At 59.5% G+C, this 57,148-nt stretch carries 56 protein-coding genes and 2 tRNA genes (1 of these 58 cut by a window edge); 42 read left to right on the plus strand and 16 right to left on the minus strand.

Annotated elements, in window-relative coordinates:
- The 8 genes from NKI29_RS29415 to NKI29_RS29450 all read left to right on the plus strand — a co-directional run.
- Positions 1-104, plus strand: a 104-nt coding sequence (locus tag NKI29_RS29415) for an EF-Tu C-terminal domain-related protein (protein ID WP_152536282.1), incomplete at its 5' end; no start/stop codon positions are given.
- 159 nt (positions 105-263) lie between these two features.
- A complete protein-coding gene (locus tag NKI29_RS29420; RefSeq protein ID WP_352700726.1) occupies positions 264-1,949 on the plus strand; it encodes a COG3904 family protein in 1,686 nt (561 codons plus the stop codon).
- A 102-nt stretch (positions 1,950-2,051) separates the two neighbouring features.
- Positions 2,052-2,534, plus strand: a complete 483-nt coding sequence (locus tag NKI29_RS29425) for a group II truncated hemoglobin (protein ID WP_352700725.1) — start codon at positions 2,052-2,054, stop codon at positions 2,532-2,534.
- A 146-nt stretch (positions 2,535-2,680) separates the two neighbouring features.
- Positions 2,681-3,184, plus strand: a complete 504-nt coding sequence (locus NKI29_RS29430; protein WP_352700724.1) for a hypothetical protein — start codon at positions 2,681-2,683, stop codon at positions 3,182-3,184.
- Between the two features lie 77 nt (positions 3,185-3,261).
- A tRNA-Trp gene (locus tag NKI29_RS29435) sits at positions 3,262-3,337 on the plus strand.
- Positions 3,338-3,447: 110 nt separating this feature from the next.
- The gene (locus tag NKI29_RS29440) at positions 3,448-4,662 is read left to right on the plus strand and encodes a site-specific integrase (RefSeq protein ID WP_352578739.1); all 1,215 of its coding nucleotides are present in this window, start codon (positions 3,448-3,450) and stop codon (positions 4,660-4,662) included.
- 267 nt (positions 4,663-4,929) lie between these two features.
- Positions 4,930-6,024, plus strand: a complete 1,095-nt coding sequence (locus tag NKI29_RS29445; RefSeq protein ID WP_352798230.1) for a MobA/MobL family protein — start codon at positions 4,930-4,932, stop codon at positions 6,022-6,024.
- A gap of 330 nt (positions 6,025-6,354) precedes the next feature.
- Complete coding sequence (locus tag NKI29_RS29450; RefSeq protein ID WP_352798232.1) at positions 6,355-6,816, plus strand: hypothetical protein; 462 nt, start codon at positions 6,355-6,357, stop codon at positions 6,814-6,816.
- Positions 6,817-6,827: 11 nt separating this feature from the next.
- Here the strand turns inward: NKI29_RS29450 and NKI29_RS29455 are convergent, their stop codons facing one another.
- On the minus strand, positions 6,828-8,057 hold the full coding sequence (locus NKI29_RS29455) for a M48 family metalloprotease (RefSeq protein ID WP_352798234.1): 1,230 nt from the start codon (positions 8,055-8,057) through the stop codon (positions 6,828-6,830).
- Positions 8,058-8,065: 8 nt separating this feature from the next.
- The gene (locus NKI29_RS29460; RefSeq protein WP_352798235.1) at positions 8,066-9,580 is read right to left on the minus strand and encodes a type IV secretory system conjugative DNA transfer family protein; all 1,515 of its coding nucleotides are present in this window, start codon (positions 9,578-9,580) and stop codon (positions 8,066-8,068) included.
- An 892-nt stretch (positions 9,581-10,472) separates the two neighbouring features.
- Between NKI29_RS29460 and NKI29_RS29465 the strand changes: the two genes are divergently transcribed.
- Positions 10,473-10,652 carry a hypothetical protein gene (locus NKI29_RS29465; protein WP_023721640.1) on the plus strand — a complete coding sequence of 60 codons (180 nt, stop codon included), beginning with the start codon at positions 10,473-10,475 and terminating at the stop codon, positions 10,650-10,652.
- 199 nt (positions 10,653-10,851) lie between these two features.
- The gene (locus NKI29_RS29470) at positions 10,852-11,226 is read left to right on the plus strand and encodes a hypothetical protein (protein WP_352798237.1); all 375 of its coding nucleotides are present in this window, start codon (positions 10,852-10,854) and stop codon (positions 11,224-11,226) included.
- 238 nt (positions 11,227-11,464) lie between these two features.
- On the opposite strand, the gene NKI29_RS29475 is transcribed toward NKI29_RS29470, so the two are convergent.
- Both NKI29_RS29475 and NKI29_RS29480 read right to left on the minus strand, forming a co-directional pair.
- Positions 11,465-11,767, minus strand: coding sequence for a type 2 periplasmic-binding domain-containing protein (locus tag NKI29_RS29475; protein WP_023721642.1), 303 nt, complete (start codon positions 11,765-11,767; stop codon positions 11,465-11,467).
- Positions 11,767-12,639 carry a phage integrase N-terminal domain-containing protein gene (locus NKI29_RS29480; protein WP_352798238.1) on the minus strand — a complete coding sequence of 291 codons (873 nt, stop codon included), beginning with the start codon at positions 12,637-12,639 and terminating at the stop codon, positions 11,767-11,769. Before NKI29_RS29480 ends, NKI29_RS29475 begins: the two co-directional genes overlap by 1 nt.
- Before the next feature lie 935 nt (positions 12,640-13,574).
- Here NKI29_RS29480 and NKI29_RS29485 point away from each other — a divergent pair.
- The 7 genes from NKI29_RS29485 (at position 13,575) to NKI29_RS29515 (ending at position 17,504) form a co-directional block, all read left to right on the plus strand.
- Positions 13,575-13,790 (plus strand): hypothetical protein, encoded by a 216-nt coding sequence (locus NKI29_RS29485; RefSeq protein WP_352700717.1) that lies wholly within the window; start codon positions 13,575-13,577, stop codon positions 13,788-13,790.
- 9 nt (positions 13,791-13,799) lie between these two features.
- A complete protein-coding gene (locus tag NKI29_RS29490) occupies positions 13,800-14,156 on the plus strand; it encodes a DUF2958 domain-containing protein (protein WP_352798239.1) in 357 nt (118 codons plus the stop codon).
- A 184-nt stretch (positions 14,157-14,340) separates the two neighbouring features.
- Positions 14,341-14,559, plus strand: coding sequence for a hypothetical protein (locus tag NKI29_RS29495; protein WP_352798240.1), 219 nt, complete (start codon positions 14,341-14,343; stop codon positions 14,557-14,559).
- 68 nt (positions 14,560-14,627) lie between these two features.
- On the plus strand, positions 14,628-15,155 hold the full coding sequence (locus NKI29_RS29500; RefSeq protein ID WP_352798241.1) for a DUF6879 family protein: 528 nt from the start codon (positions 14,628-14,630) through the stop codon (positions 15,153-15,155).
- Between the two features lie 24 nt (positions 15,156-15,179).
- The gene (locus tag NKI29_RS29505) at positions 15,180-15,707 is read left to right on the plus strand and encodes a hypothetical protein (protein ID WP_352798243.1); all 528 of its coding nucleotides are present in this window, start codon (positions 15,180-15,182) and stop codon (positions 15,705-15,707) included.
- Between the two features lie 293 nt (positions 15,708-16,000).
- Positions 16,001-16,711 (plus strand): hypothetical protein, encoded by a 711-nt coding sequence (locus NKI29_RS29510; RefSeq protein WP_352798244.1) that lies wholly within the window; start codon positions 16,001-16,003, stop codon positions 16,709-16,711.
- A gap of 280 nt (positions 16,712-16,991) precedes the next feature.
- On the plus strand, positions 16,992-17,504 hold the full coding sequence (locus NKI29_RS29515; RefSeq protein ID WP_352798245.1) for a Y4lK-related protein: 513 nt from the start codon (positions 16,992-16,994) through the stop codon (positions 17,502-17,504).
- Between the two features lie 92 nt (positions 17,505-17,596).
- Here the strand turns inward: NKI29_RS29515 and NKI29_RS29520 are convergent, their stop codons facing one another.
- Positions 17,597-18,520: an HNH endonuclease gene (locus NKI29_RS29520; RefSeq protein WP_352798247.1), complete on the minus strand. Its 924-nt coding sequence runs from the start codon at positions 18,518-18,520 to the stop codon at positions 17,597-17,599.
- A 504-nt stretch (positions 18,521-19,024) separates the two neighbouring features.
- On the opposite strand from NKI29_RS29520, the gene NKI29_RS29525 reads away from it, so the two are divergent.
- Together NKI29_RS29525 and NKI29_RS29530 are read left to right on the plus strand one after the other, a co-directional pair.
- Positions 19,025-19,450: a hypothetical protein gene (locus NKI29_RS29525; protein ID WP_352798248.1), complete on the plus strand. Its 426-nt coding sequence runs from the start codon at positions 19,025-19,027 to the stop codon at positions 19,448-19,450.
- 801 nt (positions 19,451-20,251) lie between these two features.
- Positions 20,252-22,192: a ParB/RepB/Spo0J family partition protein gene (locus NKI29_RS29530; protein ID WP_352798250.1), complete on the plus strand. Its 1,941-nt coding sequence runs from the start codon at positions 20,252-20,254 to the stop codon at positions 22,190-22,192.
- A 152-nt stretch (positions 22,193-22,344) separates the two neighbouring features.
- Here NKI29_RS29530 and NKI29_RS29535 read toward each other — a convergent pair whose 3' ends face one another.
- The 4 genes from NKI29_RS29535 to NKI29_RS29550 all read right to left on the minus strand — a co-directional run bounded on the left by NKI29_RS29535 (position 22,345) and on the right by NKI29_RS29550 (position 24,302).
- Positions 22,345-22,623, minus strand: coding sequence for a DNA -binding domain-containing protein (locus tag NKI29_RS29535; protein ID WP_352798252.1), 279 nt, complete (start codon positions 22,621-22,623; stop codon positions 22,345-22,347).
- Positions 22,624-22,677: 54 nt separating this feature from the next.
- Entirely contained in the window at positions 22,678-23,094 is a 417-nt protein-coding gene (locus tag NKI29_RS29540; RefSeq protein ID WP_352798253.1) for a hypothetical protein, read from the minus strand.
- Positions 23,095-23,190: 96 nt separating this feature from the next.
- A complete protein-coding gene (locus tag NKI29_RS29545; RefSeq protein ID WP_352798254.1) occupies positions 23,191-23,595 on the minus strand; it encodes a hypothetical protein in 405 nt (134 codons plus the stop codon).
- Positions 23,596-23,621: 26 nt separating this feature from the next.
- Entirely contained in the window at positions 23,622-24,302 is a 681-nt protein-coding gene (locus NKI29_RS29550; protein WP_352798255.1) for a hypothetical protein, read from the minus strand.
- A gap of 353 nt (positions 24,303-24,655) precedes the next feature.
- Between NKI29_RS29550 and NKI29_RS29555 the strand changes: the two genes are divergently transcribed.
- The 6 genes from NKI29_RS29555 to NKI29_RS29580 all read left to right on the plus strand — a co-directional run bounded on the left by NKI29_RS29555 (position 24,656) and on the right by NKI29_RS29580 (position 28,093).
- Complete coding sequence (locus NKI29_RS29555; protein WP_352798256.1) at positions 24,656-25,201, plus strand: recombinase family protein; 546 nt, start codon at positions 24,656-24,658, stop codon at positions 25,199-25,201.
- A gap of 323 nt (positions 25,202-25,524) precedes the next feature.
- On the plus strand, positions 25,525-25,701 hold the full coding sequence (locus tag NKI29_RS29560) for a hypothetical protein (protein WP_352798257.1): 177 nt from the start codon (positions 25,525-25,527) through the stop codon (positions 25,699-25,701).
- A gap of 9 nt (positions 25,702-25,710) precedes the next feature.
- Entirely contained in the window at positions 25,711-25,899 is a 189-nt protein-coding gene (locus NKI29_RS29565; RefSeq protein WP_352798258.1) for a hypothetical protein, read from the plus strand.
- 62 nt (positions 25,900-25,961) lie between these two features.
- Positions 25,962-26,666, plus strand: coding sequence for a hypothetical protein (locus NKI29_RS29570; RefSeq protein ID WP_352798259.1), 705 nt, complete (start codon positions 25,962-25,964; stop codon positions 26,664-26,666).
- Positions 26,667-27,157: 491 nt separating this feature from the next.
- Complete coding sequence (locus NKI29_RS29575; RefSeq protein WP_352798260.1) at positions 27,158-27,646, plus strand: hypothetical protein; 489 nt, start codon at positions 27,158-27,160, stop codon at positions 27,644-27,646.
- A 12-nt stretch (positions 27,647-27,658) separates the two neighbouring features.
- Positions 27,659-28,093, plus strand: a complete 435-nt coding sequence (locus tag NKI29_RS29580) for a hypothetical protein (protein ID WP_352798261.1) — start codon at positions 27,659-27,661, stop codon at positions 28,091-28,093.
- A gap of 66 nt (positions 28,094-28,159) precedes the next feature.
- On the opposite strand, the gene NKI29_RS29585 is transcribed toward NKI29_RS29580, so the two are convergent.
- From NKI29_RS29585 to NKI29_RS29595, 3 genes are all read right to left on the minus strand, one after another.
- Positions 28,160-28,555 carry a hypothetical protein gene (locus tag NKI29_RS29585; RefSeq protein WP_352798262.1) on the minus strand — a complete coding sequence of 132 codons (396 nt, stop codon included), beginning with the start codon at positions 28,553-28,555 and terminating at the stop codon, positions 28,160-28,162.
- Positions 28,556-28,990: 435 nt separating this feature from the next.
- The gene (locus NKI29_RS29590; protein ID WP_352798263.1) at positions 28,991-29,173 is read right to left on the minus strand and encodes a hypothetical protein; all 183 of its coding nucleotides are present in this window, start codon (positions 29,171-29,173) and stop codon (positions 28,991-28,993) included.
- 746 nt (positions 29,174-29,919) lie between these two features.
- Complete coding sequence (locus tag NKI29_RS29595) at positions 29,920-31,293, minus strand: integrase arm-type DNA-binding domain-containing protein (RefSeq protein ID WP_352798264.1); 1,374 nt, start codon at positions 31,291-31,293, stop codon at positions 29,920-29,922.
- A 374-nt stretch (positions 31,294-31,667) separates the two neighbouring features.
- Here NKI29_RS29595 and NKI29_RS29600 point away from each other — a divergent pair, with 374 nt between their 5' ends.
- From NKI29_RS29600 to NKI29_RS29620, 5 genes are all read left to right on the plus strand, one after another.
- The gene (locus NKI29_RS29600) at positions 31,668-33,392 is read left to right on the plus strand and encodes an ATP-dependent nuclease (RefSeq protein WP_352798265.1); all 1,725 of its coding nucleotides are present in this window, start codon (positions 31,668-31,670) and stop codon (positions 33,390-33,392) included.
- Positions 33,382-34,809, plus strand: a complete 1,428-nt coding sequence (locus NKI29_RS29605; RefSeq protein ID WP_352691929.1) for a UvrD-helicase domain-containing protein — start codon at positions 33,382-33,384, stop codon at positions 34,807-34,809. The genes NKI29_RS29600 and NKI29_RS29605 overlap by 11 nt, the downstream gene beginning before the upstream one ends.
- A gap of 22 nt (positions 34,810-34,831) precedes the next feature.
- Positions 34,832-35,749, plus strand: coding sequence for a hypothetical protein (locus tag NKI29_RS29610; RefSeq protein ID WP_352798267.1), 918 nt, complete (start codon positions 34,832-34,834; stop codon positions 35,747-35,749).
- Positions 35,750-35,950: 201 nt separating this feature from the next.
- A complete protein-coding gene (locus NKI29_RS29615) occupies positions 35,951-37,030 on the plus strand; it encodes a GmrSD restriction endonuclease domain-containing protein (protein WP_352798268.1) in 1,080 nt (359 codons plus the stop codon).
- On the plus strand, positions 37,027-38,004 hold the full coding sequence (locus tag NKI29_RS29620; RefSeq protein WP_352691935.1) for a RelA/SpoT-related domain-containing protein: 978 nt from the start codon (positions 37,027-37,029) through the stop codon (positions 38,002-38,004). The genes NKI29_RS29615 and NKI29_RS29620 overlap by 4 nt, the downstream gene beginning before the upstream one ends.
- Positions 38,005-38,075: 71 nt before the next feature.
- On the opposite strand, the gene NKI29_RS29625 is transcribed toward NKI29_RS29620, so the two are convergent.
- Entirely contained in the window at positions 38,076-39,140 is a 1,065-nt protein-coding gene (locus NKI29_RS29625; protein ID WP_352798269.1) for a BsuBI/PstI family type II restriction endonuclease, read from the minus strand.
- Positions 39,137-40,852 (minus strand): HsdM family class I SAM-dependent methyltransferase, encoded by a 1,716-nt coding sequence (locus tag NKI29_RS29630; RefSeq protein ID WP_352798271.1) that lies wholly within the window; start codon positions 40,850-40,852, stop codon positions 39,137-39,139. The genes NKI29_RS29625 and NKI29_RS29630 overlap by 4 nt, the downstream gene beginning before the upstream one ends.
- Before the next feature lie 265 nt (positions 40,853-41,117).
- Here NKI29_RS29630 and NKI29_RS29635 point away from each other — a divergent pair, with 265 nt between their 5' ends.
- From NKI29_RS29635 to NKI29_RS29685, 11 genes are all read left to right on the plus strand, one after another.
- Positions 41,118-41,486: a hypothetical protein gene (locus NKI29_RS29635; protein ID WP_352691943.1), complete on the plus strand. Its 369-nt coding sequence runs from the start codon at positions 41,118-41,120 to the stop codon at positions 41,484-41,486.
- A 188-nt stretch (positions 41,487-41,674) separates the two neighbouring features.
- A tRNA-OTHER gene (locus NKI29_RS29640) sits at positions 41,675-41,744 on the plus strand.
- A 364-nt stretch (positions 41,745-42,108) separates the two neighbouring features.
- Complete coding sequence (gene secE / locus NKI29_RS29645; protein WP_023680439.1) at positions 42,109-42,312, plus strand: preprotein translocase subunit SecE; 204 nt, start codon at positions 42,109-42,111, stop codon at positions 42,310-42,312.
- Positions 42,313-42,339: 27 nt separating this feature from the next.
- Positions 42,340-42,867 (plus strand): transcription termination/antitermination protein NusG, encoded by a 528-nt coding sequence (gene nusG, locus NKI29_RS29650; protein WP_006333333.1) that lies wholly within the window; start codon positions 42,340-42,342, stop codon positions 42,865-42,867.
- A 160-nt stretch (positions 42,868-43,027) separates the two neighbouring features.
- Positions 43,028-43,456, plus strand: a complete 429-nt coding sequence (rplK, locus tag NKI29_RS29655) for a 50S ribosomal protein L11 (RefSeq protein WP_023680440.1) — start codon at positions 43,028-43,030, stop codon at positions 43,454-43,456.
- A gap of 4 nt (positions 43,457-43,460) precedes the next feature.
- Positions 43,461-44,159: a 50S ribosomal protein L1 gene (gene rplA, locus NKI29_RS29660; RefSeq protein WP_023680441.1), complete on the plus strand. Its 699-nt coding sequence runs from the start codon at positions 43,461-43,463 to the stop codon at positions 44,157-44,159.
- 393 nt (positions 44,160-44,552) lie between these two features.
- Complete coding sequence (rplJ, locus tag NKI29_RS29665; protein ID WP_008875657.1) at positions 44,553-45,071, plus strand: 50S ribosomal protein L10; 519 nt, start codon at positions 44,553-44,555, stop codon at positions 45,069-45,071.
- Between the two features lie 54 nt (positions 45,072-45,125).
- Positions 45,126-45,503, plus strand: coding sequence for a 50S ribosomal protein L7/L12 (gene rplL, locus NKI29_RS29670; RefSeq protein ID WP_023680442.1), 378 nt, complete (start codon positions 45,126-45,128; stop codon positions 45,501-45,503).
- Positions 45,504-45,753: 250 nt separating this feature from the next.
- Positions 45,754-49,890 carry a DNA-directed RNA polymerase subunit beta gene (rpoB, locus tag NKI29_RS29675; protein ID WP_023680443.1) on the plus strand — a complete coding sequence of 1,379 codons (4,137 nt, stop codon included), beginning with the start codon at positions 45,754-45,756 and terminating at the stop codon, positions 49,888-49,890.
- 131 nt (positions 49,891-50,021) lie between these two features.
- Positions 50,022-54,218: a DNA-directed RNA polymerase subunit beta' gene (rpoC, locus tag NKI29_RS29680; protein ID WP_023680444.1), complete on the plus strand. Its 4,197-nt coding sequence runs from the start codon at positions 50,022-50,024 to the stop codon at positions 54,216-54,218.
- An 84-nt stretch (positions 54,219-54,302) separates the two neighbouring features.
- On the plus strand, positions 54,303-54,968 hold the full coding sequence (locus NKI29_RS29685; RefSeq protein WP_352572478.1) for an O-methyltransferase: 666 nt from the start codon (positions 54,303-54,305) through the stop codon (positions 54,966-54,968).
- Positions 54,969-55,017: 49 nt separating this feature from the next.
- On the opposite strand, the gene NKI29_RS29690 is transcribed toward NKI29_RS29685, so the two are convergent.
- Positions 55,018-55,947, minus strand: coding sequence for a Gfo/Idh/MocA family protein (locus NKI29_RS29690; RefSeq protein ID WP_352798273.1), 930 nt, complete (start codon positions 55,945-55,947; stop codon positions 55,018-55,020).
- A gap of 123 nt (positions 55,948-56,070) precedes the next feature.
- Entirely contained in the window at positions 56,071-56,352 is a 282-nt protein-coding gene (locus NKI29_RS29695) for a transcriptional regulator (RefSeq protein WP_023680447.1), read from the minus strand.
- A gap of 462 nt (positions 56,353-56,814) precedes the next feature.
- On the opposite strand from NKI29_RS29695, the gene rpsL reads away from it, so the two are divergent.
- Positions 56,815-57,148, plus strand: the 5' portion of a protein-coding gene (gene rpsL, locus NKI29_RS29700) for a 30S ribosomal protein S12 (RefSeq protein WP_006333356.1). It continues 38 nt past the right edge of the window; the window shows 334 of its 372 coding nt (coding positions 1-334); the start codon lies at positions 56,815-56,817; its stop codon lies off the right edge, out of view.

A 57,148-nucleotide genomic window follows, 5' to 3' on the forward strand; every position in this document is an offset into this window, starting at 1 on the left:
TCGAGCTGATCGTGCCGATCGCCATGGAAGAGAAGCTGCGCTTCGCCATCCGTGAAGGCGGCCGCACCGTCGGTGCCGGCATCGTCGTCACCATCAAAGAGTAGTCGCCGGCGCTGCCGGTTGAGATCGGATGCAAAGGGGCGGTCTTCGGGCCGCCCTTTTGATTCTGATATTCTGGCAATGGATTAACCGCATTGCTTCAAATCCTGTTGCAAGCGCCTCTGCCATAACTAGTATAGGTTGCATCGAGGGGGGCTGCCCGAATGGTTCCATGGCGCCGTTTGCATAGTCAGGCATGGTGGTCGCTAGGGCTGATCTGCCTGGTGTCGTTGCTTGCCATGGGCCACGCTGCCTTCGCAGCGGATGCAAAGAAATCCACGCCGGAAAAATCCGCGCCGGATTTCGGCCCGACGATGCGGTTCGTCGTCGTCCGCAGCAGCGCGCCGGGCTGCGAGCCGACCTGTCCGGAATGGATATCGGCGGAAGGCTCGATAGAAGCCGGCACGCCGGCCCTGTTCAAACGCGCGCTGAAAGCGCTTGGCGGCCGAAAGCTGCCGATCGTCGTCGATTCCCCCGGCGGCAATGTCGAAGCGGCGCTGACACTTGGTCGCCTGATCCGCAAGAACAAGCTCGATATCGCCGTTGGCAAAACCCGCTTCGTCGGCTGTCTGCCAGATGTGAAGAACTGCAAGGAAAACGACGGCAAGGGCGCCCGTTATTTTGGCAATGCTTATGCCGATGGCGCCATCTGCAATTCCGCCTGTCCGTTGATGTTTTCCGGTGGCATCCGGCGCGTGGTCGGGGAATGGGCCTTTCTCGGCGTCCATCAGATCACCACGACCTATATCCGGACGAAATTGCTGTACCGCACCACTTATCGCATGGTGAAAGGCAAGAAGAAGATACTCAGCACCAGGGTCGTCAGCCGGAAGAACGCCGGCAGCTACAAGACCTATGAGATGAACAAGCCGCTGGAGCGGAAGCTGGCGGCCTATCTGAAGGAGATGGGCGTCGGCCTGGGTGTGCTCGAGACCATGAAAAGCACACCGGCCAGCGGTATCCAGCAATTGGCTCCCTACGACATGCTGCAAATGAATCTCGTCACCAGCCGGGATGCCGTCGACCTGCTGACCGCGCCAACCCTATGCACGTCCGATCCGTTGCCGGCGAGTTGCAGGGAGGTGCCGGCGCCGGCGAATATCACGAAGCCGGCCCGCGAAGTGGTGGCGAAAGCCGAGCCTGCACCCGCAGGGCTCGAAACCCCGCGGCCGAAGGAGGTCGCTGACATGCGCTTCGTCCTGGTCCGCGGCAGCAACCCGCTCTGCAATCCCAACTGCCCGGAATGGATCTCGGCCGAAGGCGCAATTACCGCTGACACGCCCGAAAAATTGCGCCAACTGCTTGACAGCGTCGGCGACCGGCGCCTGCCCATCGTTATCAACTCGCCGGGTGGTGATGTGCTCGGTGCTTTGGCGGCCGGAAGGCTGATCCGCGAACGCAAGCTCGACGTCGCCGTGGCCCGGACGGATTTCATTGGCTGCGAGCCGCGGCAGGCCGACTGCACGGCCGAAGACGGCGTCTACAATGGGCTGACGGTCGATGCCGGCGGCGGTTGCGGCTCGGCCTGTCCGATCATGCTCGCCGGCGGTGTCAAACGCCTGGTCGGCCCGCGTGCACAGTTGAGCGTGCATTCGGTAGGGCAGGAGCAAAAGGTCAAGGCCTATCTCGAGGACATGGCCATCGGCCCCGGTCTGTTTACCGCAATTCAGCTGTATTCAGTCGAACGGCAGCTCGAACTCGACAGGATGCTGAAATACGGGCTGACAACCGGGCATCAATCGGCAGACGAATTGACAGGCCCAGGCATCTGCAGATCGGAGCCACGGCCGGAAAACTGCCGCGAAGCCTCGGGCGCCAAGGCTCAGGCCAGCACGCCGGTCAAATCGTAACGCGGGCATGATGGCCGACTGCCCATCGAGGCAGGTTGAGCGGCGCTCGATGTTTCCGCTATCGTCCAGCGCGGTTGAAGTCCAGCATGGGAGGGATCGCGAATGAGCCAGGATGTCCCGACATTGTTTGAATGGGCCGGTGGCTCCGAAGCGCTGAACCGCCTGACCCAAACCTTCTACGACAACGTCTCTCGGGACCCCATCGTCGGGCCGGTGTTCAAGCATATGTCGCCGGATCATCCCGCTCACGTCGCGGCTTTCATCGGCGAAGTTTTTGGTGGACCGAAAACCTACAGCGAAAAGCACGGCGGCCATCGCGAGATGGTGATGCACCATCTCGGCAAGCATCTGACCGAGGAGCAGCGCCGGCGCTGGATCAACCTTCTCGCCGACGCCGCCGACGAGATCGGGTTGCCTGACGATCCCGAATTCCGCTCGGCCTTTATGGCCTATGTCGAATGGGGATCGCGGCTGGCCAGGATGAATTCCAACAAGGGCCCGACCTGCGATCCCGAGAGCGAACCAATGCCGGCCTGGGGTTGGGGGGTGCCGGGCGGCCCCTACAAGGCGCCTTCGGGAGACTGACCGGGGCGCGAATCGGTCGAAAACCCTGCCGCCAGGACCCGATTTGCGGGAAATGGGTGGCGGTGAATGGTTCGGTCCGCCAGGCTGGAACGGTTTGAGGCCGCCGTGGCTGGCGGGGGGCCGTGCTGAAAAACCGGAGGCCTGCGATGGGATCGGACAGCAAAGCAAATTCTGACAGCAACCGCGGAATCCGAAATCCGTTTGGCTTCATGGACGTCCCCACTCCCGACGACGAGGAGGTGTCGGCGTTCGCCGCCGGCGTGAAACTGGAGGGAACTCCAAGCGATGAAAATGCCGAGGCCTGGGGCACCGAAAGCGACCGCGACCGCAACGACACCATCGAAGGCAGCTGGTCCAGCCGTTGGAACGGCGGTGCCGATCCCACGATTCCAGGCGACAGCAAGGATAAATGGAAGTCTGGCCGGGGCGAGGTGAAGACGGCGGGAGAGAGGGTTTACCTGCTGTTCGATTGGCATAATGGCGTGCGCAAGGGGCTCATCGATGCCCGGCGCCAGGGTGCGAAAGGGCTGGCGGGAAAATACATCAATCTGACCGACCCGGAAATCGTGCGTCCCTGGGTCGGCTTGATCGTCAGCAATCAAAGGATCGACGGGAAATGGCCGGGAGGACGCCTGGACTTTCGAAGATGAAGGCCGGGTAGCGCACGTCGCTCTTTACAGAGCGCGCGGAAGCTTTTAGGAAGCGCCTGCTGCGCCGACATGCGCATACGGGCATAGCTCAGTTGGTAGAGCGGCGGTCTCCAAAACCGCAGGTCGTAGGTTCGAGCCCTGCTGCCCGTGCCATTTCCTCAGGGAAATCAGGCACTTATAAATCGCCTTGCTTGGCGAGGACGCCGAAAGTAGCCTTACACATCTCTTTCACAAACTTGCACGCGCGCAGGGAGTGTCTGGCGATGGCGGAAAAGCACACGATTCTGGAAGGGAAAGTTCACGTCTATCGGCGCAACGACAGCCCGATTTGGCATTGTTCGACGTTCCTCAAAGGCAAAAACTGGCGGGTCAGCACCAAGGAAGAAAGCCTGGCAAGGGCCAAGGACTGGGCCGAGGACTGGTACTTCGGCCTGAAGGACAAAGGCCGGCGCGGCGAACTGTTAGCCGAAAAGACCTTCAAGGATGCCGCCGACCAGTTCATCACGGAATACGAGGTGCTGACAAACGGGGAGCGAAACGCCCGTTGGGTCAAGGACCACTATCGACGGGTTCGCACCTATCTGGTGCCGTACTTTGGTAAGATGGGGCTTTCGACCATCAACGCGGGCACGGTGCAGGAGTACCGTATTTCCCGGCTGACGCCGGAGGAGGGTAAGAAGCTCCCCTCACGCAGTACGCTGCACCACGAAACCGTGACCTTGCGCCTGGTCCTGAAAGCGGCCGTCCGGCATCGATGGCTGACGCATCTGCCGGATATCTCCCAGCCCTACAAAAAGTCAGCGAAGGTCGTGCACCGCGCCTGGTTTACGCCAGAGGAATACAAACAGCTGTACCAAGCGACGCGGGCCCACGCGCAGGAGAGGCGGGACGCCAGCCACAAAGCCAAGAAGGGCGAGAAGGCCCACCGGGTCTGGCTGGCCGAGCAGCTCCACGACAAGATCCTTTTCCTGACCAATACGGGCCTCCGGCCGGACGAAGCCACCTGGCTCGAATATCGGGACGTCGAGGTCGTCAAGGACGAGGCGAGCGGCCAAAAGATCCTGGAAATCCAGGTGCGCGGCAAGCGCGGGGTAGGGTACTGCAAAAGTACGTCCGGTGCTGTTTTTCCCTTCCAGCGAATGGTGGCCCGCAACAAGCCGAAGCCCACCGACCGGGTCTTTCCGGTCGACCACAAGAAGCAGTTCAACGGCATCCTCGATAAGCTCGGCCTCAAATCCGACCGCGAGGGCAATCGGCGGACGCTGTACTCGCTCCGCCACAGCTACATCAGTTTCCGATTGCTTGAGGGCGCCGACATCTACCAGATCGCCAAGAACTGCCGGACAAGCGTCGAGATGATCGAGAAGCACTATGCCGTGCACCTCAAAAACCGCCTCGATGCGGCGGCCATCAACGTGCGCAAGCCCAAGCCTGCGCAGCGGGCCAAGCCCGAGACGGTGGAGCAGATTGAGAGTTGAGGTGCCTCCTTTGACCGGGCAGGCTTGAAAGTTTTCCGGGAGCTTTTAGCAATGCGTACAGCGCACTTACGCATCGCCCAATGTGTACGCATTGAGCCAGAGAAGCGATGCGTTGCTCGGTTTTCTGACCGGGCGCGGGGGGCGGCCCGGAGAAAACCGGCAAGTGCGCCAGGGGCAAGCCCCTTGGAACCCCGCTCAGCATCGAGAACCGCGTTTCAACTTGACTGTGCGCCGGGGCCCGACAAAGTGCGGATGGACGGGTGACGAATGGCGATCTTTCATCTGCACGTCAAAAACATCAGCCGCGGTGACGGCCGTTCGGTTGTCGCTGCCGCCGCCTATCGGGCCGGCGAAACGCTGCCGAACGACGCGGAAGAACGCGAGAGTGCGTTTGGCGGCCGGCGCGACGTTGTTCACGCCGAGATCCGGATGCCGGCTGGAGCTCCTGTCTGGATGGGCGAGCGGGCCAAGCTTTGGAATGCCGTCGAAGCCGCCGAGAAGCGCAAGGACGCGCGGCTTGCCAAGGAAATCGAATTTGCGCTGCCGCGTGAAGTCGCGCCGGCGATTTGGCTGGAGCTGACTGGCGCCATGGCGGATGCGTACACGCGCCAAGGTTATATCGTGGACTTGGCGATTCACGAGGACGGCAGGAACACCAATCCGCATGCCCACCTGCTGCTGACAACACGTCGGATCACGGCGGGAGGTTTCGCCGGAAAGCTCCGTGAGGCCGACGGGGTTCGCTTCGTCACCGACGCGCGTACCATGTGGGCCAAGATTGCCAATGCCAGCTTCGCCAGCGCCGGCCTCGATACCCGCATCGATGCTCGCAGCCATGCCGCGATCGGTTCGGCGCAGCGCGCGGGCCAGCACGTGGGTGCCGATCGCCAGGCGCGACGGGCACGCCGGGCGCAGATTGATGCAGAACGTGTTGCCACGGTCCGACAGGAGCTGAGAATGCCGAACCCGCTTGCCGAATTGTATCCCCACCTGTCCCTGAGACGGGACTGGCCGCCTGAAAGCCGCGAGCCGGCGCCGGACATGAGTGAGCGCGAACGCGACGAATTCTGGCTCTATTGGCAGTCGCGCGATCACGAGCAGGGCGATCCGGTTGCCGGGCGCGATCGGCCTGTCCGAAGCCCCGAAGGTGACCTGATACCCTCGCACGAGCTGGAGGCGGCGCAGGACAGGATGATTGCCGAGGTCGAGCAACCGGCTGACCGTTATCCGCTCCCGAACGCCCAGGAACTCACTGCGGAGAACGACAGGGCGTGGTGGATCAATGCCGAACACCAAAGGCAACCAGAAAGCGAACCTGACGCACCTGAACGGGACCGCGAGGCCTGGTGGCGGACCCGCTGACTGGCGTCTCGGCCGGGATGTGTCGAACGCTACTGCAGTGAATCTTTTGGAATATGCCTGGGAGGCAGCGCCTCCGCGAGCATGGTGCGTCGTACGCGGGTCGCGGTAGCGCCGGGTGGCAACCCTTCCCGACAGGTTCCGAGCTTGCGGCGACGGTACAGCAGGTAGGCATAGTAATGTCGTTTCACCAGGTGAAACCACAACCACGTTGGCCAATCGCGCCAGCGGCGCCGCTTTGCTAATGCAAGTTCGTAGTCTAACCTTCTGATCCAATAGGGCCGCATAGGAAAAATAGGACATTATTCCTACGGTCTGTCAAAGGATATCGCGATGGCGAGGGATTTTTCTATCGACCCGGAAGCAGACATGCAGAAACTGACCACGCGGATGGTTCAGGTCAACCGCCAGTTTGCCGATCTCTTCGGGCGCTGCTTTGAGCAGCCCGATGTCGCTTATGGCGAGTGGACCAAGTTCGCGTTGAACGACGCCCATTCGTACGAAATCCTGAAAAACCATCTCTTCTCGCTCGGCGAGATGCCCCGGGACGAGACCCGGAAGGAGCAGGCCATCGACGCCAGCTTGCGGCTTCCGGCGTTGTTTCAGGAGTACCGTGGGCTCCGCGACCAGCTGGAGGAGATGCGCGCTGTTAACCCGGCGCATTTCGATGGCATGCAACGTCAGATCCAGGCCGACGCCGATCCATGGTGGGTCAAGCGGTCACCCGGCGCAACTGCTTCCGGTGGCCATGAGGAAGAGCGGGACTTAAGCCCGGAATGGCGGCGAGACCGCTAAGCCTGCAAGGATCAGGCGGCCCTTTTCCCGGGAAGCATTTTCAGGTGGGCGCCGCTGCGAAGGGCATCGGTGCGGCGTTTGAGCGTCGGGTGGGTACTGAACAAAGCCCCCATTTTGCCGCCGCGAAACATCAGGTAGCCGTATTTGTTTTCGACCCCGGTCGGCTTGGCCGGTATGCCATGGACCCGCTCGAGGGCGCCAATCATCGCCTCCGGTGAAGCAATGCTGGCACCGATGGCATCGGCCTTGAACTCACGGGCGCGCGACAACCCCTTCACCATAAGCTCGGACCCGGCAAAAAGCGTGTGCCGGGCCGCCGTGCCCATGGCGCCGGTCACCTCCGTCACATCGCGCCCGTAGCGCTTGTCTTTGGTGGCCTGCGCCACCACTGTCGTCGCGATGACCGTGCCGAAATTCGCCACGTGACCCATCATGGTCTGGAACCCTTCCGCGAATTGCATCCGTTCCACGTCGTTGTAGACCACGTGCCCGAGTTCGTGGCCAATCACCGCGTCCAGCTCCTGCGGCGACAGCAGGTTCAACAGGGGCTTGCCAATCACGACCGCCGCGTCTTTACGGGTTCCCATGGCGAAGGCGTTGGTGACATTCACCACGCCGACGGCCGGCGGCTTGATGCCAAGCGTCGCGGCATGTCCGGCGACACGCTGCGCAAGCGGGTGATTGGCCTGGAGGTACTCAACCCCGAACGAATTGCCGACCCTGGCCTTGGCCCGGGCGGTAAACCTGTTGCCGTAGACGAGGCCGGCAACCGCCAAGAGTCCGCCGATCACCCATCCCGGGCTGTCCAGCGGCATCAACACGAAGGGCACACCGAGCGGGCCGCCCATGATCAACCATTGAATGAAGACGCAGGTAAACAGCACAGTACCCGCCAGCACGAGCGGGGTGCTGACGACGGTCCGGCTTAAGGAGGTCAGGTCACGTTCCTGGGTTTCACCCGGCGCGGTCGTCAGGTGGAGCATTGCGGCGGTATCCGGTTGATAGCGGATCAAGGCGGCTTTCACGACTTTCACGAGGAGCACCACCTGCCAGATCGTAAGCCCCAGGTCGACCAGCACGAACAGGCCTGGCCAATCAAGGTGGGGTGGCAGCGGCAGAACAACGCTCGGGTAAAGCCCAAGGCCGCTGTTGATCGCGTACCAGCCGAGCCGCAGCGCCGTGGCCGTCAAATATCTGGCAGCCAGGGGCTTAACGTCGTCCAGGAAAGTACCAAGGGTCATACCGCTCCTCACGTTCTGCGATTGGCTGGTGGAATGACGCGCTCACGGCAGGCTTGCCCCAGATACCAGGGCACGAGATTGGCCCGGATCGGGCGGACGCCCCGCGCAAAGACCAGGCCGATGCGGGTCTGGTCCGCGGCGGAGCCACTGAGCAGTTCCGTCACTTCGTCCGGCGTCAGCAGGGGACGGCCGGAATAGGCAATGCCGTGATTGACCGAGCCGGTGCCTGCGCCATTGCCGCTGAAGACCGGGCCGGTCGAGGCGCTGTTGCTGGTCCCTGCCGTGCGGTAGCCGCGCGTCTGGTCGCCGAGGAAATCCGAGATCATCGAGGCGGTGAAGTGTTCGTCGGTGCCGAAGAACGTCTTCACCGAGGTATTGAAGAACGTCTTCCAGCCGGCGGGGTAATGTTCTTCCAGCGTGGGCACGTTCTGGAGGAAGAACCAGAGGCGGACGCCCGCGCCGGCATGGGTGCGGATGGCGTCGCGGAAGCGCGGGAACGGCCCCAGGCTCAGGAACTCATCAAGGATGAAGAGGACCGGGATGTCGGGGACGGTTTCGTTCTGGAGCATCGCGTCCAGGGCGGTGGTGAGCGTGATCTTCAGGAACGCGGCATACGCGGACATCTTGTGGAACGGCACGGTGATGTAGACGGTCGCCGGTGCATCCTTCAGCGAACGGAAATCAAATGAAGCCACCGAGGTCGCGCGGTGGAGTCCCGGGTCGTCCCACAGGGCGAACTCGGTGTTGATGGTGTCACGGAGATTCGGAATGGACTTGCTGCGATCCTTGCCAAGGACAATGTTGGCGGCATTCGCGATGGCATTGTTGCGCGAGCCGGCCATGGTCCTGATCGCCTCGGTGAAGAGGTCGAGCGGCGCGGCGGTGATGCGCCGCACCTCGGCCATGCTGCGATGGCCCGGCGGCGCTGCCTCGGTGACGAACATGATGATGGCGGTCAGGATGGCGATGGCATCCTTGCGGAAGAAGTCCGGCGCGTTCGGATCCGGCGGCATAATCAGGTCGGCAAGCGCCTGCGCATCGGAAAACGAGGCCACGCCGTCGAGCGGGTTGTAGGCGTCGGTTTCAGGCTGGAACGGTGCGATCCGGTAAACCGGCCCGACGTTCTGCCGGCGCCAGGCCGCCGTTTGGGCGTAGAGCTCGCCCTTGGGGTCAAGCACGACGCATGACCCCTTGTAGCGGACCAGGTTCGGGATGATCGTCGTCGTCGATTTGCCGGAGCGTGTCGGCGCCACGGTGAGGAGGTGCCCTTCGCCGTCCCAGTGAATCTGGCCGGCGACGGCGCCGCCGAGGGCGGGGTCCTCGAAGGCCCCGATCAAAATGGAAGAAGGGCTCTCGAATTTCGCCGTCGGGTGCAGCAGGTCGGCTTTCAGGAGATCGGAGGCATCGGCCCAGCGCGCCGAACCATGCAGCGGCGGCGGGTTGGCGATGGCCTCGTCGCCGCGCCGTTCCTCCTCGCGCTGCTCGTTTTCGATCCGTTTGCGCGCCCGCCGCTGGGCGAACATGTTGGTGATGGCGCTGCCGATCTTGATCCCGGTGGACAGGCCGTCTGTCGCCCCTTTGCCGGACGATCCGAACGGCTCCATTCCCTTCAAGGGATCGAAATCCTTGAACCAGTCCGGCATGCCCCAGCCCCCGCAAGACCGGACCATGTAACACTAAGAAACAGCTGGCATAAACCCCTTTGGCGCGGCGAGATGAATTTTCCAGACGGTTCGCTCGCGGATTGGTGAAGAGATTGCTGTGAGGGCCGGAGTGGAAAGCTGGCGGGCCGGGATGCCCGCCTTTCAGTCACACAGCAGAACTGCTGTGCCAGAGGCCTCCGGAAGCGGAGGCAAGAAACAAAAGAGGTGGGATGAACATCCCTTTGCCTCTTCAGGCGTACGCCTCATTGTCATTTTTCATAAGTGCCTTGCCTCAGGCGTTCACCAGGAAATCTCCAGTTCAGGGTATTGCGTGACAACCGATAGTCGATCCGAGCTTTTGATGTGGGCATGGAAGAGCCGTGACCGAATGCCGGTGTTTCAAGACATAGGTACTTTGTGATTGTCCGACCGGCGAGAAATGGCCAACGCTCGAGACCCTAGATATCGCCTGCCTCCAGCAGCGCAACACTGATCTGTGAGACACGGATGGGCTAGACTCGCCTTCTGATCCCGTTGTTTAAATCAACTATGTGTGCTCCGGCGCCATGGGTTTCACGCTAAGCGGCGACAGCGACCAACTTGTCCACCGGGCAATTCCTCGCATAAATAGGGTGCGGATTTGTATTCGGGTAGTAGTTTACGGGCTAGGAATTATGTCCTATCATTGGATTGAGCGAATGTCGAGCTCGTCACTGCGTCATGGCAGGACGAGCAATCGTCTTGCCCATTGATCGAATGAAGGAATAGATTAGTGGCAACACAACCTGGCACCATCGAAAAATCCGTTTCCCCTCAGAATAAGAGCAAGAACAAGCAGACGTTGTCGTTTGATGACACGTTGAAGCGGCTTGATGTGGAACTTCCAACCACCAAACTGTCGACGCATGAAAAGATTTCGCTGCGTCAAACGCTTTTCCGGCTACACAAATGATTAGACTTTGATATGTTCCGCGCCCCTTGAGGGGTGCGGAGCATATGAAAACTCGATACGAATTTTTCCGACGGCTGCTCGACTACTCGTTTTTTGAAAGCGAGTTTCAAAGAACTCTGGAAAACATCCGAGAAAATACTGGGTCCGCCTTATCGTTGGGCCTGAGCTTGGTTACGTCCATTCGATTTGGACAGAGCTTTTGCAAAGGAAGCGCTACCTCGTCAGCGAGCCGATGCATCGAATTACCAGTCAAGAGTTCTTAGGGGAACTCTGCCACCTCCTTTCGAAGTTTGACACGGTGATTGTGCAAGGCAGCTCAATCAATGTAGCGATGGAAACGCAGAGAATCGATAAAGGTCTGACTGAATTTATCGTTTCGTTCAGCCACGAATACGTGGCGGTTGATATATGCGCCTACCTTTATCGAGCCATTATGCAGTTTGAGACCAAGGCCTACTCCGCAACGAAAATCGAACATGTCCAAGTGCTCTGCAGAGAAATGAAAAAAGAGCCGGGACGAGGCAAATTTTTTGTTAGGGCTCTGAAATATCCAATATTTTCAGACCAGTTGTAGCTATCCGTTCTATCTTGTCAGGGCGATTTGACGTCAACCGCTCAATGCAGCGCGTCGGGCCGACGTGTTGCGTGAGTTAGTGCACGACTGCGGCGAACACCGCCAAAGCCGTGCGCCTGCACTGCCGCCCACTGCCTCCTGAACCGAAGCCAAAACAAAAGACGGGGATGAACATCCCTTTGCCTCTTCAGGCGTACGCCTCATTTGCTAGTTTTCATAACTGCCTCGCCTCCAGCGTTCACCAGGAAATCTCAAGTTCCGGGTATTCCGCCACGATGGACGGGCGGAAATCATCCTGTTCGAGACGGGTCGGACGCCAGACGTATTCGAACTGCTCGGAATCGAGCCATTTCTCAAGCGCCTTGGCGGCCTCCGTATCAGAAAGGTCGAATGGAAACTCCTGCACCACACGGTAGCGGCGATGGCCCTGGAAGGCGGCCTCATCGATGGCGGCCGCGATCGTCGCGGGCTTGAAGAGCCTTTCAGCGTATTTCGTCCTCGTATTGGTGGCCATGAGGACATTGCCTTCCGCGCGTTTCATCAGAAGGCACTCCCGAGGTAAGTGTCGGTGATTTTCAGGCGGCCGTGGCCCAGCTCGGCGGAAATCCGGTGGCGCGCCGCGCGGTCGGCGGCACGTTCGTTTCCGCTCATGTCAGCCCAGCGCTTGCCGCCTGCCAGCGGGCAGGACTGGCCGGTTAACACCGCATAGCGTTGCTGGGCATAGGCGTGGCGGAATCCGTGGGTGTTGCGCAGCCCTGCCTTGAGCGTCTGGTACTCGAACCGCTTGAGGTGTTCGACATAGGTCATCTGCGCGGGGATCAGGGATCCGCCGCCGGGGACAAGGCGCATAACGTGTTCAAGGACCTGCCGCTGTTCCAGCGTGGTGACGGGCACGGTCCGCGCCCGGCCCCCTTTCGTCCAGCTCGCCTGCAAGGCGATCTGGTCGGCGCGGATGGCCGCCTGCGGCTGGAACTTCATGGCCTCCTCGCGCCGCAGGCCAAACGCCACCTGAAGGAGAATCGAGGCCTTGATATAGGGACATTCGATGGTGCCGAGCTTGGCCGTGTCGAGGGTTTGCGCGCGATTGCGCGTGACCTCGCCACGTTCGGCGACGCCGTACGTGGCGTTGTCACGGTTGACGACGTTGGGCTTGTTGACCTTCTCCGCCCACCAGCGCAGCCAGGTGAGGCGGTTGCGAATACTCGCATCCGAGGTGTCGGTATCGAGCCATCGTTCAACAAGCGCGTCGACATGCTTGGGTTTGAGGGAAGTCGCGGACGGCAGCTTGTAGCCGAGGTCCACGAGGTCGTTGGCCATTGCGGACAGGCCGCGCCGGCGGTTGTTTTGAGTGCCATAAGAGCCGTCCCGGTTGCGTTGGCACAGCCGCACCAGGTCCATGGTCAGATCGTCCATCTTGCTCGCTTTTTGTTTTTGGCTGAGTGTTGATGGCCGATGCACGTCCGTAGAGCGTGACACCCCGCGAAGGTCATTCGCGGCAGGGCCGGAATGCGTAATTTCCTTACGGTATGAGCCTCCCGAGCCAGCCGGGCGGCTGGCCGATATGGTTTGCCCTGTTGGGCATCCGGTTACCGAGAGGTCGAAACCGGAGGTGTGGCCGCCGCGGCGGCGCACGTATGCGATAAGCAGTCATTCTGCTCTCCTTTGGTTGGGGAAAAGGTCGGTTGAGATGGATCAGGCAGTTTTTTGCCCGCCGGGATAGTGGACGCTGTCGCCTGTTTGTGGCCAGCACATTGCACCGGAAATGATCAGCGAAGCGCGGCGTCATTTGCGAGTCATGTGGTGGCGTTTGCGCGAACCCGGCATCCACCGTGGGTTTGGGGGCGGTCTGTCACTCCCCAATGCATTGGCGAGTGACAGACCGCCGGCCGCCCGCATCGTCGGACATTCCATGCCCAACCATGCCCGTCACGCTTCTCCGTGTTCCTGGCCAACGGCATTGGCCCGGATCCCGTATTGCGTTCGGCGCGGCAAGCGGTGGCCCTTGTGAGGGCCGAGGCTTAGCGGGTCGGTGGCGACCGCCTACGCAGTCTGTGCATACGGAGCCAGGACTGCGGCCCGTCCGGCAGGCCTCCAGCCTCCGCCGCCGCAGCGTGATCGTGCTATCGAATTTGGCTCGTCGCGTCCGGTGTCGTGCGATTGGCCTCTGGCGTTTCCGTCGATGGTCTGCCCGGAGCTGATGACTGTTCTCTTCTAGCCGGCGCGGCCGTCTTGTCCCGTTCCTGCCCGCTCCTTCGCTGCGCTCCCGTGTTGGGGACAAGCCAGCCCTTTACGCCGTCTCCTTTGGAACCGTCCTCCGGGACAGAAACCATCAACCAAAGGAAAAGACCATGAATACCAAACGCAACACCGAAACGAAGTCCGAGCCCAAGATGCCGATCTACCACGCCTACACCGTGCGGGACGGCAAGGACGGCCAGAAGGGCTTCTGGACCCGCATCGGCTCCTTCTTCGCCCACGACGATGGCGAAGGCGGCACGCTCCTCCTCGACGCCCTGCCGCTCGACGGACGCATCGTCCTGCGAGCCCCGAAGGCCGACGAGTAGGAGGCCGCCATGCAGATCCTGACCCAAGACCTGCGGGAGAAGCTGCTGGCGAATGGTCGCCAGCAGCAATCCCTTCGCGGCACCGACGGCGAAATCGACTTCATTCCCGTCGTCAAATTGTTCACGCCGGACGCAGGCGCGACCTGGCTTCTCACCGAGATCGATCCGGATGACCAGGATATCGCCTTTGGTCTTTGTGACCTCGGGCTCGGTTGTCCGGAACTCGGCAGTGTCAGCCTGACCGAACTCGCGTCGGTGCGAGGGCGCCTTGGCTTGCCGGTCGAACGTGACCGGCATTTCCAGGGAGTCAAACCGTTATCAGCTTATGCCAGCGACGCTCGACGCGTAGGCCGCATCTGCGTGTAAGTTCGGCCTAGGTCACGCCACCCTTGGAAGGCTGGCGTGACTCAGCCCGGCGCCGCTCGCGCTTGAAGGGCGCCACACCGCCGACGTCTTTTGGATAGTCACGACGAATCTTTGTCTTGCGCCTACTTGTAAGTCATCCGGTCGGTCTCCAATTCGATGTGGTGGACAATTGGGAGAGTCGGTCATGGACACACTTGCCGGGAATCGTATCAAGCTGAAAATCATCAGCAGAACTTGCAGCAGTGGAAAATGCCCAACGTTGTATATGTCGGACGAGGGCCACTACTATATCCAAGGTTACAGCGTCGACGCGAGCGCAGAGGCGGCTTTAGCGCTGCCGGACGGTGAGCAATTGGTTCGTATTAGCCAAGACCTCATACATGATATCAAGAACCTTAAATGATCCAGGCGGGGGCTATGCCTCTGCCTCTTTCATGATAGTATTGCCCAATGATGTCGTATGAGCAGTATTTGCAGACCAGAGATTCAAGCCTTGAAGATTTCGGCGCGCATTTTGAGAGTTTTAAACAGTCGGCTTTCCGACTAGAGCTGCTGCCGAAATACGAGGTAGAAGAAGAGGTTGAGGCCCTGGTTGCCTTTCATGAAGGCCTGCCAGCGCCCCAAGGGTTCAATTCTGAATGGCACGCGGTCATTGCGTCCGCAGCGGGGCGCGGTGCAAAACTAAGCCGTATTCGATGCTACAATGAAATTACTGACTACCTCAAATTTGAGGTCGAGCGCGGATATCCCGAAAATATCAGGTTGGGGGAAAACGTACGATACTGCACAACTACAGAAGCGCTTTCTGTTTCACAAACTCTTGGGCTAACCTTTCTTCTTGATTTTTGGATGTTTGATGGAAGCGTTGTTTTCCTGATGCTTTACGACTCTTTTGGTCGCTTTTTGGGAGTAAGGCAGGCCGATGAAGCCCTCGTTCCGGTATTTTTCGCCCTGTCGGAAAGGTTGCTCGCCGCATCCTCGGGGAAACTCGCCGGCTAGATTTGCCATACAGGCGACGCTCCGTTGAAGGAGCTCATAGCCAAACTCAGCTTGCTTGATTCGACAGGCTGGTCAGCTTTGGCGGCCGTCGTTACCGCCGTGATGACCGTGATATATACGTTCGGAACGTTGCTATTGTGGATATCGACTCGCAGCACTGTAAAAATTCTAAAAACACAGTTGGACAATCAATCCAAGCAGATCAAAAGCGCAGCAAACTCGCAGATTATTAGCTCCCATCGAGAGCTTTTTCTCGCCATATTGCAAGATGAAGACCTGTCCCGGGCGCTGTTTGGGACAAAAAGAGGCGCTGACGCCGATTTGATACGACGCCGATGGCTCGGCACCATCCTGATCAATCACTGCTATCTCATTTTTGCCGAGCACCAAACCGGCGTTATCATCGGCGAGTTTTATGAATTTGTGGAGGATGCCAAAGATCTATTCTCTTTTGGAATCGTAAGGTCCCGTTGGGAAGAGGTGCGCGACTTTCATCGAGCCGACTTTGCACGTTTCATTGATATCTGGGTTTTGGATTTAGATCTCCATTGACGCTGATAAACAAGCGTTCGGCTCTAAGGCTATTGAGTTGATCGTCAAACCCCCCGAAGCATCAGAACAATAAGGGAGCCGCGAGAAAAAAATGCGAAAAGCGTGGGAGAGAATACGATAAAAAGACAAAAAAATAGTAGCGGTCTAATGCTTGCGACGTATTAGTTCTTAACGATCCCTGCCAACGCTCGTTGACCTACGCTGGTGGGCAGAGGCTGAGTGGAGATGGCGATCTCCGAACTTCAGAGTGTATCAGATTTCATCGCAACTTCCGCAAATTTATGAGGTAAAAAATGCGCACTGTATTTATTGCAATTCTGTCATTGATTTTCGTTACGGCCGCATCTTATGCCAGAGATATAACTGTCTTCAGACTTCGTGGACCAGACCATCTCTATACAATTAGCTGTGATGAGGCAAAAGCTGTACAATCGTCCGGACAATACACTTTGGAATATGACAGCTTATTTTTTCATATACAGTCGGAGCGCGTTTCAGGTTTTGTGCCGCTGTACCGCTATTATGGCCAGGAGCGACACTTTTATACCACAAGCGACAATGCTGAAGGTGTTGGCTTTTACCGGCTGGAGGGCATTACCGGATACGTTTCGCCAGTGAAAACAGCTGACACTGTCCCAGTTTATCGGGCTTACAATCCCAACTCGGGTGAACACTTCCTGACCGCCAAGGAGAGCGAATATAACGGGCTCCGGACGACAGGCCAGTGGCAGATGGAAGGCGCCGTTTTTTACGTTCCTTCCACTGGGGTTGAACAGTGTTCTCCACGCGTGGCTGCGCCACGGCCAACGCCACCCTCACCTCCACCAGTTTTTGGTCCCCAAGTTTGCTGGAATTTGCAGGGATATAATGCTTTTGGCAGCGAGACAGGAGTTCCAATCCCGTTTTGTGGGTCAGACGGCCTCCAACAGAAAAACGCATGCTTGGCCCAAGCCATTCACTATGACAGTATCCATTACCAGGGAATGAGTTGGAGGTGTAAGTAGCCGATTCCTTGTTCAGGGCGTCATCCGGGCATAGGCCCGAATGACAAGGAACGCCACCTCCGGGTGGCGTTCAATCTGGGTGGTCATGCTCTCGACGTGACTAAGGCCGGTTAGTAAAGGCCAAGTCACCGTCGCAAAATCGACACGCGCAAACCGAAGGGAGAGCCTGTCGGATAGGCTGCGAAAGCGGCAACGCAACGACACCTGTTGCCGGGTTGCACGGTACGGTTGAGAATCCGGAACGTTATGATAGGGCATGTGATGCAAAGAGGCTTTTGAAATGAAGCGGATGCGAGAAGAGGACATTCCGGCGTTCGTGCAGGAGGTGGCCGCAACCGGCTGCGACATCTGCGCCGTTGGGCCGGCTTGCTACACCATGGGCGATTCCGATGTTCCGCGCGGCAAGCGCAGGGGGCTATACAAGAAGCTCGCCGACATCGACGCGCGCTATGGCAGCCGCGACCATCTGCGTTACCAGATCGTGGCGCACCTAGCCTCGATTGGCCGCTACATCGACGCGCCTCCACCGGACGAGGAAATGTGGATCGATAGTGAGGCGCCCGACTTGGCCGAGGTCACGCCTTACGACGAGGCGCACTTTCCTACCTACGCAGTCCTGCTATTCGCGGAGGCCAAGGGCGTCGACTGGCGCAAGGTGGCACGAGCCCTCTTGAACATCGACCCAGAGCGCCAGCCAGAACGGGCACGCCGGGCCTGGGCATCGCATCTGGCGCGGGCGCGGTGGCTGGCGACGAGCGGGTACGGGGAGCTTCGGAGCGATTTGCTGCAATAGGCATCGACTGCCGCAGGAAGCCCCCCCGGCAGACCGCCTCCAAAGGGGGGCGGTCCATGGCAGTTCCCGGGGCGGCATCGTAGTGATGTATGCTACTCGGGTATTTCGGTTGTATCGAAGACCAGGAACAGGGTGTCCTCATCCTCTTTCAGCGCGACGTCAGTCCGATAGGAGAGGGACTCATTGGGAGCTTGGTAGACCGTGTGCGCTGTCAGCCTCGGGAGACTGTCGAAGATTGCCTGCGCGGGCTCAAGTTCACCGAAGAAGCCGATTAAGCGGCGGTTGCGGTTCCATTCCAAGGCCCAGGCCCATGTTTCAGCGGTCGGATGCTTGCGCGTGATAAGTTTGAAGAACCCGTCAGCGGAGATCGCAAGCACGCGACAATCCCAAGGCTCGACCGTACGCATGAATGCGGTCATCAGTGCGTTGCCCCAATCGCTGCGGGTAGCCGTCGCGACTGGATGATAACCGTGAAGCCAGTACCCTCCACGACGGGTCTCGCGGTTATAGGTCTGCATGTAGAAGAACGCCGTTAGGTGCAAGCGGGCCAGTTCAAACGCGCGATTGTCATCGATCTGCGGCGGACCGGAAAATCGAAACGAGATGTCCACCCCAGGCCCGAGGATCCCGTCCAACTTCATCTCTTCGCCGCTATCCTTGACCGCCTTCCGAGTGCGACGACTACCGGCATTATTCGCCTTGCGACGCGCGTCCTCAATCGCGCCTATGTCATCATGGGCATAGCGGCCCCAGGCATCGGGCTGGAGAGTGATCGCGGAAATGTCGTCCTCAAGATCGGCCTTGCGCGCGTTGCAGCCTTGGCAGGCATTGAGGATCAGGTTCCATTGGCCGTTTAGCTTGCCTTTGGGGACGAAGCGGCGCCCGATTACATGCTCACGTGAAATGGTGCTGGGTGAAAGCACGTCTCCGCAATAGACGCAGGTGCGGTTGTCGAGCGTTATCGGACGCTGCGGCGACGTTTCGGTTCTGCGGGACCGGGAGATGGATGATTCCATGTGCGAACGATACACCGTCCCTTGCGCGCCGAACAGATCGGGAACACAATGACCTGTGCGCCCCATGCCGTCGGAGGTTGTCGGTGAAGACTTTGACGAAGCTCCGCGGCAGTACGATGTATGCCGGACAATTGGCGGTGGTAGGTCGCGCCAACGAACTTGCCCAACACGCCCGAGCAGGCGTCGAAGTGATTGCGCTTCTACCGCCTGAACCGGTAGACGAAGTACCGTTGGTGCGCCAGTAGGCGTGTCTGATCCTGCGGCGACTGGTTCAGTTTCGGGGGCAGCTGCCACGTCAACTTCTTGCGGAATATCTTCCTAAATGTTATAAGATAACGCACTTCGCGAAAGATCACACATGACCGTTTCGGCGTTTCGGCGGCATCACGACCTGTGTGGCCGACTTTGCGATTAATTGTGGGTGTCGCTGTAATGATACCATAACTGGTGCCCTTATATGGTACCAAAGCGCCATGCCATTCCACCGGCGAGAAGGATTTTCGGATGAACAATGACTATAGCCGGGACCAGCTCATGGATGCAGTGAGGCACAACATCGTCACGTTCAGCGATTTTATCACCGAGCTCCATGACAATGTCGACGACCAGCGGCTGCACGCGTTTATCGAGCGTCTCCTGATGAATATCTACCTGCGTCACCTCGATGGAAAGACGGTGTCACGCTCGCAAGCCTGCCGGATGGTTCCTGCAGACCATCTGGACACCTGCAAGAAGTACGTGGCCGAAGCGGAACGACTGGGCTTCGTCGCCTTCGAAGACGATCCCAAGGACAGACGTCGAAAGAACGTTATCCCGACGCCTGACCTTATTGAGTACGTCGAAGCGCGGGCACGGGCAACGCTCGATACCGCCTCTGCCATTCTGCAGCGCAAGCCTGTTGTGGCAAATATGAGGCATTCGCTCGGATAGTTTCAAAAATCCATGACAAATGGTGCCATATTTTGGTACCAGTTCTTCTGCAAGGAGGAACTGCCAAATGAATGAAACTTACTTCGATCCGAGCAAGCTCATCCTGATCATGAAGGGGACTCTCTTCGGGATCACCATTCTCGCAGTATGTGCCGCTGTGGGGTGCTCTGTTATGGCCCCCGTTGGCTACTGAGGATCCGCGTAAAGGATCCGGCTCCACCAGACGCCCCGAACCTTGGTTCGGGGCGTCTTTTTTTGCGCGTAGCCATTTCTGTCTGCAACTCCGAGGCACGCCTCTAAGCGGGGAAAGACTCGATGCCACGGCACGACGTCGTCTGAGCTGAATGGCACCCCTTGCCGGGGGCGGTCAGTCCCGCGTCCCGCCTGTGGCGGCGCTATGCTGACCCTCCTTAGGCCGCCCTGTTGAACCGGTCTCGGGGTCACGAACCGGCTCCGCCGATGAAATGACCCTTGTCCGCCCTGCGGACATTTCATCGACTCCGCTTTGTACGCCCTTTTTGTTGTGGCCGCTTACGCGGCACGGCTGCGCCGATATGGATGTGCCTGTCGGCACGTTTGTTGTGTGACAGGGAGAGAGGCGCGCGGTCCTCTCTCCCAGCAAGCCGCCGCTGGCGGTTTCCCCCATCTTCCTCCGCTTCGCTCCGTCCAGACCGGGGAGACCCCTCCGCCCCCAGGGCTTGCCCCCTCTCTCCCCGCTACTCGCCGCGAGGCAGGGGTTCAGGTGACCTGAACCCGTACGGGAAAGGGAAAATCCTGAACGACAATCAAAGGAGCAAGTCCATGAATACCGCTGAAATCACAATCCCGCTCGGCAAGCTGGTGCCGAGCAAGGCCAACGTCCGTCGCGTCAATGCGCTGGCGGGGAGGGCCGAACTGGCCGCCAGTATCGAGGCCCACGGCCTCATCCATAACCTTGTGACCCGAAAGGCCCCGAAAGGAGCCAAGTTCGAGGTCGTCGCCGGAGGGCGGCGGCTGGGGGCGTTGCGTTTGCTGTTGGACGAGGGCCGCACGGTGCAGGGCGTGGCGGTGACCAAGGACTATCCGGTCAGGGCCATCCTGCGCGAGGAAGGCAGCGGCACCGAGATTTCGTTGGCCGAGAACGACCAGCGGGAGCCGATGCACCCGGTGGACGAGGTCATTGCCTACCGCGACCTTGTCGAACAGGGCATGACCGCCGAGGGCATCGCCGCCCGTTTCGGCAAGTCCGTTGTCACAGTGCGCCAGCGGCTGAAACTGGCCAGCCTGTCGCCACGCATCCTCGATGCCATGCGCGCCGATGAATTGACCCTTGAACAGGCCAAGGCGCTGGCGTTGAGCGACGACCACGCGGCACAGGAGGCGGCGTGGTTCGAGCAAGATAGCTGGAACCGCAATCCGGGCAGCATCCGCTCGTTCCTGACCAGCGTCCATGTGCGCGGCAACGACCGGCTGGCCCGCTTTGTCGGGATTGAGGCCTATGAAGGCGCAGGGGGCGGGGTGCTGCGTGACCTGTTCGCCGACGACGATCTGACGTTCCTGACCGACCGGCCCTTGTTGGTGAAGCTTGCCAGTGACCGGCTCGAGGCGGTGGCCGATGAGTTGCGCCCGCTGGGCTGGAAATGGGTCGAAATCAGCCTCGACAACGCATTCATCCACAGCGGCGGGTTCGGGCGCATCCATGCGGTGCGGCGAGACCCGACCGAGGCCGAACAGGTGGAACTGTCAGCGCTGGGCATGCAGTACGACGAGTTGGCCGAGGTCATTGATGGCTATGCCGAAGGCGACCCGCAAATCGAGGCCGATGAGGCCAAGCTGCACGCGCTGGAAAGCCGCATCGAGGCGATCCAGAACGCTGCGGAAGCCTTTGACCCCAGTGAAATGGCGCTGGCGGGCTGTATCGTGTCGATATCCTACGATGGGATGTTGCAAGTCACGCCCGGCTTGGTCAGGTCCGAGGACCGCAAAGCCCTTGCCATCTTGCAGGGCGGCGACGAAGCCAAGGACCAAGATGAGGGCGTCGAAGCGAGGCAGGCGGAACGCCCAGAAGACGAGGACACCGGCATATCGGCATCCCTGACCGAGGAGTTGACGGCCATCCGCACGGCAGCGCTGCGCGTGGAACTGTCGAACCGTCCCGATGTGGCACTGGTCGCCATCCTGCATGCGCTGGTCAGCCGCCTGTTCTACGATTACCACCATGGACGTATCGAGACAGCGGTCGAGGTCACCGGCCAACGCCGCAATCTTGTTCCTTTCATCAAGGAGCCGGAGGCCTGCCGCGCGTTGACCGGCTGGGACGAGGTCATGGAAGGCTGGGGGCATCGCTTGCCCGGAGACCCCGCCGACCTGTGGCCGTGGCTGGTGGCGCAGCCGCAGGACGGACTGCTTGACCTGTTGGCGGTGGTGACTTCTGCCAACCTCAACGCCGTGGTCGCCCGGCATGAACCCGGCAAGGCGCGCATCGCTAACGCCGACCTGATGGCGGAAGCTCTCGGACTGGACATGCGCCTGTGGTGGACGCCCGAGGCAGCTTTCCTCGCACGATTGTCGAAGGCTGACATTGCCGGAGTGATGCGGGAGGCCGGGTGCCCGGAAGAGGCCGCGATGGCTGTTGAGCGCGCCCCGAAAGCCGAAGGCGTGTTGCAGGCCGAGAAGGAACTCGATGGCAAGGGCTGGCTTCCCGCAGCGTTGCGGATGCCGGTCACGCCGGAGAGCGAAAGCGTTGCCATCGCAGCCGAGTAGGCACCGCACATCGTCCAAGGCCGGGGCAGCGATGCCCCGGCTTTTTTGCGTCCGGACTGCCCTCAGCCGGTGTCGAACCGGCCGAGGCCAGGCGAGGGCGCCCCTGACCCGCCCCTCGCACTCCCCGCCCGCCAACCCTTCTTCGCAAGGCTTCAATGCGGCGCGCCACCAGCCAGCAGATAGCGATACCCGGTCGTGGTCATCCACCGGGCCCGCGCGAGATGCGTCTCCCAGGCCCGGAAGGCGCGTTCGGGCTCCCTGGCTGGATCGATATGCAGGACGATCTTGGCAACTTCCCGCCAGTCGGCATCTTCGGCGGCGGCATCGAGCAGGCGCATATGGGTCACCATGTGCTCTTCGTCATATCCGGTAAGGACCGGAGACGTGGGCGCCTCGTCGGCGACATCTGGATCGAGAAGCGGCTTGACCATGTCTGCAGTTTAACCGCTGTCCGCGGGCAAGCAAAGGGCTGTGCCGCGGCGGTCTCAGTTTTCAGGTGGGGAATGGCGGCCGCAGATCGTGACGAAGGCGGAGCTGCCCCAGGCCGCCCGGGGTGTGAACATGATGGAATAGTCCTGTGTCCGGGGCGTGGGTCCGAACCAGAAATACGGCGAGGCGCTTTTCGTTTCCGGCAGGTCCATAGCCGGCGTCCGGTCCTCGTCGGCGGCCGGTGTCGGCAGGCCGTCACGGCCGATGGTGATCATGGACACGCCGATATAGCTGCCGGTCTTGAAGCGGCCGACAAAATCGACCGCGTCGCCAATGTAGCGGAAGCACCCGTCACTCTGGCCGAGCTTGAACCTCTGTGTCGGAGTTGGTTGAGGCTGTTCTTCCTGGGCGGTCGCGGGAGCCGCCACCAGAACGGCTGCGGCAGCAATCACGAGCGCTCGAATGGAAGTCATATCTCTCTCGACAATCTGGATGAAGGCGCAAGCAGCCCGCCAGCAGTCTTATGCGCTACCGACCAGGCCGCGATGCTACAACAGGGACAAGAACCGTTATCGTTTTTCCAGCATGTGGTTGTAAAAATCGCCTTCAAAGCCCTTCCCCTCGGCCTGGACCTTGATCAGGTCGCAGTCCATGGGCTGACCCATACAGAACACCGCGCCGTAAGTCGGCCAGTTGAACGATCGGGCGATGTCGCGCGGACGGTCCCCCTGGTTGTAGCCATGGAAGTCATACTTGAAATTCCTGGCTTTCAGCACCGCCGTCATGGTGTCGATGATGTTGCTGGTCCACGCCTCCTTGTTGTGAAGGATCAGAATCAGGCTTGGATTCGCCTGCTTCGTCACCTGATCGACGAACCCGACGATGTCCCTGGCGGCGCTCGGTTGGGTAACCATGGAAAGGCCGCCGGCGAGAGCCACGGCACCAAGAATCTGGACGCACGAGCGTATTTTCAAAATCATCCTCCTTTGTTGCGATCTAGCTAGAGCTTCGGCGCGGCGGCGTTCCCGTCGCGGATCTTCTTCGCGGCACCTTCGACGGACTTCTGGAACTGGGTAACCTGATCCCGGTCGGCGGCCGCTGCGGCGTCGTCGACCAGCTCGTAGGTGATAGCCGTCACGTAATCGCTTCTGACGTCCATGCCGATCGCCATCTGCTTGTCATGGGCGGCGCTCTTTTTGACTTGTTGGCCCTTGCTCCAGAACCAGCGCATTGACGAGTTGCCATCGACGCTTGGCGGGCCAAACTTCTGGACGATCGCCGCACGGAGCGTGGCGAGTAACGGGCCTTTGCCGCCGTTGTAGGTGACAAGGCGCCGGACGTCGGTGGAGCGCTGGCCGGTCAGGGGAGATGAGAACTCCACCCTCACGCTTTGGGTGGCTTCAGCATCCTCGGGCCCAGACCAGATCACGTGGGTAAAGTACCTGTTGGGCCCCGTGGCGATGACCTCGACGGTGAAATATTCCTCGTCGAGCAGGAAGCGGCCCGACGAATCCTCGTTGGTGAAGTTCTGGCCGGTCAATATTTTTCGAATGTCATCTACGGTCTGGCCCAGGCCGACTCCAAGAAAATCGGCTGCGCCACCATTGGGGCTGAACAGGCTCGAAGGCAGGGTAGCGGCGGGTACGGTTACTTCAAGGGACAGCTTCTGCTGCGCACTCACGGGCGTCGCGGCTAACGCCAATGCGACTACCAAAGTCCAAATGCGGGCTCGTCCTACGATGTTTACGGGGCTTCGATCCTGCCGGTAAAATCGGGAAGCCTTGACGGCCGTGACGGAGGACAAGGCTGCGCTACGTCTCAAAGGTGCACCTATAGGAGGCTGGAGAGAGACGAGACGTTTACGCAGAAATCACGATATTTGCGGTCGTCTATAGACCGGTCGCGGTTAAGCTCGCGCTTGGTTTTTTGCTCGCGTTTTAGGCAATGCCCTTGGAAAAAAATAGAGAATGGGAGAGGGGGTTTGGTATTGCAAATCTCGTGACTTTTGCAGCAACCAGGGGGAGGTCTACTTGAATGAAGTACGGCTATGCGCGGGTGTCCACTGAAGCGCAGGACTTGGCCGCCCAGATCGAGCGCCTGCAAGCGGCAGGTTGCGAGAAGATTTTCTTTGAGAAACGCAGCGGCAAGGATGCCGACCGCCGTCAATTGCAACGGCTGCTGAAGGTCCTGAAGCCAGGTGACGTGGTCCATGCCGTCGTCAGCGACCGGATGGCGCGGGATCCCTTTGACATGCTGAACATCCTCAAGACAGTGACAGCGGCGGGGGCCGGGCTGCGCCTGCTGGACGAACCCTTTATCGATACCACGTCGGAAATGTCAGACCTTATGCTTTTCCTTCTTGGCTGGGCCGCCAAATGGCAACGGCGCAGGATCCTGGAAAACACCTCGAACGGGCGTGCCCGCGCCAAGGCCAAGGGTGTCAAGTTCGGCCGCAAGCCCAAGCTCTCGCAGCAGGAGCAGCGTGAGGCGCTGGCACGGCTTGCCGCCGGGGAGGCGCGGGGGGAGGTTGCCCATCGTTATCACGTCAGCAGCAGCACAATCTCCCGATTGCATCCCTAGGGACCGCCGGTTGCAAAAGGGGCGAAACCAGATGGGGAGGGTCGCCGCCTCAACAGGCGACCATCGGCTAGCTGATCCCGCTGTTCGTGGCATGCAGTGACCCGGAGCTATTTACTTTACCTGCAATCGCATTTGGAATATAATCCTATTTGCGGACACGAAATCTTCAACTTTTCCATGTATAAATCCGACAGCGTGTAAGATTCTACCTGCTGGGGCCCTGGCGGCCCTTGAAGGCCGCTTGGGGCATATGGTACTAGCCACACCAAAGACCCATATGGAGGTAACGGAACCATCCGCTCCATTGGCACCTAAGGTGAATAATGCCAACTAGCCCAGATCCCACGGAAGTCAGCCTGAAGGTACGCCTGCCGAAGGAGTTGATGGATAGCATCAACGAATATCGGCACGCGCATAAGCATGACAGCAAGAAGGACGCTGTCATTGCCCTTCTCCGAGCCGGACTTGGTGGTGCCGGCGCCAACGCATCGAACGAATAGGAAACCCTGATGGCGAACACCTCTCGTTTTCACAACTACTCAAGTGACGATTACGAGAAACGTAAGATTCAGCTTGAGAAAGATACGATCGCTCGTTTCACGCGAGGCAACATTTGTGCTGGCAACGGTCATTATATGACCAGGGCCGAGCTTGAGGAAAAGCGCGACGAGATCGAGCACGACGTCAACCAAAAATAAGTGACTGATAGTTCCATGGAAAAGCCCGCTTAGGCGGGCTTTTCCATGTGGGAGGGCTCCACTTGTATAACGACGATGTTAGGGATCTGCTCGAAAAAGTTGCGGCCAAATGGGACGCCACCGAAGGGCTCGCCAAGAGTGCCGAAAACATCGTTGGCGACGCGGTTGGATCCGTCATGTTCGAGCTTCGCTATGCAGGCAGGAAGCTCGTGGATGCCGTTCGGGAATCCCTTTCTGAAAACCCGTCGATGGATGCAATAAAGGCCCATATCGCTGAGGTCGAGCAAAACTGCCACCGCGCGCACCACGACGCGGTGGATTCGATCATATGGTACGCGAGAAGCCGGGTGACGATCGCAGAGGATACCTTCGGGAAGGACCTCTTGTTCCTGTATTGGAAGGACTACATCCCCACCAAGGACAAGCTCGACCAGCTCGGCAAGATCGTGGCTCAGTCGCGTGAGTTCAGGGGCATGCGTTTTGACGTCTACGATCGGATGTACAGGGACGATATGCCTGTCGTTCTCGATTCTTTACGCAATTTTGGCCATAGCGAGGATGCCCTCAAGGCGCTCGCCGAGAAGAGTCGTCACGAGGACGACGAACGTAGGGAACAGCATGAACTGGCCATTCGGGGCCTGGAAGACGCCCAGATCGATATCAAGATAGCAAGAAAGACACTGTTCTGGACCGTTGGAGCAGTCGGAGTGGCCTTGCTCGTGGGGATCGTTACGGTCATCGTTCCCTTGGAGGCAATTGGCCACTAGGTATCAAACGGCTTCCCACACTGACCCCGGGTCAGTTTGGGAAGCCGTTTGACATCTGGAAACCGCGACGGGTCCGCATGCGCAGCCATGCCGTCCGTTTCGAGTAGGGCTGGGTCCTGGTCAATCGAAGCAAGGTTAGCCCTCGCCAGGCGCGGTCGACCGAGACCGGCCCTTTCAGGTCGCGTTGCCTCATAATCCCTGCACCGGCCACGGGTTCACGTTGATCAGGCAGTTTGCCCGAACCGCCGACTATCCCCGTTGAACGCGATCTGGCCGGACGGCAGACATAGGCTTATGGCTGCTATCTGCTCCTCGAACATCTCAATGCTTAGGCGGATGCTAATCGGGGGTGATGCAGGCGGCCAATAATTTCCTCCGAACTCCTATCGGCACGCTTCTTCACATGGTAATTCTAAGTGTGCCTATGACCAGCACACAGTTAAGCTGTGTGAAAAGGTATACTTCAACGCCCCATGGGGAAGGGTTCTCGGATGACTTCTAATGTCTTGAAAGCAGCCTGCATACTGATAGGCTCACTCGCATGCGCAGCAATTTTGCATCCAGTAGCGAGTTTTGCTGAGGAGGTCTGTACCGGGTCAGTGGCCGCTCCGCCAAAAATCTCTGGGATGTATATCGACAATTTTGACGGTTGGCAGGCGGTGGGCAAACAAGCTTGGGTGAGCTACGCTGCCGGCGATGAGATGATTTTTGATATCTGTAGCGTCGATAATACCAAGAACTTTTTGATCGCCCGCAATAGTGCCGACAATCAGTACAATCCTGGAAAATATAGCCGATTTGAGTGGTTTGGCTCTAACGGCCAGCTATTTTACTGCCAGCAAGTTTTTGATGCAGCATCCGCCGCAGATGCTGCGGACTTCACCAAAACCAAGGCCGCCGACTCGTCAGATGCAAACGACAAAGGCTGTGGCCAGGCCGGTCAATTTCCTTGGTCGCAACTTATTCTTGTTGCGCGTTGATAGGAGATATCAGTGGAACCTCAGTACGATGTTTTCTTCGACGAAAAAGTCCAGCTCGGTGACACACCATCGGCGACATATTTCCCCGATGCGCAATATGCCGGTCTAGAATTGCACCTCCCCATCCGACCCTCTCGGAATGGAACCGACACCGGCGACGTGCAATTGAGATTGGAGACCTCCTTAATTGAAACATGGGAGGATTGGCAGAAGCATGCGGTCAATATTGATGGCCAATTGATAGGTTACATTGGTGATCCGAATGATGGACAGCGTAAGTCAGAGTCGTTTGTTTTGACTGTTAGCAAGCAGATCTTCGACGGTATTGCGGGAGGTTTTCATACACTTTCAATTATATGCGGCTCTGCCAAACCAAGTTTGATTGACGATTTTGAGCTCAGAAAGATTGCGGTGGCCGGCGCGAACATAAAGCTTGGATGGAGTTGAGCGCCTAGGGCGAAGGCGTATTGCTAGAAATTGGTGGTAGTTAGCGGTCTTTGATGGATTTACCTGCTACCGTTTCCGGTAGTAGGCATCCCACGCCAGTCCAATGTCCGCGAATGACCATTCCCGTCGTCGGCCGTAGGCGGGGCTCGGACGGGTAAAACATTCGTTCAGACCGGTCTCTCTCTGGAACCTCATGAACCACGCCGTAGATTTTGGCTTGCCGCGGGCTGTCGTCTGAATTCGCCGGATGAGCCCGCTATGCGCCCAGTGGTCATTCGGATTGGCAAGGGAGGCGGGGTCGGCGAGATAGCTGCGGAGCTTTTGTAAAGTTGCATCTTCTGGTGTTTGTTGGAGGTCTGCGCGGAGTTCGGCGACGGCGAGCGCGGCTCCTTGTCTCGCAGCTTCCGTCAGCATGTCGCGCAATTGCGTGCTGGTCAGCACCAGCGCTTGCATGGCTTCCATGAACCGTACTTTCCTTGATGGGATTTTTGCGGCGAGAGATCGCAGCCGGTTCATTGCCTCACAGCCAAAAAATGACGTCAAGCCTAACTGGGCAACCATGATCGCCCGCGACGTATCGTTACTTGCGGGGATTTTAGACCCGATCTTAACCACTCTGCCCCCAACCGGCCCGTGGAACGGCTCAAACCTTTACTTCTCGTAGAATCTGACGCAATTTCCACCATGTGTAGCGTCCAGGGGAACACAGAGGGGTCTGTGATCGCACATTTGAAGGCATCCCCGGCGGGTTTGGCCGGTTGCAGACGCATGACCGGCAAAAGGTCCAGCCGCACTTTGGGCTGGACAGGTGACCGTATTGCCGCCATGATTCTGTCGCACTTAAGCAAAAGAACGGAGCTTTTGGCCCCGTCCGAAGTTGTAGACGCATCGATCCTTTTATTTCGCCGCGTGCGCGAGGATTTCTGCGATGGTGTGCATCGTTTCCACGAAGCTGAGGATCTCCTCCAGCACGTGGATCAACCATTCAGGAAGCACGTACAATTCCGCGCTGAAAATCGCGGCCCTGATCGCTACGCCGATCAGGAAAAGAATCCACGTGGTCGTGTCAACCATGTCCATGACAATGGTTCCTTTCTTGGGACGACGACTGAGCCGGGTTTACGAGGCCGTTAGGCTCAGCCGTCACGAGGAAGGTTAAAGGGGGAGCTCGCTGTTTACAGCGAGCTTTCTCTTTCTTGGTCTATGGTCCGTTCATGATGACCTCCATTTGGTCGACGCCGGATCGTGCTTCCGGAAAAAAAAGGCCACGCCCGAAACCGGAGCGTGGCCCAATAGAACGGCGACCGGCGCAAAGGCGCCAGCGGTCAGCCGATGGTTGGTTGCCCTATCCGCCAAGTGATCCGTACCCGTTAAGGATGCGCATCTTCGGCGAGCGCCTGTGGCCGGTCTTGGAGGTTGCGTACTGGAGGGGAGTCATCTGAATGGCCTTTAGCCGATATCTCTGCAGGGAAGAGTACAGACTATCGGTGCACAATCAATATGCCGCGTAGGCATCATCCCCGTATTTCGCGAAATATTTTTTTTGTATTAAAACGTGATTTGCTTATCGCTCGCAGCATGAGATTCCTCGAAAAATGGCCGTAAAGCCATGGGTTTGAGGCGCTCCTGTCCACAGGATATCCACATTATCGGTGGCGACCAGAGACGCATTCGTCACACTGGCCGGAGGCGAAACAATTTAGATGGCTGCCAAGTCTGCCCTCATTGTTGGAGACCGTAGCACCCGAATTGATTCATCCTGTGGCACCTCGACAAGTATCCCGTCTGATAGCTCGCAACGATCGGCGCCGGTATAGCGTGAAGCCCTATATGCCGAGCAACTCGGCGAGCTTTTGGGTGACCGGACGCATGGGGTCGACCAGGCCAAGATCGTAGATCATGGTCGTTTCAAGGTTGCCCTTGTGGTCGACGTAGTGGGATATGGCCTCATGGGACACGCCCTGGCCGGCTAACATCAGCGAGATCGCAATCCGCTTGAGGTCGTAGAGCTGGAAATAGTCGGGGACACCGGGCAGGGCTTTGAACCGGTCCAGCCCCTTGCGGAAGTTGTCGCGGGGCTGGGTCATGTCGGTATGAGATGGGAAGAGCAACTTGCTGTCAGGCCAGCGAAGGCGTTGGGCCTGCACCATCCCGGCAACCCGGAGATGGATCGGCACCGAACGGTAGGCGTACTCGTAGAGTGAACGCGACAGTTTGATGCCTTTGGTGTTGTGCTTGTGCCAGACCAGCTTCTCCAGTTCGAAATGGTCGAATTCCGCCTTGGCCAGGTCGCTGGGGCGGGCCATGGTCAGGAACAGGATGCCCATGAAATTGCAGAGTTCCTGCATCTGGTCGTTGGCGGTGGTCACATTGCCCTTGGTCAGTGCCATGTCCCGCTTGGCGAGGCCTTCCAGGCTAGCCGTGTCGGGCAGCACTTCGAACACGGGACAAAAGATATAGGCCGCAATCTGCCTGATCTGTTCGGTGGAGTAGTCCCGGCGGCGGCGCACCACTTTCCGAGCCCGGATCGGGCTGCAGGGGTTGCGCATGTCCACCAACTGCATGCGGATGGCCCAATTGAAGAGGGCCGTGATGTGCACAAGAGCGCCATTGTGACTGTACGCCGAGACAAACTGCCGCTGGAATCGTTCAATGTCCAAGGGCTTGATCGAGGAGAACGGCCGGTCCGCGAACATCGACCCGAAATCCATGTATGGTTTGCGGATGTTCTGACCGCGGCGCGTAGTCGTTTTCGGTCGTTTCCGATGCCATGCGGCGACGAACATGGCGTAATTGGTCTGATATCCCGCCGAGAGCGTCCGGATATGGATTTCCCAATAGCGGTCGATTGCTTCGCGGACCGTCAGGAGGTGGGCGCGCCGTGTATCGCGGTCGTCAAAGTCGGGGTTTTCGCCCGCCTCCAGCTGGCGTTGCCGCTGACCGACCGCCAGGCGCGCGGATGCAACATTGAGGAGGACGGTAGACCCAAGGGCTTTGCGGTACCGTTTGCCGTTGAACTGATAAGCATGGACGAAGGATTTATGCCCCAATGCAGTGACACGCAGGCCCAGCCCTGAGACCGACCCGTTGCGAATACGTCGGTCGCGTCCAACCGGGTGATCCCAATAGATTTCCTGGTCCTTTTCGGAGGGGCAATCGGCGGAGAGGACAACGGACTCGTCTAAAAATAACTTAGGCATTTCATGTAACTTCCATGTAACGAATTTATAGCAAATGTTACATGGAAAGTGAAGTAATGATGAATATCAAATCAGCAAAAATGACAGAAATACAAATGATTACGAATTTCGATTATCTCGTATAATCGTACGATTGGCCTTCACACTGTAGGGGTCGTAGGTTCAAATCCTATACCGCCCACCATATTTTTCAAATAGTTATATGAATATCAATCCTGCCGATTCTTTCTATGTAACTTTCGTGTAACTGGGATTCTGACCATCAGGTGCATTGGACCTCGCGGCTAGGAGGCTTCCTCGCTTGGCGCGCAGCTAAGCAATGCTCATGACCGGATGGTCGCGACGGTCTATAGTCACCATTGGGGGGACTCTTCATGGCACGTATACGGTTAATAGAGATTGTAAATTTCCGGGGGATCAAGGAGCTTACATGGGCTCCATCCGTTGGAATCAATTGCCTGATTGGCCCCGGAGACAGCTGCAAAAGTTCGATTCTCGACGCTATTGACCTCTGCCTCGGCGCGCGCCGCAGTCTCCAGATCACAGATGCCGACTTCTTCAACCTCGATGTGACGCAGCCGATCTCGATCTCCTGCACGCTCGGTTTGCTGGCTGACCGATTGAAAAACATTGAGACATACGGTCTCTATCTGCGCAATTTCATCACGGAGACGGCGCAGGTGGAGGATGAGCCTGAGGCTGCCGGCGAAACCGTGCTTACCGTGAACCTTAGTGTCGGTAGTGACCTCGAACCGATCTGGACTCTCGCCTCGAAGCGCGCGGCTGATGCGGGCTTGGTCCGAAACCTCGCGTGGGCCGACCGTCAGGCGATTGCGCCTACGCGTATCGGTGCGTTCGCTGACGGCAACCTGATCTGGCGCAGGGGATCCGTCCTCAACAAGCTCTCGGAGGAGAAAGCCGATATCTCGGCAGCACTAGTGAAAGCCGCCCGCGAAGCGCGCGCCGGCTTTGGCGACAGTGCGGGCGCACAGCTGGGCTCGACACTAGCGGTCGTGAAAAGCACGGCCGATGAGCTCGGTATCCCGGTAGGCGACGATGTGAAGGCCATGCTTGACGCTCACTCGGTTTCCTTTAGTGGCGGCAGCATTTCTCTGCACAGCGACATGGGGATTCCCCTTCGCGCTCTTGGCGTGGGTTCTACGCGCCTTCTTACAGCAGGGTTGCAACGTAAGGCCGCCGCAGAGGCGACAATGGTGCTCGTCGACGAACTTGAACATGGGCTGGAGCCACATCGCATTCACAGGCTTTTGGGATCTCTGGGAAGCAAAGACGACAGCCTGCCTTTACAGGTGTTTGCGACGACACATTCACCGGTAGCGCTACGGGAACTTAGCGGAACACAATTGATGATCGTCAGACGCAATGGCGGCCGGTTATCCGTACAAACTGTTGGCGCTGAAGATGACGTGCAGAGCACCATTCGTCGCGATCCCGAGGCGTTCCTGGCGCCGTCCGTCATCATCTGCGAAGGTGCCAGCGAGGTTGGCCTGCTGCGAGGGCTCGACCAGTTCCGCGTTGAGCAAGGCGAGCAATCACTAACGGCGCTTGGCGTCGCGCTTCTCGATGCCGGCGGAGTCGGCAACATTTACAAGCGGGCGAATGCTTTGCTCAAGCTCGGCTACCGTTGCCATGTGCTTCGCGACGACGACGTCGAGCCGGATCCCGCCGATGAAGCAGCATTCCTGGCAGGGGGTGGCGCGCTCACAAAGTGGCCAGCCAAGCGCAAACTCGAACAGGAGCTCTTCATAAGCCTCGGAGAGAACGCTGCGGGTAACCTCGTCATTTATGCCGTCGAACTGCACGGCGAAGATCTCATCGATGAGCATATTAAGTCGAAGTCCGGCGGTTTGACGACTTACAACGACGTGGATACCGCGCTGCTACTTGGCGATTTCGATCAGGCCACTCGCGCCTTGCTCGGCCTGGCGTCAAGTACCCGCAGCAGCGGCTGGTTCAAACAGGTCACATGGATGGAAGACGTCGCACGTACCATCATTGGGCCGCAGCTAAAGCAGGCCGATGCCACATTTGTTGCGATCATCGACGCACTTTTCGTCTGGATGCGTGATGGCCGCTGAAATTGATCTCTTTGCGATCAGGCGGGGGTCGGTCACTGCGCCCGCCGGCTGTGGGAAGACCCACCTCATCGCGGCGAACTTGCTGGAACACGATTTCACAAAGCCGGCGCTCATACTCACTCACACCGTTGCCGGTGTCGTTGCCCTGCGGGGCCGCCTGCAGCAGCTCGGCGTGCCATCTGCGGCTTACCGACTGATGACCCTGGACGGCTGGGCCATCAAGCTGGCTAGCACGTTCCCGGCACGCTGCGGCGTTCCGCCCGAAGTGCTGCGCATTACGGATACCCGCACTGATTACAAGACGATCCAAAAGGCTGCCGCTGAACTCGCAAAAGCCGGTCACGTCGACGACATCCTCGCCGCAAGTTTTTCCCGCCAGATCGTTGACGAGTATCAGGATTGTTCTCAGTCGCAACACGGGTTGGTTTACTATTCATCCCGACACCTGCCCACCTGCGTGCTCGGCGATCCTATGCAGGCCGTATTCGGCTTCAGTGGGCCGTTGCCAGACTGGGACACCAATGTCTGCAAATATTTCCCGAATGCGGGCGAGCTGACAACTCCATGGCGCTGGAAAAACGCGGGGACAGAGGCATTTGGCCGGTGGTTACTGGACGTCCGAAAGGCTCTGAAGGCGGGGCAGGCGGTTGATCTAAGGGGAGCGCCGCCCGAGGTCCGCTGGGTGCACCTTGACGGCACAGAAGATCATCAGCGGCGTCTCAAGGCAGGTCTGTCAAACGCGGCGGGTGGCCAAGGTACCGTTCTGATTATGGGTGACAGCAAAAAACCACAAGGCCAGCGGCTGTTCGCCAGCCAGACACCGGGAGCGGTCACGGTCGAAAGCGTCGACTTAAAGGATTTCATTCAGTTCGCGCTCAACTTCAGACTCGATGCACCTGACGCGCTAAGCCAGCTTCTCAGCTTCGCCGAGAGCGTCATGACGAATGTCGGCGGGGCAGACCTTCAGCAGCGCGTTACGACCCTACTCGCCGGGCGCCAGAGGAAAGAGGCGACCGATACGGAACAAGCCGCCATCGCTTTCGAGCAAGAGCGCACGTTCAAGAGCGCGGTCGAGCTGCTGGCTGAAGTGAGCAAGCGGCCGGGCACCCGCCAGCACCGGCCGACCGTGATGAGCGCATGCATCCGGGCGCTGAATGGCGCAGACCAGGCCGATCCGTCGTCACTCCATGAGGCGGCAGTTCGCGCACGCGAGGAGAACCGTTTCCGCGGGAGACCGCTTCCGGCGCGCGGTGTAGGGAGCACGCTGACACTCAAGGGCTTGGAAGCCGACGTCGCGGTCATACTCAACGTGACGGAGATGGACGCCAAACACCTTTATGTAGCCATGACACGCGGATCGAAGTTGCTTGTGGTCTGTTCGGCATCGCCGCAGCTACGGCCAGCGGCTGCGTCATGAGCGAGAGAGTTGGATAGCGCCGATGAGCGAGACAATCTTCAATATCTTCCTGCCATTTGAGTACAGCGACCACTGCGGCCACGCATTATACGTCGGTCACCAATCTGCGCTCGATGACGAAGCCGCGATCCGCTTCCTGAGAGACAGAGTCGACGAGGATTTCCCAAAAGCTATCCGGGTCCCACTCATAAACCCGTTCACGCGCGAAGCTTATTACGCTCGTTGCCGGATCGGAGATGGTCATCACCTGTATGACGAGGTTTTTCAAGCGGCGTCCGCTCAGGCCGAGCCATTGTTCGTCACGACCCTCGTGGTCGATGGAAAGGTCAGGGTTGACGTGAGCAATCACCATGACGACCCGAACTTTTACCTAAGCCCTGAGGTGATCGGCGACGCACACATGGACGACTGGCTGCTGAAATACCGCGACGGGGATGCCCTTGATTTGCCTCGGCTCATTCACGATGACTATTTTCTGGCGGTCAAGCTAACTTTCAACGCGAAGCTTTATGTATCGTCTTTGAAGCTGCTGTTGTCATGCATTGACAGCATTTCGTACGTCGAATTTGGCGATCAGAAGACCCCAAGCTTCATCGATTGGTTGGATAAATATGCGGACCTGTCAAAAGTCGGCATTACGTCAGAGGAACTGTGGGAGCTCCGCAATGGCGTGCTACATATGACTAATCTCAGCTCCAGGCAGGTGACACGAAAGAAGGTGCGTCGCATTTCGATACGTATCGGCGGAGAAGGCGAGACCGCCGACGGGATCCACTATTTCAACTTTTTCGCCCTTATCCAGGTGTTCGCCGCCGCTCTCGAAAGCTGGCTTGGCTCCTACAATGACGATCGCGAGAAATTCGCCACCTTCGTGGAGCGATACGACAAGACCATTTCGGACAGCAGGCAGCTCCAGAGGCCACCTTCAAGCGCCAAATAGATCAGCAGGATCTAAAGGAAGACGGATGTTCAGAGACGTGCGGTCCGAACGAAGGGATCATGCGTTTATCAGGGGTGGACGGCCTTGACGGGCCTCTTTGACCCACCTGTCTAAACCGCAGCTTCGAAAGGCGTGCGCGACGCTAGCCAACCCACAGAGGATGGCATATCTTATGATATAAATGAAAGAAATAATGAGCCTATGATGCAGAGAAGACCTACAACGCAAGATATATCTTGGCTGCTTGATCTCCACCGAAATAATCAACTGGACCTGAACCCTCCATATCAACGCAAAAGCGTTTGGACGCGCGGCGACCGCCAGTTTTTCCTTGATACGATCTTCAGGAATTATCCAAGCCCCGCGATATTTCTCCACAAAACCATTACCGAAAATGGAACGACGACGTATCACGTTGTCGACGGGAAGCAACGGACGCAAACCATCCTGGATTTCAACAATGACAGGATCAAGGTAGCCTCTGACTTCGGGGACCTGCGGTTGAATGGCAAAAAATGGTCCGATATCGCGTCAGAGACTGATCTCAAGCGTAGATTTTGGAACTACCAATTGACGGTGGAGCTCATCGATTTTGAAGACTCCAACTTGGTCAATCAGGTCTTCGATCGGCTCAACAGAAATGCTCGGAAGCTGACCGACCAGGAATTGCGGCATGCCAAATTTGGAGGGTGGTTCATTCAGCAAGCGGAATCTGAGGCTGAGCGCGCCGAATGGCGGACCCTCGGGGTCGTTACGAATGCCCGTTCAAAGCGTATGGCGGATGCCCAGTTCATTTCGGAACTCATGCTTGTGCTTCTCGAAGGCCAGGTGTTGGGATTTGACCAAGACACCCTCAATAACCTCTACGCGAAGTATGACGACGTCGAGGATCTTGAAAAGCCGTTGGATCAGGAAGCTTTCAGAACTGCCTTCGATGCCGCCAGAACAACCCTAGTTGCCCTCGACGGAGAAGGCGGAGGGATAATTCAAAGAGCGGCGCGCGCGTTAGGGAACATCTATACCCTGTGGAGTGTGCTCACGCTGAACGAGAACCTGCCTGCGGTGGAGGTATTAAGGGCAAGGTATGCCATCTTCATGGCGTTGGTAGAGGAATTGTCTGCTCAACCCGATATCGGCGAGTTTATGCGTACCCACGACACTCCCGCTTATCAGAGCGCCTTCAAGTACCTGAATAATTTGCGTGGCGCCAATACGGACCAGCGACCACGCGAGCAAAGGGCCGAGGCGCTTCTCGAAGCGCTTCTGCGCGCACCTGAATGAAAATTCCTGGGTCGATCAGGGCAATTTTTCTTGACCGGGAGCCGCTCTACAATAAGCTAAAACAGGAGGTCGACAAGCGGCTCGTTGGCTTCAAGGATCCTCGCTGGCACTATGAGAGCCGAGTAAAGGCCGAGGAGAGTTTTGCACTGAAGGTGGAAACCGGTCGCGTGTCCGACCCCGCCCAAATGGAGGACTTTTTCGCCGCAACGTACGTGGTGCCCAACCTTTCGGCAATTGACGCAGCCGAGCAGATCGTCAGAAGCAATTTCACCGTTTTGGAACGTCGGCCAGCTGCAAAGGGCAGCACCCACAAATCGCCGGAGTCGTTTCCCTTCGACGATGTGCGCTTGTTCGCCGCAATCACATCAGACCCAAGATATCCAGACAGCGGCCTGGAAGGCCTTCGCTTCGAGATTCAGGTCAAGACCTTCCTTCAACACGCGTGGTCGATCGCCACCCATGACCTCATCTACAAGACTTCCGGTGTTTCCTGGGCGCAGGAGCGAATTGCCTACCAAGTGAAGGCAATGCTTGAGCACGCCGAAGTGTCGATTGAGGAAGCGTCGGTGCTCTCGAAGAGCTCCATCATCGCAAAAACAGACAAAAACATCCGGACAATCGGCGAGATCATTAAGTTTGTCCGTGAGCTATGGGGAGATGACGCACCTCGGGACATCAAGCGCCTCGCAACGAATGTCGCCGACGTCTGTGCGACCGTCAATATCACCATCCCTCAATGCGAAGCGGCTGTTCGCACCCTGGTAGCCGCTAACGGTGGGGCGGTGCCGGCGAACGTGTCTCCGTATTTAGCTATCGTCGAAGCAGTGGCAGTTACTTATCAAGCCAAGCTAACTGAATATTTATATCGCAAAAGCCCAAAAAAATACGACAAGCGGATATTGATTACGCGCGAAATAACGCTTCCAACAGGGATTGAAAAAACAAAGATGAAACGCGCAATTATTGTCGAATAACCGGCCGCCTATCTCCCCGTGAAGGCTGGCGATTTCGAGATTGACTGCATGCCCCCATAGGTCTGATGTGTCTAAATCAAGCGCGACCGCACCCCGTCGCTGAGCTCCATCAAATGATCCGGCTCTGCTGAGAACCACGCAAAGCTTCCCCATGCCAAGGAATCCACCGTCTTCTTGAACGAGGGGCGGCTGCGGTCGAGATACGCGGTAAGGAAGGCGACATGTTCCAGCGGAAAGCCCGCATCGTTTGCCAAGTCCTCCAGGGCTTTTTTCCGCCTGGCATTGATAGGGCCATCGGTTGCCACGACCTCCGCAAACACCAAAAGGGGATGCTCAGGCGCTAGGTCGACGAGGATGATGTCGGGAAGATCCTTGTCTGCCTTGATCGTCAGCCCAATGGATTTCGCGAGATCGTCGTCCCGAGAAACAACCTTGTTTCCGCTTTCGCTGACGAACAGAATCGCAGGCTCCCCCATGAAACGGGGCGCGAAGACCTCAATGACGGCCTTTGTTATTTCTGAGCTCAGTCCGGGCTTCATCCGCCGGGTTTCGCCATTTGGGAATGTCACGCTTAAGCTGTCGCCAGCGGATCCCGCGCCGCGGCGGACGATGGCGATGCGGGCAAGAGCGCCCTTGTTCAACGTTTTGCTTTGCCAAGCGCCGATCGCAGCGTGCAATTTCTCGCCAACCAGGTTTGGGTCGAACAGCTCGGCAAAACCGGTCTGCAACGCGTAGCGCGGCTTGCTGGACGTCGTCGCAATGTCCTGACGTTCAATCGCCGCACCCATCACCACCAAGGCTTCCCGCAGGGTCTCGTCGCGGATCGGTTCGCGCGTGGTGTCTTGATACCATTGAGTTCCTGGAGCACGCCCTCCGGCCTTCATAACCTTAGAAGAATACGCCAGGCGCTCATCATCGGAAACCATGGCCGCCTGATCGTCGCTGAATCTGTAGACATGCTTCGGTCCTAGCCATACCCCCTTCCCCTCCACCGCGCCGATGTAGAGGGCTACGAAGACCGTACTGGCGGCCAAATCTCGCGTGAGATAGCCGCGATGAGGAGTGCCTTCCGGAAAGATGGCTTTCAACCTCTCCTGCACGGATTCCCACGAAAGCAGACCTGGCAGGGTGGTCATGCGGCCGACCGGCCCATGTAAAGCGTTTGAATGTGCGCGTCGATTTCGTGTTGGAGCGCCTGCCGGTGGACCATTTTTGTCAATTCCGCAAGTTCGTCGGGAGAAGGAAGAGGTAGCGCCTCAAGCTCGAACGCTGAAACCGCCACGCTACCACTGATACAGCGGAACACCCGGTCAACAATGCCAGAATTCAAGACAGCAGCGATCACCGCTGTCGAGACCCTTGGCTTTTTGACGCGCGGCTTGACCATGTTGAGGTGGTTTTCGACGATCACGCTGCCGTGCGTCTTGATAAAGTCGGCTGGCAGTTCGGCCGCAATCAACCGGCGGGCCTGTTCTTTGGCGGTAGTCCGCTGCAGCAGGACGCAGGGCTCAGACACTTTCAACCACTCGTCGGCAGCCGATGGTCGGAAATGCGGTTCATGATTCCTTTTTTCCGCTCGGAATATGAACCGTCCGTCGAACGTAACGGCCTCGGCCCAAATCACCGGGAAGGTATCTTTGCCGGGGCGATTGCGGAATTGGCCCTTAAACCGGTTCCACACCATCGGACCAGTCGAGATCTTATAGCCCCAATCGGAAAGTCGCGTCGGCATCCGCTCCAGCGACTTCACCAAGTCCTCATCCGATGGGTTTCTTGGTGCCAACCAAGGGTCTGTGCGCTCGGCCGGCAATTTGAAACCGCCGGCATGCGTGACCTGTGCGGTTCCGTTGACAGACAGATAGTGGACCACCGTCGGCGCCACCTTGGCGCCGCGTTTGTATGTGGCCAACATGGTTTCCTGAAGGACGTCCTCGAATACCCCTTTGCGGGCGGTCACGAAGTCCACGGCCAACGGCGGCGCTTCCTTGGCCAGCAGTCCGCGCAGGGCTTTGAAATATTCACCGGCGAGAAAACCGGTCGGCGTCACATAGGCGATGACGCCACCGACCCTTGTCCAGCGCAGCGCCAGGTCCGTAAACAAGCCATAGAGATTAGCGTGGCCATAGAGACTGCGGCCGTAGCGCTCGCGTTGACGTGCAGCAAGTTTGACGCGGCCGTAAGGCGGGTTGCCGATCACCAGATCGAAACGCTTGCCAGATACGGTCTCTTCGAGACTGTCGCAGACCTTCACGACAGACGGAAAGCGGCGGCCGGCCGCCTTCAACTCGTCAGCAAAAGCAATTTCCAGCCAAGCTTGGGTCAGCCAAGCCGCAAAGGGATCGATTTCAAAGCCTTGCAGATGGGCGCTAAAGTGCTCGATCAGCTCTGAGGCGCTAGCCTGGGGGAGGGCGTCGCGCATACGCATAGCCACGGGCAGCAGGAAGGCCCCACCACCACATGCCGGATCCAAGATTCGCGCCGTTTGCCAGTCCACTCCGGCTTCCTTCGCGAGCTGCAAAAGCCGGTCGGTAAGCGCTGGCGGTGTGTAATAGGCACCCCAAGCAGTGCGCACCTCCTGCGGCAACATGGCTGTGTAGCAGGCACTCAGCTGATAACAGGCCTCCTCGATCGGCAGCGTGGCCGCAGCTCGACCCAACGTTTTGGCCAACTCTGTAGCCGAAGTATCAAGCGAGTAGGTCAATGCGACGGTGAGTGGTGCGATCGGCAGCGGCCAGCCGATTGTCTCTCCCGAAGCCTCGACATAGGCCTCAACGGTCTTGGCAATGAAAGACCAGGCTGCTGGCTGCCTACGTCTAATGTCCAGCTGCTCGCTCCATGCGCGCGCCATTACCCGTCCGCTCTGGAGGCTAAGAGGCGCATCCGTCACTCCAGCGTACGCTGCGACGGCCTTTCGTGGTCTTCCGACCTGGCGAACGGGAGATTTCATTGGACACACTTCCTGCGGAACATATCGTGTACGCTACCGTGAACTGGCAGTTCTGGCAACGGGTGTCAAAATGGCAGTTTGGAAGGTCTAGCTGGATTTCTCCATGGTAGGGTACCACGATTCGGGCAAGGGCTGACCAATGCCCCAATTGCAGGGGGTGGAAAGCATGTCCGGTTCAGAGCATGAGAATTTTGAGGCTATTTGGGATTTCACATCCCGGTGGAGAGACACCGAACCCTTTGGTGAAACGTGGCCACAAACCAACCAGTTCGCAGCCCAGATAACCTATCGTTGCAAAGGCAATACCACGGTGGATGGGGGCAAGGCATGGTTAGAAACGACCGCGGGACAATCCGATGGCGCAGTTCACTTGAACGATTGCAAACGTCTTTCGAGCGCAAAGTTCCATCTCGATTTTAGCGTAAAGTTCCAGACCTACATGTTCGACCAGGCGAGCGGGGCTCTGGTCATCAGCGGTAGCTCCGACAAGATGGGCGGCGATTATAGCGTCGCCATCATTCCAGTGGTCCAGTAGCGGGTTGGCGCGCGCCTACAAACTTTCGGGTTCCGGCGCTCGTCTCCAAGCGGTAGATGCATCCAGCGTACGCCTCTCGTCGTTATGCGACTTCTTAGATACCGTGATACGGACGGCAAAAGGCCAGATTCTGTTACACAAATCCTTGCACAGTCGCAGAAAAAATGCCAAATACTGCTGTGTAAACAACGGGATGTAGATAGGCTATTCGGTCTCCAAAACCGCAGGTCGTAGGTTCGAGCCCTGCTGCCCGTGCCATTCTTCGAATGGATACCTAAAAACGATTCTTTTGCAGTGCGGCCTTTGAAAATCGGCTTGTGACTTGCCATATGGCATAAGTTGCGGCATAAGGGCCGCATAGCCGGGACGGGACGACTGGATGGTTCCGAGGCGGCGTTTGGCCATAAAGCGGACACTTGCCACTTGCGTGGATCAAGAATCGGTTTTATGTAGACGAGACAGACACGCGACGCGTGGAGCTGGGAAGCCGGCTTTACGCGTCTGATTTGCATGGGCGAAATGATTGCGCTGATTCGGCGCGAACGCACGCTCAAGCGGCACGTCCCGGCCAGCGGGATCATCCAGGAGGCCCGGCCAACGGGTCTTGCAGACAGAGCGGCATATGGCTTCGAAAACCACAAATCCCTTCACCTTTCTCCAGCAGGTTCGCGCGGAGACCGCCAAGGTCACTTGGCCGTCGCGGCGCGAAACGATGATCTCGACGGTGATGGTCCTTGTGTTCGCGGTCATCGCGATGATCTTTTTCTTTACCGCAGACGTGGCCATGGGCTTTGCGGTCGAAAAAATCCTCGGCCTCGGACAGTAAGTCCGGCGATTACGGAGAAGTCTTGAAATGACCGCGCGGTGGTACATCGTCCACGCCTACTCGAACTTTGAAAAGAAGGTCGCCGAGGACATTGAGAACAAGGCCAAGCAGAAGGGCCTGTCCGCCGACATCGAGCAGATCGTGGTGCCGACCGAGAAGGTCGTCGAGATCCGCCGCGGCCGCAAGGTCGATGCCGAGCGCAAGTTCTTTCCGGGCTATGTGCTGCTGAAAGCCAATCTGACCGATGCCGTGTTCTCGCTCGTCAAGAACACGCCGAAGGTCACCGGTTTCCTGGGCGACTCCAAGCCGGTGCCGATCACCGAAGCCGAGGCCCAGCGTATCCTGAACCAGGTTCAGGAAGGCGTCGAGCGGCCGAAGCCGTCGGTGACGTTCGAGATCGGCGAAGCGATCCGCGTTTCGGATGGACCATTCGCGTCGTTCAACGGTTTCGTCCAGGAAGTGGACGAAGAGCGGGCGCGGCTCAAGGTGGAAGTTTCGATCTTCGGGCGCGCTGTGCCGGTCGATCTGGAATTCGGACAGGTCGAGAAGGGCTGATCCGAAATCCCTGCACCGGTTTCGGCGGCAGGGAAGGCGGCGCGGAGATCGCGCGGCCAAAAACGGGTGGGAGGCGAATGCGGCTTTAGCCGGCCGCACGGACCGCACCACCAGACTGCAACCGCCGGCAAGACCGGCATGAGAAAAGGCAGGAAGAGAGATGGCTAAGAAAATTGCAGGCCAGCTCAAGCTCCAGGTTTCCGCGGGATCGGCCACGCCGTCGCCCCCGATCGGCCCGGCGCTTGGTCAGCGTGGCATCAACATCATGGAGTTCTGCAAGGCGTTCAACGCGCAGACCCAGGAAATGGAAAAGGGCTCGCCGGTTCCGGTCGTCATCACCTACTACCAGGACAAGTCGTTCACCTTCGTCATGAAGACGCCGCCGGTGAGCTACTTCCTGAAGAAGGCTGCGAACCTGAAGTCGGGCTCGAAGGAGCCGGGCAAGGTCAAGGCCGGCACGATCGGCCGCGACAAGGTGCGCGCCATCGCCGAGCAGAAGATGAAGGATCTGAACGCAAACGACGTCGAGGCGGCCATGCGCATGGTCGAGGGCTCCGCCCGCTCGATGGGTCTGGAAGTGGTGGGCTGAGATCATGGCAAAGATTGCAAAGCGTGTATCGAAGACCCGCGAAGGCATCGATCCCAACAAGGCTTATGCTTTGGGTGAGGCGCTGAAGCTGCTCAAGGATCGCTCCTCGGTGAAGTTCGACGAGACGATCGAAGTCGCGATGAACCTCGGCGTCGACCCGCGCCATGCCGACCAGATGGTCCGCGGCGTGGTCAATCTGCCGAACGGCACCGGCCGCAGCGTTCGCGTCGCCGTCTTCGCGCGTGGCGACAAGGCCGAGGAGGCCAAGGCCGCCGGCGCCGACATCGTCGGAGCCGAGGATCTGGTCGACATCGTCCAGAAGGGCACGATCGACTTCGACCGCTGCATCGCCACGCCGGACATGATGCCGCTGGTCGGCCGTCTCGGCAAGGTGCTCGGTCCGCGCGGCATGATGCCGAACCCGAAGGTCGGCACCGTAACCACCGACGTTACCGCCGCCGTCAAGGCATCGAAGGGCGGCGCCGTCGAGTTCCGCGTCGAGAAGGCCGGCATCGTTCACGCCGGCGTCGGCAAGGTCTCGTTCGACGTCAAGGCGCTGGAAGAAAACGTCCGCGCCTTCGCTGATGCGGTGACCAGGGCAAAGCCGGCTGGTGCCAAGGGCAACTACGTCAAGAAGGTGTCGGTCACCTCGACGATGGGCCCGGGCCTCAAGCTCGACGTCTCGACGCTCGCAGCGTCCTGATACGAAACAATTGGATCGGCCGCTAAAACGCTGATCCGTGAAAGAATTCCGGGCCTCCGACCTGTCGGCGGCCCGGTACCGGAAGTCGAAAGGCTTCCGGACATCCTGTCCGAGATTGCAGGCGGCCCCCAAGCCTTAGGTGATGTGGGCCTTAATTCATGTGGGCCTGCATGAGACGGGTGAAGACCGGACAAAGGAGCCACAAGCTCCAATGAAAGGTTCGAACCGTGTTTGCCTTTTGTCTGCGCACCGTCCGGCTTGCCGGCAGCTGTGGCGAAAGGGGGCAGGATCCTCGAACGTCGTTCGGGAGATCCGTTACTGGATGGCCCGGCCGGCAAAAGGCAACCCGACGCCTGTCCTTCGTAGAGGGCAGGGGTCAACTGGAGATAGGCAGTGGACAGAGCGGAAAAACGCGAACTCGTCACGGGCCTGAATGATGCGTTTTCAAGCGCTGGTTCAGTCGTCGTGGCCCACTACGCCGGTATCACCGTCGCGCAAATGAACGACCTTCGGTCGAAAATGCGCGCCGCCGGTGGCACCGTCAAAGTCGCGAAGAACCGTCTCGCCAAAATCGCTCTTCAGGGCACGGACTCCGCATCGATCATCGAGCTGTTCAAGGGACAGACGCTGATCGCCTATTCGGAGGATCCGATTGCGGCGCCGAAGGTCGCGTCCGATTTCGCCAAGGGAAATGACAAGCTCGTCATTCTCGGCGGCGCAATGGGCACCACCTCGCTCAATGCCGACGGTGTAAAGGCACTCGCCACACTTCCGTCGCTCGATGAGCTGCGCGCCAGGCTGGTTGGCATGATCGCCACGCCGGCAACCCGGATCGCCCAGATCGTCAATGCGCCTGCGGCCTCGGTCGCGCGCGTCATCGGCGCTTACGCCCGGAAGGACGAGGCGGCATGAGGCCGTTCCTCGCTATCACAAACACACGTTCGAACCTTATGAAGGAACATTGCAATGGCTGATCTGGCAAAGATCGTAGACGACCTTTCGAAGCTGACCGTCCTCGAGGCGGCCGAGCTGTCGAAGCTTCTTGAAGAAAAGTGGGGCGTTTCCGCCGCTGCTCCGGTGGCGGTTGCCGCTGCCGGCGGCGCTGCGGCCGCTGCTGCTCCGGTCGAGGAAAAGACGGAATTCGACGTCGTCCTCACCGAGGCAGGCGCTCAGAAGATCAACGTCATCAAGGAAGTTCGCGCCATCACCGGTCTTGGCCTCAAGGAAGCCAAGGACCTGGTCGAGGCGGCTCCGAAGCCGGTCAAGGAAGCCGTTTCCAAGGCCGACGCGGACAAGTTCAAGGCCCAGCTGGAAGCAGCCGGCGCCAAGGTCGAACTGAAGTAAGCGTTGAGTCCCGGCGGACGGCGGCGCGCCGCCCGCCACTCCTTTCGCGTCGAAGGGAGGCTGCGTAACGCGAAGAGTGCGAAAACCTCTTTCCTGAGGGCCGCAAACCGGCCTTCAGGAAACGGGTTTTCTCCCGTTTCTGGCCCGCCGCCAATTGGCGGCGGGCAACAAGACAGGGCCGCCAAGGTGGCCCGAGATGCAAGGCGAGCCGCGGCGAGGCTCGTCCCGAGAATTGAGCTAAGGAGCGACGATGGCCCAGACCCAGACTTTCAATGGCCGCAGACGCGTACGCAAGTTTTTCGGAAAGATCCCGGAAGTTGCGGAGATGCCGAACCTGATCGAGGTTCAGAAGGCATCCTATGACCAGTTCCTGATGGTGGAGGAGCCCAAGGGTGGGCGTCCTGACGAGGGACTGCAGGCAGTTTTCAAGTCGGTCTTCCCGATTTCCGATTTTTCCGGCTCCTCGATGCTGGAATTCGTGAAGTATGAGTTCGAGGGACCGAAATTCGACGTTGACGAATGCCGTCAGCGCGACCTGACCTATGCGGCGCCGCTCAAGGTGACGCTGCGCCTCATCGTATTCGATATCGACGAGGATACCGGCGCGAAGTCGATCAAGGACATCAAGGAGCAGGACGTCTACATGGGCGACATGCCGCTCATGACCTTGAACGGCACCTTCATCGTCAATGGTACCGAGCGCGTCATCGTCTCGCAGATGCACCGTTCGCCGGGCGTCTTCTTCGACCATGACAAGGGCAAGTCGCACTCGTCCGGCAAGCTTCTGTTTGCCGCGCGCGTCATTCCCTATCGCGGCTCGTGGCTCGACATCGAGTTCGATAGCAAGGACGTCGTCCACGCCCGCATCGACCGCCGCCGCAAGATTCCGGTGACGTCGCTGCTGATGGCGCTCGGCATGGACGGCGAAGAGATCCTGTCGACCTTCTACAACAAGATCACCTACAAGCGCGCCGGCGACCATTGGCGCATCCCGTTCAACGTCGAGCGTTTCCGCGGCCTCAAGGCCGTTGGTGACCTGGTCGACGCCGACACCGGCGAGGTCGTCGTCGAGGCCGGCAAGAAGATCACCGCCCGCCAGGCCAGGGCGCTTGGCGAAAAGGGTCTCAAGGCGATCAAGGCGACCGACGAGGATCTGCTCGGCAACTACCTTGCCGAGGATATTGTCAACTACGCGACCGGCGAGATCTTCCTCGAAGCCGGTGACGAGATCGACGAAAAGACGCTGAAAGTGCTGCTTGGCACCGGTGACGATGAGATCAAGGTCCTCGACATCGACCACGTCAACGTCGGCGCCTATATCCGCAACACGCTCAACGTCGACAAGAACGAGAGCCGCCAGGACGCGCTGTTCGACATCTACCGCGTCATGCGCCCCGGCGAGCCGCCGACGCTGGAAACCGCTGAAGCCATGTTCAACTCGCTGTTCTTCGACAGCGAGCGCTATGATCTGTCGGCCGTTGGCCGCGTCAAGATGAACATGCGCCTCGAGCTCAAGGCCGAGGATACCGTGCGCGTGCTGCGCAAGGACGACATCCTGGCCGTGGTCAAGACGCTGGTCGAACTGCGCGACGGCAAGGGCGAGATCGACGACATCGACAATCTCGGCAACCGCCGTGTGCGCTCGGTCGGCGAGCTGATGGAGAACCAGTACCGCGTCGGCCTGCTGCGCATGGAGCGCGCGATCAAGGAACGCATGTCCTCGATCGAGATCGACACGGTGATGCCGCAGGACCTGATCAACGCCAAGCCGGCGGCTGCCGCCGTGCGCGAGTTCTTCGGTTCCTCGCAGCTGTCGCAGTTTATGGATCAGACCAACCCGCTTTCGGAGATCACCCACAAGCGCCGTCTTTCGGCGCTTGGACCGGGCGGTCTGACCCGCGAGCGTGCCGGTTTCGAAGTGCGCGACGTGCACCCGACGCATTACGGCCGCATCTGCCCGATCGAGACGCCGGAAGGCCCGAACATCGGCCTGATCAACTCGCTTGCGACCTTCGCGCGCGTCAACAAATACGGCTTCATCGAGAGCCCGTACCGCAAGATCGTCAACGGCAAGCTGACCAATGAGGTCGTTTACCTCTCGGCTATGGAAGAGGCCAAGCACCACGTCGCGCAGGCCAATGCCGAGCTCGACAAGAATGGTCATTTCGTCGACGAATTCGTCATTTGCCGCAACGCCGGCGAAGTGATGATGGCGCCGCGCGAAAACGTTGATCTGATGGATGTGTCGCCGAAGCAGATGGTGTCGGTGGCCGCGGCCCTGATCCCGTTCCTCGAGAACGATGACGCCAACCGTGCGCTGATGGGCTCGAACATGCAGCGTCAGGCCGTGCCGCTGGTGCGCGCCGAAGCGCCGTTCGTCGGCACCGGCATGGAGCCGATCGTCGCCCGTGACTCGGGCGCCGCCATCGGCGCCCGCCGCGGCGGCATCGTCGACCAGGTGGACGCGACGCGTATCGTCATCCGCGCCACGGAAGATCTCGATCCCGGCAAGTCCGGCGTCGACATCTACCGGCTGATGAAGTTCCAGCGTTCGAACCAGAACACCTGCATCAACCAGCGTCCGCTGGTGCGCATGGGCGACCGGGTCAACAAGGGCGACATCATCGCCGACGGCCCGTCGACCGAGCTCGGCGATCTGGCCCTCGGCCGTAACGTGCTGGTCGCGTTCATGCCGTGGAACGGCTACAACTACGAGGATTCCATCCTCCTGTCCGAGCGCATCGTCGCCGACGACGTCTTCACCTCGATCCACATCGAGGAGTTCGAAGTCATGGCCCGCGACACCAAGCTGGGGCCGGAGGAGATCACGCGCGACATTCCCAACGTCTCGGAAGAAGCGCTGAAGAACCTCGATGAGGCCGGCATCGTCTACATCGGTGCGGAAGTGCAGCCGGGCGACATCCTGGTCGGCAAGATCACGCCGAAGGGCGAAAGCCCGATGACGCCGGAAGAAAAGCTGCTGCGCGCCATCTTCGGTGAAAAGGCCTCGGACGTGCGCGACACCTCGATGCGCATGCCTCCGGGAACCTTCGGCACCGTCGTCGAAGTGCGTGTCTTCAACCGCCACGGCGTCGAGAAGGACGAGCGCGCCATGGCGATCGAGCGCGAGGAGATCGAACGCCTCGCCAAGGACCGCGACGACGAGCAGGCGATCCTCGACCGCAACGTCTATTCGCGTCTTTCCGACGTTCTCGTCGGCAAGGAAGCGATTGCCGGGCCGAAGGGCTTCAAGAAGGGCTCGAAGCTGTCGAAGGACACGCTCGACGAGTATCCGCGTTCGCAGTGGTGGCAGTTTGCCGTGGAGAACGAAAAGCTCCAGAGCGAACTGGAAGCCCTGCGTGGCCAGTACGACGATTCCAAGAAGGCGCTCGAGCAGCGCTTCATGGACAAGGTCGAGAAGGTGCAGCGCGGCGACGAAATGCCTCCGGGCGTCATGAAGATGGTCAAGGTCTTCGTGGCCGTGAAGCGCAAGATGCAGCCCGGCGACAAGATGGCCGGCCGGCACGGCAACAAGGGTGTCGTGTCGCGGATCGTTCCGGTCGAGGATATGCCTTTCCTCGAGGACGGCACGCATGCCGACATCGTGCTCAACCCGCTGGGTGTGCCGAGCCGCATGAATGTCGGCCAGATCCTGGAAACGCATCTGGGCTGGGCTTGCGCCGGAATGGGCAGGAAGATCGGCGATCTGATCGACGCGTACAAGACGGCGGGCGACATCAAGCCGCTGCGCAAGACGCTCGAGAGCTTCATGCCTTCCAACGACCGCAACGAGCCGGTCCGCGAATATGACGACGAGAGCATCGTTCGCCTCAGCGAGCAGATGCGCCGCGGCGTCTCCATCGCGACACCGGTGTTCGACGGCGCGCACGAGGCCGACATCAACATCATGCTGGAGCAGGCGGGCCTGCACACCAGCGGTCAGTCGCAGCTCTATGACGGGCGCACCGGCGAGCCGTTCGATCGCAAAGTGACGATGGGCTATATATATATGCTCAAGCTTCACCACCTTGTGGACGACAAGATCCACGCGCGTTCGATCGGGCCGTACTCGCTCGTTACCCAGCAGCCGCTGGGCGGCAAGGCGCAGTTCGGTGGCCAGCGCTTCGGCGAGATGGAGGTCTGGGCGCTCGAAGCATACGGCGCCGCCTACACGCTGCAGGAGATGCTGACGGTGAAGTCGGATGACGTCGCCGGCCGCACCAAGGTCTACGAGGCGATCGTCAGAGGCGACGACACATTCGAGGCCGGCATTCCCGAGAGCTTCAACGTTCTCGTCAAGGAAATGCGGTCTCTCGGCCTCAATGTCGAGCTGGAGAACACCAAGCTCGACGACAACCCGATCCGGCTGCCCGACGCGGCCGAGTAAGCAAGACGTCCGGCCGCGGTCTTCCCGCGACCGGACGCACCAAATTCTCGGCCGATGGCCGATCAAGTCGGCGGGCGTTTGGCCCGCGCTAGATGCAAGGGGTTTTCGAGGACCCCGAAAAGGAGAACGGCATGAACCAAGAGGTCATGAATCTCTTCAATCCCCAGGCGCCTGCGCAGGTGTTCGATTCCATCCGGATCTCGCTTGCCAGCCCTGAGAAGATTCTGTCCTGGTCGTTCGGCGAGATCAAGAAGCCGGAGACCATCAACTACCGCACCTTCAAGCCGGAGCGTGACGGCCTGTTCTGCGCGCGCATTTTTGGCCCGATCAAGGACTATGAGTGCCTGTGCGGCAAGTACAAGCGCATGAAATACAAGGGCGTCATCTGCGAGAAGTGCGGCGTCGAAGTGACGCTGTCGCGCGTCCGCCGCGAGCGCATGGGCCATATCGAGCTGGCGGCACCGGTCGCCCACATCTGGTTCCTGAAGTCGCTGCCGTCGCGCATCGGCACGCTGCTCGACATGACGCTGAAGGACATCGAGCGGGTCCTCTACTTCGAGAACTACATCGTTACCGAACCCGGCCTCACCGCGCTGAAGGAGCACCAGCTGCTCAGCGAGGAAGAGTACATGATGGCCGTCGACGAGTATGGCGAGGATTCGTTCACCGCCATGATCGGCGCCGAGGCGATCCACGACCTGCTGGCCGGCATGGACCTCGAGAAGATCGCCGGCGATCTGCGCTCGGAACTGGCTTCGACCACCTCCGAGCTCAAGCAGAAGAAGTACCTGAAGCGGCTCAAGGTCGTCGAGAACTTCATGGAGTCCGGCAACCGTCCGGAATGGATGATCATGAAGGTGGTTCCGGTGATCCCGCCGGACCTGCGTCCGCTTGTCCCGCTGGACGGTGGCCGTTTCGCCACGTCGGATCTGAACGACCTCTATCGCCGCGTCATCAACCGCAACAACCGCTTGAAGCGGCTGATCGAGCTGCGCGCGCCCGGCATCATCGTGCGCAATGAAAAGCGCATGCTGCAGGAAGCCGTCGATGCGCTGTTCGACAATGGCCGCCGTGGCCGCGTCATCACCGGCGCCAACAAGCGTCCGCTGAAGTCGCTGTCCGACATGCTGAAGGGCAAGCAGGGCCGGTTCCGCCAGAACCTGCTCGGCAAGCGCGTCGACTATTCCGGCCGCTCGGTCATCGTCACCGGTCCGGAGCTCAAGCTGCACCAGTGCGGCCTGCCGAAGAAGATGGCGCTCGAGCTGTTCAAGCCCTTCATCTACGCCCGTCTCGACGCCAAGGGTTACTCCTCGACCGTCAAGCAGGCGAAGAAGCTGGTCGAGAAGGAGCGTCCGGAGGTCTGGGATATCCTCGACGAGGTCATCCGCGAGCATCCGGTGCTTTTGAACCGCGCACCGACGCTGCACCGCCTCGGTATCCAGGCGTTCGAGCCGATCCTGATCGAAGGCAAGGCGATCCAGCTTCACCCGCTGGTCTGCACGGCCTTCAACGCCGACTTCGACGGCGACCAGATGGCGGTCCACGTGCCGCTGTCGCTGGAAGCGCAGCTCGAAGCCCGCGTGCTGATGATGTCGACCAACAACATCCTGCACCCGGCTTCCGGTGCGCCGATCATCGTGCCGTCGCAGGACATGGTTCTCGGTCTCTACTATCTCTCGATCGTCAACCAGAACGAGCCGGGCGAGGGCATGGTGTTTGCCGACATGGGCGAACTCCAGCACGCGCTCGAGACCAAGGCGGTGACGCTGCATGCCAAGATCAAGGGGCGCTTCCGCACGGTCGACGCCGACGGCAAGGTCGTGTCGAAGATCTACGACACCACGCCTGGCCGCATGATCATCGGCGAGCTGCTGCCGAAGAATCACAACGTGCCCTACGAGACCGCCAACCAGGAGATGACCAAGAAGAACATCTCCAAGATGATCGACACCGTCTACCGCCATTGCGGTCAGAAGGAGACGGTCATTTTCTGCGATCGCATCATGGCTCTCGGCTTCAGCCACGCCTGCCGTGCCGGCATTTCGTTCGGCAAGGACGACATGCTGATCCCGGACGCCAAGATCAAGCTGGTCTCCGACACCGAGGCTTTGGCCAAGGAATACGAGCAGCAGTACAATGACGGCCTGATCACCCAGGGCGAGAAGTACAACAAGGTCGTCGACGCCTGGGCCAAGTGCTCGGAAAAGGTCGCCGACGAAATGATGGCCCGCATCAAGGCGGTCGAGTTCGAGGACAACGGCCGTCAGAAGCCGATGAACTCGATCTACATGATGTCGCACTCCGGTGCGCGCGGCTCGCCCACCCAGATGCGCCAGCTCGCCGGCATGCGCGGCCTGATGGCCAAGCCTAGCGGTGAAATCATCGAGACGCCGATCATCTCGAACTTCAAGGAAGGCCTCACCGTGCTCGAGTACTTCAACTCGACCCACGGCGCCCGCAAGGGGCTGGCCGACACCGCCTTGAAGACGGCGAACTCGGGTTACCTGACGCGTCGTCTTGTCGACGTGGCGCAGGACTGCATCGTCAATTCGCTCGACTGCGGCACCGACAAGGGCCTCACCATGCAGCCGATCGTCGATGCCGGTCAGGTCGTCGCTTCGGTTGGTCAGCGCGTTCTCGGCCGCACCTCGCTCGACGACATCACCCACCCGGTCACCGGCGAGGTTCTGGTCAAGGCCGGAACGCTGATGGACGAGCGTGACGTGGAACTGATCGAAAAGGCCGGCGTGCAGTCGGTTCGCATCCGTTCGGCGCTGACCTGCGAGGTCAGGGTCGGCGTCTGCGCGGTCTGCTACGGACGCGATCTGGCCCGCGGCACGCCCGTCAACCAGGGCGAGGCTGTCGGGGTCATCGCGGCGCAGTCGATCGGCGAGCCGGGCACTCAGCTCACCATGCGTACCTTCCACATGGGCGGCACGGCGCAGGTGGTGGATTCCTCGTTCCTTGAAGCCTCCTACGAGGGCAAGGTCGAGATCCGCAACCGCAACGTGGTGCGCAACTCCGACGGCCAGCTGATGGTCATGGGCCGCAACATGGCGGTGCTGATCCTCGACGAAGCCGGCAAGGAACGCGCCACGCACCGCGTCACCTACGGTTCGCGCATCTTCGTCGACGATGGCGACAAGGTGAAGCGCGGCCAGCGTATCGCCGAGTGGGATCCTTATACCCGCCCGATCCTCACCGAAATCGAGGGCAGGGTGGCATTCGAGGATCTGGTCGATGGCATTTCCGTCCAGGAAACCGCCGACGAATCGACCGGCATCACCAAGCGCGAGGTCATCGACTGGCGTTCGACGCCACGCGGCAACGACCTCAAGCCGGCGATCGTCGTCCAGGATGCCAAGGGCAAGGTCGGCAAGCTGTCGAAGGGCGGCGACGCCCGCTTCCTGCTCTCGGTCGAGGCCATTCTTTCGGTCGAGCCGGGCGCACAGGTTCGCCCCGGCGACGTGCTGGCGCGTATCCCGATGGAAAGCGCCAAGACCAAGGACATCACCGGTGGTCTGCCGCGTGTGGCCGAACTGTTCGAGGCACGCCGTCCGAAGGATCACGCCATCATCGCCGAGATCGATGGCACGATCCGCTTCGGCCGCGACTACAAGAACAAGCGCCGCATCATCATCGAGCCGCATGACTCGACGCTTGAGCCGGTCGAATACCTGATCCCGAAGGGCAAGCCGTTCCATCTCCAGGACGGCGACGTCATCGAGAAGGGCGACTACATCCTCGACGGTAATCCGGCGCCGCACGACATCCTGGCGATCAAGGGCGTGGAGGCGCTTGCCTCCTACCTCGTCAACGAGATCCAGGAGGTCTACCGCCTGCAGGGCGTGTCGATCAACGACAAGCACATCGAGGTGATCGTTCGCCAGATGCTGCAGAAGGTCGAGATCACCACGCAGGGCGATTCGACCTACATTCCGGGCGACCACGTCGACGTGATCGAGCTGGAAGAGGTCAATGAGCGCCTGGTCGAGGAAGGCAAGAAGCCGGCCGAAGGCCAGCCGGTGCTGCTTGGCATCACCAAGGCCTCGCTGCAGACGCCGTCCTTCATCTCCGCCGCTTCCTTCCAGGAGACGACGAGGGTGCTGACCGAAGCTGCGGTTGCCGGCAAGACCGACATGCTGCAGGGGCTGAAGGAAAACGTCATCGTCGGCCGGCTGATCCCGGCCGGTACCGGCGGTACGATGAGCCAGATCCGGCGCATCGCCACCTCGCGCGACGAGTTGATCATCGACGAGCGCCGCAAGGCGTCCGGCGTCGAGGTCGCCGAGCCGATGCTGACCGACATGGTTAACGCGGCGCAGTAAGCGCGCAAGCAAGAGAAGATAGAAAAGGGGCCTAAGTGGCCCCTTTTCGCATTTTGGTTCCTCAATCGGATCGGAGAAGAAACGATGAGCAGGAAGATCTGGGCTTCTGTCGACGACTACATTGTCGAAGCTCTTTTCGAGGCGGATCCCGCTCTTGATGCCGTTCTGGCGGCCAACCATGATCAGGGCCTGCCGCCTATCGACGTTTCCCCGGCACAAGGCAAGCTGCTCTCACTTCTTGCGCGAATGCAGGGAGCAAAGAAGGTACTCGAAATCGGCACATTGGGCGGCTACTCAACAATCTGGATGGCGCGAGCATTGCCGATGGACGGCAAGGTCGTGACGCTCGAGCTTGATCCGCACCACGCCAGTGTCGCGCGGTCGAACTTTGAACGGGCAGGGGTGTCTGACCAGGTAGAACTGCGGGTCGGACCGGCGCTTCAATCGCTTGCGGCCTTAGGCGCCGAGAATGCCGGGCCGTTCGATTTTATCTTCATCGACGCCGACAAGCCGAACAACCCGCACTATCTGTCCTGGGCCATGCGTCTTTCGAGGCCGGGGACCGTCATCGTCTGCGACAATGTCATCCGTGACGGCGCGGTGGTGAATGAAGATGGTCGCGACGCCAATGTCGAAGGGGCACGCGCGGCGTTCTCGTTCATCGGCAGCGACAAACGTCTGGAAGGCACCGCGATCCAGACTGTTGGCGCCAAGGGCTATGACGGCTTTGCAATAGCGATCGTCAATTGATTTTGTGCGGTGCGCCGACCAGACCTGCGATCCGGCCGGCGCCCACTCGTCAGTCGAAAAAAGCTTCCACCACATTGCGCTTGCCCAGCATGAAGGCGTCGGCGACGTGCTGCAGGGGCGCGAGATCGACGTCGGAGGTGCCGGCGCGCACGATCTCGGCAAAGCGCTTGTAGAGCATCGGGTATTCGGCTTCCGGCTCCTCGTGAACGACGCGGCCATCGATGGCGAGCTTTGAGCCGCCGCCAGAAAGCACCATCGATCCGGCCTCGGTATCGGCCAGAATGTCCCAGCTTTGCGGGCCGGTCTGACGCCAGTCGAGTTCCATCGTCACCGGCAGACCGTTCGAAGTGCGGAAGGCGATATGGGCGGCGATCGGGGCCGCGCGGTTTTCAGGGAAATCGAGTTCTGCCGAGCTGATGAACATCGGCGGCAGGATGTGGGTGGCGATCGACAGCGCGTTGATGCCGGGATCGAAGACGCCAAAGCCGCCGGGAGCCCAGATCCACTCCTGGTTCGGATGCCAGCGGCGCACGTCTTCCTTCCAGTTGATGGCGGCCGACCTGATCGTAGTCGAGCTGAGGAATGTGCGCGCTGCTTCGACAGCCGGCGCATAGCGTGAATGCCAACTGGCGAACAGGCAGACGCCGTTCGCTGCCGCCAGCGCCTTCAGGTCTTCGACCTCGCTGAGCGTGGCGCCGGGCGGCTTTTCCAGGAAGACATGCTTTTTCGCCGCCAGCGCCAAGCGCGCGGCGTCGTAACGAAACTGCGGCGGCATGCACAGCGACACCGCCTCGAGCTCCGGCACCGAGTCGAGCATCGCCTCGATCGTCGGGAAATTCGGGATGTCTTCGACTTTGCCGTGGCGGCTCGCTGCGGCGACCAGGCGATAATCCTGGTCCTTCGCCAAGGCCGGCAGGTGCTGGTCGCGGACGATCTTTCCCACGCCGACGATGCCGAGCTTGATGGGATTAGAGGACATGGGAACTCCGCAGGTTGAGTGTGCTTGGTTTTGCCAGAGGTCGCTTCTTAGCAGAGAACTTGTGCCGGGCAAGTCGCCGGGCTTTGTCGCCGGCCCGTGAGATCGACCGCGATTCAGATCTCTTCAGATCGGCACATCGAACGTCACGATCGACACTTCGCCTTCGAGCGCGCCCTGATAGGCGGACAGATGCGGCTCCTCGTCCGGCACGCCGTCCATGTCGCCGATCTGATCGAGCTCTGCCTCGGCATAACCTTCGGCGGCAAGCGATTCGAGAGCGCGGCGCACCGCCGAATCGTCGTCCGGCGCGACCAGCATCACATGCACGCCTTCCGGCTTGCCGCCTTTGCGCTTCCACACCCGGCCGGTAATAATGGTGACCGGGCGCTCCTCATTGTCATTCACGGGTTCGTACCTCCGGGCGAGGGGGTTTGGGCTGCTCATGCCGCCTTTTCGCACGAAGCACGGCCTGGAAACAGCCGCAAGCCGGTCACTTTCTGGCATCCTCTTGAAAAACGGCGCAAGAAAATTACATGCGCTTTTCGCATGGCTGCCACGCCTCGGGTTCAGCGCAATATTTGCCGCTCCGGGGTTGACGGACAGTGGCCATACGAGTAGAAGCCGCCCAGTCAGAACCGATGTGAGGCTCTTGCTTCCGAAGCGACACGCTTTGGAGTTTGCCTCAAACAGGGTTCGTTTTACGAGCGAAAAGACATTTCCGGCGTGCATGAAGCGGCTTCCGCTTCCTCTGCCATTTGTTCGGGCAAGACCGCGAGGCGCGGTTTGTGGCCCGAATTTGCGTATGGAAATGACGCTTTGAGCGGCCCTGACCGGGCGAGACACGGAATTGAGAGACAAGAGGGTTTAATGCCTACCGTCAACCAGCTGATCCGCAAGCCGCGCATTGCGCCGGTGAAGCGCAACAAGGTCCCGGCCATGCAGCAGAACCCGCAGAAGCGGGGCGTCTGCACGCGCGTCTACACCACGACGCCGAAGAAGCCGAACTCGGCGCTGCGCAAGGTGGCCAAGATCCGCCTGACCAATGGTTTTGAAGTGATCGGGTACATCCCCGGCGAAGGCCACAACCTTCAGGAACACTCGGTGGTGATGATCCGCGGCGGCCGCGTCAAGGATCTTCCGGGCGTCCGTTACCACATCATCCGCGGCGTGCTCGACACGCAAGGCGTGAAGAACCGCAAGC

The sequence above is a fragment of the Mesorhizobium sp. M0678 genome (assembly GCF_040320505.1).
GTDB lineage: Bacteria > Pseudomonadota > Alphaproteobacteria > Rhizobiales > Rhizobiaceae > Mesorhizobium.

Coding starts and splice junctions, on each gene's coding strand:
- NKI29_RS29420 (WP_352700726.1), top strand. CDS start 264: ATGGTTCCATGGCGCCGTTTGCATAGTCAGGCATGGTGGTCGCTAGGG.
- NKI29_RS29425 (WP_352700725.1), top strand. CDS start 2,052: ATGAGCCAGGATGTCCCGACATTGTTTGAATGGGCCGGTGGCTCCGAA.
- NKI29_RS29430 (WP_352700724.1), top strand. CDS start 2,681: ATGGGATCGGACAGCAAAGCAAATTCTGACAGCAACCGCGGAATCCGA.
- NKI29_RS29440 (WP_352578739.1), top strand. CDS start 3,448: ATGGCGGAAAAGCACACGATTCTGGAAGGGAAAGTTCACGTCTATCGG.
- NKI29_RS29445 (WP_352798230.1), top strand. CDS start 4,930: ATGGCGATCTTTCATCTGCACGTCAAAAACATCAGCCGCGGTGACGGC.
- NKI29_RS29450 (WP_352798232.1), top strand. CDS start 6,355: ATGGCGAGGGATTTTTCTATCGACCCGGAAGCAGACATGCAGAAACTG.
- NKI29_RS29455 (WP_352798234.1), bottom strand. CDS start 8,057: ATGACCCTTGGTACTTTCCTGGACGACGTTAAGCCCCTGGCTGCCAGA.
- NKI29_RS29460 (WP_352798235.1), bottom strand. CDS start 9,580: ATGTTCGCCCAGCGGCGGGCGCGCAAACGGATCGAAAACGAGCAGCGC.
- NKI29_RS29475 (WP_023721642.1), bottom strand. CDS start 11,767: ATGAAACGCGCGGAAGGCAATGTCCTCATGGCCACCAATACGAGGACG.
- NKI29_RS29480 (WP_352798238.1), bottom strand. CDS start 12,639: ATGGACGATCTGACCATGGACCTGGTGCGGCTGTGCCAACGCAACCGG.
- NKI29_RS29485 (WP_352700717.1), top strand. CDS start 13,575: ATGAATACCAAACGCAACACCGAAACGAAGTCCGAGCCCAAGATGCCG.
- NKI29_RS29490 (WP_352798239.1), top strand. CDS start 13,800: ATGCAGATCCTGACCCAAGACCTGCGGGAGAAGCTGCTGGCGAATGGT.
- NKI29_RS29495 (WP_352798240.1), top strand. CDS start 14,341: ATGGACACACTTGCCGGGAATCGTATCAAGCTGAAAATCATCAGCAGA.
- NKI29_RS29510 (WP_352798244.1), top strand. CDS start 16,001: ATGCGCACTGTATTTATTGCAATTCTGTCATTGATTTTCGTTACGGCC.
- NKI29_RS29515 (WP_352798245.1), top strand. CDS start 16,992: ATGAAGCGGATGCGAGAAGAGGACATTCCGGCGTTCGTGCAGGAGGTG.
- NKI29_RS29520 (WP_352798247.1), bottom strand. CDS start 18,520: ATGGAATCATCCATCTCCCGGTCCCGCAGAACCGAAACGTCGCCGCAG.
- NKI29_RS29525 (WP_352798248.1), top strand. CDS start 19,025: ATGAACAATGACTATAGCCGGGACCAGCTCATGGATGCAGTGAGGCAC.
- NKI29_RS29530 (WP_352798250.1), top strand. CDS start 20,252: ATGAATACCGCTGAAATCACAATCCCGCTCGGCAAGCTGGTGCCGAGC.
- NKI29_RS29535 (WP_352798252.1), bottom strand. CDS start 22,623: ATGGTCAAGCCGCTTCTCGATCCAGATGTCGCCGACGAGGCGCCCACG.
- NKI29_RS29540 (WP_352798253.1), bottom strand. CDS start 23,094: ATGACTTCCATTCGAGCGCTCGTGATTGCTGCCGCAGCCGTTCTGGTG.
- NKI29_RS29555 (WP_352798256.1), top strand. CDS start 24,656: ATGAAGTACGGCTATGCGCGGGTGTCCACTGAAGCGCAGGACTTGGCC.
- NKI29_RS29560 (WP_352798257.1), top strand. CDS start 25,525: ATGCCAACTAGCCCAGATCCCACGGAAGTCAGCCTGAAGGTACGCCTG.
- NKI29_RS29565 (WP_352798258.1), top strand. CDS start 25,711: ATGGCGAACACCTCTCGTTTTCACAACTACTCAAGTGACGATTACGAG.
- NKI29_RS29575 (WP_352798260.1), top strand. CDS start 27,158: ATGACTTCTAATGTCTTGAAAGCAGCCTGCATACTGATAGGCTCACTC.
- NKI29_RS29585 (WP_352798262.1), bottom strand. CDS start 28,555: ATGGAAGCCATGCAAGCGCTGGTGCTGACCAGCACGCAATTGCGCGAC.
- NKI29_RS29590 (WP_352798263.1), bottom strand. CDS start 29,173: ATGGACATGGTTGACACGACCACGTGGATTCTTTTCCTGATCGGCGTA.
- NKI29_RS29595 (WP_352798264.1), bottom strand. CDS start 31,293: ATGCCTAAGTTATTTTTAGACGAGTCCGTTGTCCTCTCCGCCGATTGC.
- NKI29_RS29600 (WP_352798265.1), top strand. CDS start 31,668: ATGGCACGTATACGGTTAATAGAGATTGTAAATTTCCGGGGGATCAAG.
- NKI29_RS29605 (WP_352691929.1), top strand. CDS start 33,382: ATGGCCGCTGAAATTGATCTCTTTGCGATCAGGCGGGGGTCGGTCACT.
- NKI29_RS29610 (WP_352798267.1), top strand. CDS start 34,832: ATGAGCGAGACAATCTTCAATATCTTCCTGCCATTTGAGTACAGCGAC.
- NKI29_RS29615 (WP_352798268.1), top strand. CDS start 35,951: ATGATGCAGAGAAGACCTACAACGCAAGATATATCTTGGCTGCTTGAT.
- NKI29_RS29620 (WP_352691935.1), top strand. CDS start 37,027: ATGAAAATTCCTGGGTCGATCAGGGCAATTTTTCTTGACCGGGAGCCG.
- NKI29_RS29625 (WP_352798269.1), bottom strand. CDS start 39,140: ATGACCACCCTGCCAGGTCTGCTTTCGTGGGAATCCGTGCAGGAGAGG.
- NKI29_RS29630 (WP_352798271.1), bottom strand. CDS start 40,852: ATGGCGCGCGCATGGAGCGAGCAGCTGGACATTAGACGTAGGCAGCCA.
- NKI29_RS29635 (WP_352691943.1), top strand. CDS start 41,118: ATGTCCGGTTCAGAGCATGAGAATTTTGAGGCTATTTGGGATTTCACA.
- secE (WP_023680439.1), top strand. CDS start 42,109: ATGGCTTCGAAAACCACAAATCCCTTCACCTTTCTCCAGCAGGTTCGC.
- nusG (WP_006333333.1), top strand. CDS start 42,340: ATGACCGCGCGGTGGTACATCGTCCACGCCTACTCGAACTTTGAAAAG.
- rplK (WP_023680440.1), top strand. CDS start 43,028: ATGGCTAAGAAAATTGCAGGCCAGCTCAAGCTCCAGGTTTCCGCGGGA.
- rplA (WP_023680441.1), top strand. CDS start 43,461: ATGGCAAAGATTGCAAAGCGTGTATCGAAGACCCGCGAAGGCATCGAT.
- rplL (WP_023680442.1), top strand. CDS start 45,126: ATGGCTGATCTGGCAAAGATCGTAGACGACCTTTCGAAGCTGACCGTC.
- rpoB (WP_023680443.1), top strand. CDS start 45,754: ATGGCCCAGACCCAGACTTTCAATGGCCGCAGACGCGTACGCAAGTTT.
- rpoC (WP_023680444.1), top strand. CDS start 50,022: ATGAACCAAGAGGTCATGAATCTCTTCAATCCCCAGGCGCCTGCGCAG.
- NKI29_RS29685 (WP_352572478.1), top strand. CDS start 54,303: ATGAGCAGGAAGATCTGGGCTTCTGTCGACGACTACATTGTCGAAGCT.
- NKI29_RS29690 (WP_352798273.1), bottom strand. CDS start 55,947: ATGTCCTCTAATCCCATCAAGCTCGGCATCGTCGGCGTGGGAAAGATC.